The following is a 50,856-nucleotide window of genomic DNA, read 5'->3' as shown; positions in this document are numbered from 1 at the left end:
CCCCGCCGCTCCGTTTCGCCTTGCTGCTGGCGGGCGCTGTTGCGGTCGCGATCACGGGCAACACATTGCGTGCCGCAAGCCTGTTCTATGTCGAGAGCGGTTTCATCCCGATGCTGCACGGCCCGGTAGTCCATGAGGCGGTGGGACTTGCCGCGTTCGCGTTCGTTGCAGGCACTGCCGTTTTGCTACTCACCCGCCGAAGGATGTCGCTATGAAGCGTGCGATCGCGCTCGCGCTGGCGACTGTGTTCGCCGCTGGGGCACCGCTGGTGCCACAGCGCGCCTTGTTGCTGCCGCCGCTGACGCCATGGCCGACGCGGTTCGAGGGGCGCGCGCTCGTACGTCTTCCGACAGGGCCCGGCGACGCGATGCTCGCGCGGGACTTTCCCGGCCATGTCGCGCGGTTCGGCGACGGGCAGCGGCAGATCGTGCTACGTCAGGTCGCCCGTGCGACACGGCTGCTCCACCCGCCGCGCGACTGTTTCGCCGCGTTGGGCTACGCGATTGCGCCGCTGCCCATGCGCACCGTAGTTGGTGGCCGATCTTCCTGTTTTGGTGCGCAACGAGGCGGCGTACGCTTGAAGGTCTGCGAACATATCCGCGCCGCGAACGGGACCACTTATTCGGATGTGCCGAGCTGGTATTGGCCGGCGCTCACCGGCGACAGCGTGGGGCCCTGGCTTGCAGTCATGACAGTGGAGCGCGTCAGTTGACGCCGGCCACCGGAAAGCGCCAGCAATGTACGCGATGACCCATCATATTCTCATCGTCGATGACGATCCGCATATCCGCGATCTGCTGGCCTTCGCGCTCGGCCGGGCGGGTATGAGCGTGGCCGAGGCTGGCGACGGCGAGGCGGCGCTGGCCGCGGTCGAGCAGAATGTCCCCGACCTGATGATCCTCGACATCAATATGCCGCGGCTCGACGGGCTGGACCTGTGTCGGCGGCTGCGCGCATCGGGTGGCGCGCAGGCCCGATTGCCGATCCTGTTCCTCTCCTCGCGCGACGACGAGATCGACCGGATCGTCGGGATCGAGATCGGCGGCGACGACTATGTCGTAAAACCCTTCTCGCCGCGCGAGGTCGTCGCGCGTGTCGGCGCGATCCTAAAGCGCGGCGTGCCGGCACCGCCGCCGATGCCCGCAACGGTCATCCGCTACGGCCGGCTGGCGCTTGACATTGACGCTTGGGAAGCGCGCGTGGACGCCGAGCCCATCGCGACGACGGCAACGGAGTTCCAACTCCTCGCGCTGCTCGCCACTATGCCGTCGAAAGTCTTCAGCCGCGACGCAATCATCGACCGGCTGCACGGACCCGGCTTTGCGATGACCGACCGCACGGTGGACAGCCATGTCCGCAACCTGCGCGCCAAATTCGCCCGCGCGGGGCTCGATGATCTGGTCGAGACGCGCAGCGGTGTCGGGTATCGCCTCGGCCGATGCGGCTGATCGCAACGGGCAAGCGGATCGCGAAACGCCATTGGCCGGCGCTGTCGATCCGCACGATCCTGCTCGCGACCTTCGTGTTCGTGGCTGCGCTGCCCGGTGTCGGCGCGGTCGCCCTGCGCGTGTACGAGAACACGTTGGTCCAGCAGACCGAGGCCGAACTCATCGCGCAGGGCGCGGTGCTCGCGGCGGCGTACCGGGCGGCGTGGGGCGACCACACGCAGGGCAATCGCCCGCTGGCGCCCGAGCCGCCGACGATCGACCTGCGCAGCGATCCGGTGCTCGACGAAATGCCTCCGGCGCAGTCTGCCGGCGTGGCCAACCCGGGGGCGATCGAAATCGCACGCGGGCTGGCGCCGGTGATGGAAGACGCCGCGGCGGTCACGCTGTCCGCGGCCCGACTGCTCGACGGCGCGGGCGTCGTGGTCGTGGGGCATGACGATCTGGGAAAAAGCTACGCCGACGTTCTCGAAGTGCGCCGCGCTCTCGACGGGCGCGTGGCGACCACGCTTCGGCTCCGGACAGACAACCCCTATGGGCTGCGATCGCCGCTCGAATGGCTCAGCCGTGCGAGCACGATTCGCGTCCATCATGTGCGGCCGGTGATCGTCGGTGGCCGCGTCGTCGGCGTCGTCATGCTTTCGCGTTCACCGCGCGGACTGTTCCTCGGGATCTATCAAGATCGCGGTAAAATCGCGCTGGGCGTTGTGTCGATCTTTCTGACGCTCCTGATGCTCGCGGGACTATTGTCGCGCGGTATCGCCCGCCCGATCCGTGAACTGACCCGCGCAACCGAGCGCGTCGCGAGCGGCGATGTGATTATCCCTGAGGCCCCCGTCACCGCTGCGATCGAGATTCGAGAACTCTATGCGCACTTCGCGACCATGGCCGACCGTATCGATACCCGCGCCCGCTATCTGCGTGATTTCGCCGCAGCGTTGAGCCACGAATTTAAGACTCCCCTGACCGGCATCCGCGGCGCACTCGAACTGCTTGGCGAGCATAAGATGACGGATGCGGAACGACAGCGATTTCTCGCCAACGCGGGCGCCGACGCGGACCGGCTTGCCTTACTGGTCCAGCGGCTGCTGGAACTCGCGCGGGCTGATATGGCGACCACACAGGCGGGCCATTGCACATTGCGCAACGTCGTCAGCGGATTGGACGACGTCGGGATATCGATCGTTTTGCAGGACGATGGCGATGTACCGATCGGCGCGGAACTCCTAACGGCCGTCTTGCGGATACTGGCCCAGAATAGCAGCCAGGCTGGCGCATGTACCGCGACGCTTCGGCTGGATCATCACCCCACAGCGGTGTCGATCCGATACGAGGACGATGGTCACGGTATCTCGGCAGGCGATCGTGATCGCGTCTTCACACCGTTCTTCACAAGCCGACGGCTTCACGGCGGTACCGGACTAGGACTACCGATCGCCCGCTCTCTATTGTCCGCGGAAAAAGCTGCGATCGACCTTCTACCCTCAACACAGGGCGCAGCGTTTGTGCTTACCTTTCCTGCCGGTAGATCATTCGTCGGAGAAAAAGTCCGGAGAAATAGATGAACGAGAGTCCGATTTTGGGAAGCGGTGAAACCCGTCTGGACGTCGGCTTATGGGTCGTCTCTCGGCATACGAGTGGACTACGCTTCTGACTTCTGAGCACGGGTTAGGCGCTTTGCAACCCCGGCTTGCCACGCTCGGTAACGAAGGTGGTGTGCGTCGAGAGCGTGCCGTTCCGCGTCGCGATCGTGTCCAGAACTTTCAGGTCACCGCGCCACAGATCGCGGTCGACGTCGCACAAGACATAGCCACGCCTGTCGGTGAGCGCCTTGAGATGCGGATTTTCCGTCCGGGATGAGCGGGTATAGTCGTCGTCCTCGCCGACGCCGTCCGCCCCCGAGCTGATCGAGGTAGCGAGATATTCGCTGCTGATGATCTTGCCGTTGCCGTGATCCTGGATGAGGTCGCCGGCGTAATGGCGGTGCGCGTCGCCGCTGACGGTCATGACGTTACCGGGGCACCGCGCGTCGATATGTGCGAGCAGGCGGCGGCGGCTGTTCATGTACCCTGACCATTGGTCCATCGAGACAAGCTGCTCGGGCTGCCCTGCCTTGTGGTAGCCGAGGTTCATCAGGCACACCTGCTGCGCGATCAGGTTCCAGCGTGCCTTCGAGCGATCGAGGCCTTTGAACAGCCATGCTTCCTGCGGTGCGCCCGTGATCGACCGGTCGGCCGCGAAGGCGTCCGGTCCTTGCGGCGCATCGCGATCGCCATAGACCTGATCGGAACGATATTGCCGTGTATCGAGGAAGAACGCGTCCATCAGATCGCCGAAGCGTGCGCCGCGGTACATTTGCATGTGCGATCCGTCGGGCATCGATGAGCGGCGTAGCGGCATATGCTCGTAATAGGCCTGCATCGCCATCGCACGCCGCGTGCGGAACACCTCCGGCGTGGTGTTGTCCTGATCGATGTCGCCGGCCCAATTATTGTCGATTTCGTGATCGTCGAAGCTGACGAACCAGGGCGCGGCGGCGTGCGCGGCCTGGAGATCGGGATCGCTCTTGTACTGGGCGTAGCGCTGGCGGTAATCGCCGATCGAATAGATTTCGTGGCCGAGGTGGCGACGCACCAGCGGCTTCTTCGCGCCGCGCGCCTGTTCGCCGCGGTCCGGCCCCTCGTAGATATAGTCGCCGTAATGGAACACGAAGTCGATCGGTTCGGCGGCGATGTGACGCCATGCGGTGTAATAGCCCTCCTCGTAATGCTGGCAGCCGGCGACGGCGAAGCGCACGCGGTCGAGCGGTGCGCCTGGCGGGGGCAGGGTCGCCCCGCGCCCGGTGCCGCTACGCTCGCCGCCGCAGGTGAAGCGGTACCAATAGGGGCGTGCGGGAGCGAGTCCGGCGACCTCGACATGGACCGAATGCGCCAGCTCAGGGTGTGCGATCGCCTCGCCGCGCTGAAGCACCTGACGGAAGTCGGGATCGGCGGCGACCTCCCAGGCAACGAGCACAGGGGCCATCATCATGCCGCCATCGGGCTGGAGCGGTAGGGGCGCGAGCCGCGTCCAGATGACGAAGCCCGTGGCATCGGGATCGCCGGCCGCGACGCCCAACGTGAACGGCGGGGTGGGGAAGCGCGGGGCCTCGATCAGGTTGCGGGGCCGCACCTCGGCGGCGGAGGCCCGCCAAGGCAGGACACCAGCGGCGGTCAGGCTTCCCAGGGCGGACAGAAGATAGCGGCGATCGACTTCGTACATGGTCGTACCTCTGTTCGGCTTATCAGCGCAGCATGATGTGGAAAAAGGCACCCTGGCCATAGTCGTCGACTTCGCTGACGTAGCGAAGGCCGTTGCCGACCAGGAATTTCGGCTGGTCATTGAGCAGGTTGGTGATCTCGTATTTGAACGTCACGTGTTTTGTCACGCGGTGCCACAGGCCGAGGTTGACGGTGGTCAGCTCCGCGCGGCCGTTGTCGTCCTGCGCGGTCTCGCCGATGCCCTCCATGTAGCTGCCGCGGTGCGTGACGGTCGTGCGGAACGCGCCGTCGATCGCGGGCAGGCGAAGCGTCGCGCCGCCGTTGATGATCCACTTTGGCTGGTAGATCAGCCGGTCCAGGGTCCGCGTCCCCGCATCGCTGGTGATCGACATCCGTCCCTTCAGCCAGGTTGCGTTGAAAAACGGATCGATCCGCTGGCCGAACAGGTTGACATCGTGATCGGCGGCCTGGAACTCGACGCCGTACAGCCGCGAATTGTCGGCGTTGAGCGGCTGGCGGACCCGGTAGTTGACGTCGTCGATCAGCTGCGTCGTGGTCAGCGTGAAGATGTCGTCCTTGATCCACTTGGCGAACGCGCCGAGCGAGATGATGCCGTCCTTGTGGAAATACTGCTCGAACTGAACATCGAGATTGTCCGACCGACGTGGGCGCAGATCGGGGTTGCCGCGGCTGATCGAGCAATCCGCCCCGCCGCTGTCCTCGTCGCCGCAATTGAGCGATTCCGGTTGCGCGATATTGCCCGGTGTAGGGCGGCCGAGCGTGCGGCTGTACGAAAAGCGCAGCTTCTTGCCGCCGGCGAAGTCCTGGATGCCGGAGAACGACGGCAACAGGTATTGGTACCCGCCTTTGTTCCGCGTCATCACCGCCGACGCTGTGCCGCCGGTGATCGTCGGCTGGAACGCGGAAAAGCGCGTATGGTCGTAGCGGACGCCCGCGACCAGCGTGGTATCGTCGGTGGCGTAATGGAGCGACAAAAACGGCGTTACCAGCCGCTCGGTGTATCGATAATCCCCGGTGATGCTGTCGTAGGTCGAGTTGGGTACGTCCTTGACGAACTTGGGCCACAACTCCTTCTTCACGCGCGCCCAGTCGACCCACGGGAACGATTGCGGTGCGCCCACGGGCACATAGCCTGGATCGTAGAGATAGGCGTTCATCGCCTGGCCAAGCTTGTATTCGGTCATATCGACGTTGCGCGACAGTTCCAGGTTGCGGAATTCGATCCCTGTGACGAACCCGAAGCCACGATCTTCGGGCTCGGCGTTCCATCCATAATCGACGCGCGCATTCGCCAGCCCCTCGTTGGCCATGCGGTATGTCGTCTGCGCTGTGCTGAGCTTGTACGGCGATCCGAGCACGAGGCCCGGCTTGTTGATCCCGGTGACGTAAGGCAGCCCGCCGGTGCCGTCATTGCCCGCCGCCCAGTCGAGCGAAAGGCCAGTCGGATAGGCGCGGACACCGATATAGGGCTGCGTATTGTCGTACCGGGCGCGGGTGTAACCGCCGCGAACGCGCAACGACGAGCGGTCGTCGTGCCATTCGACATTGCCGATCGCGCCGACCGTCGCCTTGTTCCAGGTATCGTAGCGATAGCGTGAATAGAGGCTGTTGATGTCCGATCCGCCACCCTCCGCGGTCAGGTCGCTGACACTGTTCTTGGTGTAGTAATCATTCTTGTTCATCGTCGAGGATTCCCACTGACGATAATTGAACCCGAGCAGCGACGCATAGATGTCGGTGCCAAGCGGACGCCATTCGAACTTCGCCGAACTGCCCGCAGTCTGGAGGCGGTTGGTATAGCTGCCGTAACTATGGTTGTACGGTACGGCGATGCCGTTCCACGCGGGATCGTCGGGGCCGGCCAGCTTCTTGCCGGCGTCGCTGAAGTAATATTTGGTGTCCTGCCACCATTTGCGCGAGTTGCGGATGCGGTTCTCGTAGCGCGCCGACAGGACCACGCCGAACTGATCGCCCGCGCCGAACTTGTCCGCGAACACCATCTTGCCACCGGCGCCGAAATGCGGCGTGCTGCCGTTGCCGGCGTTGCTGCCGCCATCGCCCCTGAACGACGAATAGATACCATAGCCGTCGACCATGACATAGCGGCGCTTGAGGGCAAACGCGCTGCGCGTGACGATGTCGACGATCCCCCCGATCGCCGCGCCATTTTGTTCGGCGGTAAATGTCTTGTAGACGTCGTTGTGGAACGCGAGTTCGGACGGAATTTGCTGCAAATTGACCTTGCGCGAACCCTCGCCGTCATTGCCGATCGTCGCGAGCGTGATCCCGTCGATCGTGGTCTGGTTGAGATCGGGCGAGATGCCCCGGATGCTGACGAAGCGCGGCGCATCGCCATCCTCAATCGCGCTGATACCGGGCAGCAGGATCAACTGGCCTGCAACGCTGCCGTCGGCGGACAGAGTTTCGAGATCGTCGAACACGATAGAGTCACGTACCGACGTCGATTGCTCCTTGTCCGAGCGGATCGCGCGATCGCCCATGACGATGATGTCGGACTTGGTCTGCTCGGGATCAGCGGTCGGGTCTTCGGCGTTTGCGGCACTAGCTACGAACAACAGCGGAAGCGCACAGGCCGCGGACGCGGCCAACCGGACGCGTCTGGCGGGCGAAAGGAACAGCATTGAGCCAGCATCTCCGAAAGGGGCGGGCAAAGAGGCTTCCCCAGAACGGAACGGCTGGCCCACCCAATGTAAGACCAATCTGCGGTCTCGAGCGCCTCGCCTATGATATCAACGCGACATAATCGCGTCAGTTATGATGACCTTTTATGACGGTCGGCATTATTAAGGCGCACTGTTCGGCCGCCTATCAAAGCTGTTCAGTACTGAGCAACGCCCGCACTCAGCAGCGCGACCAGGCAAGGCGGCTAATCTTGCATCGTTCGGGATGACTTTTGGAAGCCATCGATTTCCAGGCAGTCATTTCGACCGACCGCTTAAACGGATGGCAAGCGTTGCCGTGGAACTCCATGAAACAAGGGCGGAAGTTGGGAGGCGGGGAAGGGCACCCGAACGGCGACTTATGGGTCATTCCTGGGCTAGTTATAAATCTAGATTAATTGTCATATCTTAGGTCACAATTGCGGCAAATCGCCTCAATTTTTGAGTGGGACCTAAACGTTTGGCTGAAATTGCGCGTCAAAATCCTGAAGCGGCTATCTTAATCGTTTAGGATAGCGACCGCTCGTGTCCAGCCAGCGGAGCCATTCTTTATCTTTGCTGGAAAACAGGAAACCATGAAGCCGTTGCAGGGTAGGCGATCAAGGTTAGTGAGCTTTTCCATGTGGCAATAGCCGATGTCTCGGCCTGCCTTATGCCCCTCCCAGATCAGCGAGGTGTCGCCCGTCTCCTCAATCCGCTTGGCGGTGTGGCCGAACGGCGCGTCCCAAGACCATGCGTCGGTACCCGTCACGCGAACGCCGCGCGAGGTCAGGTACAGCGTAGCTTCGTAGCCGATGCCACATCCTTTCGCGAGAAAGTCGGCTTGGCCGAGCGCCGCGCCAGCGGCCGTATTGATCAGCACGATATCCAATGGCCGAAGCGTGTGACCGGCCGCGTTGAGCGCTGCCGCCATCTCGTCCGCCGTCACGACATGACCGTCAGGGAAGTGCCGCATGTCGAGCTTGACCCCCGGCTGGAAGCACCACTCCAGAGGCACTTCATCAATCGTGATCGCACGTTCGCCGCCGTTCATCGTCGGATGGTAGTGCCACGGTGCATCGAGATGCGTTCCGTTATGCGTCGACAGCGTCAACGTCTCCGATGCAGCGAACCCCAGCCCGCCGGGAACTTGTTCGGCAGTGACACCTGGGAAGAAGGTTTGAAGCTCAGCGACGGTTTGGTCGTGCGTCTGATATGCGATCGAGGGTCGCATGAACGGTGGATCCGTTATCACGTCGGGATCGAGCGTGATCGACAGGTCGATGAACGTCCGCTTCATGCGACATGTCCTCCCAATGCTTCTGCGAGCCAGTCGGCGATGAAGTCGCGGCCGAAGCTCATATTATCGACGCCGACATGCTCGACACCGCCTTCGCGTTCGGTGAAGAACTTGAGTTCGCGTTTGGGGCTGTTGACGAGCTGGTCGTAGGTCCGGTGCGCATAGTCGCGGCCGATTTGTCTGTCATTGTCGCCGTGCGTCACCAGGAACGGCACCGTGATCCGGTCCAGTATGCCCTCGAGCGTCATGCCGGCAGCCTTGTCGAGGAACTCGGCCATGTCCTTGGCACCGAACACCCACATGACGTGATTCCAGTAGTGCGGCACGGGATTCTCGCCCTCGCGGCGCAGGCGCTTCTGCTGCACTTCCGCCCAGTCGTGGTTGGCGCCCCAAACCGCTGCTGCAGCGAACCGTGGTTCGAAGGCGACCGCCCTTGGTACGAAATACCCGCCGAGCGAGATGCCCGAGAGCCCGATCCGCGTAGCATCGACGCCGGCTAGCTTTTCCAGCCAGTCGACGACAGGGGTCGCCCAGCGCTCGCTTTCGTGGGTGGCGTGCAGCCCGCCTGAGCGCAGCGCCTCACCCGACCCTGGCTGATCGATGCACAAGGTGGATATTCCACGGCGCAGCAGGGCCTGAGGTAGGCCGGTCCAGTAGAGAAGCTCCTTGCAGCTATCGAGCCCGTTGACGAACACGACGACGGGCGCCTTGCCCGGTGCTTGCGTGAAAACCCCCGGCACCATGCCTCCCGGAATCGCAATCTCCACGCGCTCCGCGTTTTCCTTGCCCAGCGCCATGGCGCGCCGGAAACTGTCCTGACCCTTTGCGAACGTGGCGTTGCGCTCCGGCGTGCCTTGTCCCTGCATCCGTTCGGCGGTGATGTAGTAGAGGCTTGCGCGCTGGAGTTTGGTGCCGGCGGATAAGTGCCGCCCCAATGTCTCGTCCTCGGCGGCAAGAACGACCAGCTTGTCGGCCATCTTGACCCATTCGCGCATGAACTGCGGGGTACCCGCGTCCTCGCCTGACTGTGCTGCTTCCAGCAGAGGGCGGCACATCTCCTCGATCTCGCCGATCCGCGCACCGCTTTCGATCGCGATGTCGACCGAGAGGTTCCAGACGTAATTATTGGGGAAATATTGGAATATGGCCATGGTGCAGATACTCAGAACATGGGGTGGGGGTTTTTGGACGATTGCGGCATTGGCTGGATGACATCCCAATGCTCGACGATCTTACCGTCCTTGAGGCGATAGATATCCGCTACGGCGCCGCCAGCCGTCTTCGGATCGCCGCGACCGAACAAATGGATGATCGCCAGATCGCCATCAACGACGATCCGTTTCACGACGAATGTCGCGCCGGGCGTCGAAAACAAGGGCTCCAGCGACGTTATGGCCGATGCGCGACCGTCGGCGATGCCGGGATTGTGCTGGACGTAGTCCGGAACCACGAAGTCGTCGAACGCTCGCCGCACGTCTTTCGCGCGGTACAGGATATCGGCGAACCGCGTCATGATCGCGCGATTTCGTTCGGTCTCGTCGGCTCGACGGGCCGCGACCGGCATCGCCATCAGGGCGATGCCGGCCATGGCTATACCGGCCCGGATCATGCCGAGGCTGGTGTCCATAGACCTGCATCGGGTGCGGGCTTCGGCATAGTCTGTGGACCGCCAACGCCCGTACCCCATTGGTCCATCGTGTCCGGCGAGGGGACATGAACCGTATGCTGGTGATGATCGTCGTCGACCTCTTCCAGCTCCGACGTGTATTCGACGACGTTCATCGCCGGCGTCGTGAAATAGCTGAACGTGTTGTTACCCGCGGTATGGCGGCCCGGTCCCCATTTGATGTCGACGTCGTTCTTTTTGAGGCGGGCGATGCCCTTCATCATGTCGTCGATCGTCAGCACGTCATAGGCGACGTGGTTGAGGCACGGCGGTCCTGGTAGGAAGGCGAGACGGTGATGCCACGCATTGCAGCGCATGAAGCACATAAAGTCGCCGAGCCAGTCTGAGACACGGAAACCGAGTGCCTTCTCGTACCACGCCACGGTCGCCCGGTGGTCAGGCGAATGCATGACGATGTGACTGATCTTGACCGGGATCGCCTCGCCGCGCTTCAGATCGCGGGACTCCCCTCGCTCGACCTCCGCCGAGACCTCCAGCGTGTGGCCATCAGGATCGAAGAAGCGGAAGCCGTAGCCGCCACCCAGGGTCGTCTGCTCGTGAGGCTCGGTGATGATCTTGCCCCCCGCATCTTTGACCTGCGCGAAAAGGGCATCGACGTCGGCGCGCGTCTCGGCTGCCCATGCCATCACGTCGATCCGTTGTACGGCGTCCTGACGGAGACGTACGACATATTTCTCGGGCGTGCCTGCGGCGGCGAAATACACCATGCCGTCATCGGCTTCGACCTCCGTCAGCCCCCAAACGTCGGCGTAGAACCGCCGTTCGGCTTCCAGGTCTGGAACTGCATAGCCGACGTAACGGACTTCTGAAACGCGTGCCATATCCACTCTCCTTGCCTGCCGATCAGCGCCGGCATTGTGAATTCATCGTCAGTCGAACGCGACGGTTGCCGACAGCGGAAGGTCCAGCGACGATCCGCCGATGCGCAGCGTGGTCGGACCCGATGCGAACACCCATCGATTGCCGCTCCATCGCCGCAGCGCGATCGGATTGACGACGAGATGAATGTCCACCGTGCTGCCCGCAGCGACGACCTGTTTGGCGAAACCAGCCAGAGGACCGTCCGTACGATACGCCTGGACGACGGCGGCGCTGTCGCGCGAACCGTCGTTGCGCACGGTCACGACCAAATCGACGCCGTGATCGGACCGGGTGGTCGCGGTTGCGGCGACGTAGGTGAAGCGGCCGTAGCCAAGCCCTTCGCCAAACGCGAACGCTGGACGGATGCCCGCGGTGATCATCCCGCGGTAGCCAATGCCGATGCCCTCGGCATAAGGCAGCCGGCCGTCGGCGTCGGGGGTCGCATCTAACGCGGGATACTGGTCCTCCGATGCCGCCAGTGCGACGGGCAGGCGCCCCGATGGTTCGAGATCGCCTGCGACGACCGCGGCGAGCGCAGGCCCAAACGCCTCGCCTGGATACCAGACCGCCAGCAACGCCGCGGCGTCGGTGGCGAACCTTGTATCGAAGGCGTGCCCGACATTGACCGCTACGATCGTTCGCGGGTTGGCGGCGATCACGCGCGCGGCGAGTTCCTGCTGGTCGAGGGGGATCGCGGTGGTATCGCGATCCTTGCTTTCAACGCCAGCGTCCGCGGTCTCGCCGACGAGCAGCAGCACCGCGTCGGCGCCCCGAGCGATTGCCTCCGCCTCGGCCAGCAAGGTTGCCGCGTCGTTCGGTACCCCAAGCCCGAACCATAACCCATGGGCACGTGCTGGCGTGTACCGAAGCTCTGCTTCGATCAGTACAGGTATCCCCGCTTCGAGCAGGACTTCGACATGGTCGCTGTCGCCGCTTTTCAGCGCGCCCATGACGTCGCTTGCCGGGATCTCGCGTTCCGCAGCGAACACCTGCCGGCCATCAACGACCAGTCGTACCGATCCGGTGCCACCGATGTGCAGGCGGTGCATGCCCGTGACCGTCGGCATTATCCGCCCACTGGCCCGGATACCGCCGTTGCGGTCGAACGCGCCGAGGTCATGCATACCGTGAAACCACGTCAGCGAATTGGTGTTCCGCGTCTCACTGCCGAGCAGGCTTGCAGAGAAATCATGGCCACCGAAGTAATCGACGGTCATGCCGACGTCGCAGCCATCGCCGAGATCGCGCGCGGGGAGTGCAGGCATTGCCGGCAGCCGCGGCGAGGGGGGGCAGCCGGGAGCGAAGACGATCGTCTCCGCGCCGAACCGCGCGCGCAGCGCCTCGACCGGCGGGATCGCATCGGGGCGGAGCGCGATCTTGGCGAACGTGCCACCCTGAAAGCACGGGGCGAGCGCATTTGGTCCGATGACCGCCAACTGGCGAACGCTGCCCGGCGCAACCGGCAACAGGTCGCCATCATTGCGCAGCAGCGTGAAACCAGCGGCGGCTGCCTGGGCCAGGATGGTATCTCGATCCCCCGGCTCAGCGCCTGCATCGCCGCCGGCCCAGGTTCGGGCAGCGATCTGGATCCTGTCGACCGCTTCCTCGACCCGGTTGACACCAACTGTACCATCAGCCGCTGCGTCGCGCAGCTTCGTGCCCATGAACCGGGCGGGGCCAGGCATTTCGAGATCAAGCCCCGCGTTCAGGGACTCCGCGCCGGCATGCGTACCGAACCAGTCGCTTACCGTGAAACCACCGTAGCGCCATTCGTGGCGCAGGATGTCGGTCAGGACGGGCGCGTTCTGCGCGCAATAGTCGCCGTTGACGCGGTTATAGGCCGTCAGGATGCCGGCACAGCCAGCCCGGGCCACCATTTCAAACGGAAGCAAATAAATTTCGCGCAACGTCGTCTCGTCGACGATCGCGTCGTACCGATCGCGCTGCGTTTCGGAGTCGTTGCAGACCAGATGCTTGGCGATGCTGCCGACACGGCGGCTCTGCAAACCCCTGCTCCACGCGACGCCGAGCGTTCCAGCAAGCAGGGGATCTTCGCCGAACATCTCGAACACCCGGCCGGCGTTCGGCGAGCGAGCGAGATTGAGATTGGGCGCCAGCACCATGTCAACGCCCTTGCGCTTCGCTTCGCCGCCGACCAGCGCGCCGACAACGCCGGCGAGTGCCCGGTCCCAGCTTGCCGCCAGTGCGATGCCGCTCGGAGTCAGGATCGATACGTCGCGCTCGTCGACCCGGCCGCTCGCGATGCCCATGGGACCGTCGGCCATCTTGGCGGATGGGACGTCGTTCGCGGCAACGGTCGACCACATGTCGCGGCCCGCCGTGAACGATAGCAGCGTGTCGTTGATCATCGCGTAGCTCCGGCAAGCAACAGGATCTGGTCGGCCTGCATCGCGACCTGACGTCGCAGGCCGTCGTCGGCGAGCGATCCGTCCTGCGCGAACGGTTGCTGCTCGACGGTATTCACCGCAATGCCGATCGGGGTCGGCCAGCCGCGCATCGCATGCACGATCCCGCGCAATGCCTGAAGCGTGACGCCGCAGGCCTGCCAGCCTGCTGCGGTGACGACCAGCCCGACGGCACGGCCATCGAAATAGACCCGGCGGTCGTCCCGTAGATCCTCGAGGAGATCTATGGCGTTCTTCACCAGACCCGACACGCCGCCATGATAGCCCGGCGAGCCGATCACGATCCCGTCGGCGGCGCGGACGGCTTCGACGAATTCGCGCTGGGCATCGCTGCGCTCGGCGTTTTCAGGGGCGAAATGGGGGAGCGCAGACAGTTCTGCACCACCGAACATGCGCGTCGTCGCCCCGTTCCGCTCAGTCGCGGCAAGAACCGCTCTGACCATCCGTTCGCCGGATGATCCGGGCCGCGTGGTCCCCCCGATGCCAACGATGTACGGCGCGATCATTGCGCGGACTTGAACTGTGGCACGACGTCGCGTGCCAAAAGGTCGAGCGTGCGGTTCGCCCATTCGAGCCGCTGCGGATCGAGCGGCCCGGTCGTCGTGCCGCATAGCACGTTGCCGATGCCGAGCTCTGCATAAGGCGCGAGATGGTCGGCGACCGTCTTCGGACTGCCGTGCAGGCACCAGGTCGCGATCCAGTCCTCGGTAAGCGCCATTGGCGTGTCGTCGGTCTTATGGTTCGCGGCATCGCGCTCGGCTGCGTCGTTATAATATTTCTCGCGATCGACCGCAGCCTGGTAGGCGCGCAGGATGATCTCCAGTTCCTCGCGTGCCTGGTCGTCGCTTTCGGCGATGTGGACGCATTGATAGGTGTGGGTTGTCCAGGACAGGGCATCCGCGACGATCGCCTCGTCATGACCGGCCGCCTCGAGCATGGCGCGATAAGCGGTGAAGTATTTGGTGACGTGCTTGAGCGGCTCGGTGCCGCCGATGTTCGGCGGCGTGAACGCGGGGATGAACGCCGGCCAGCCATGCTCCGCGGCACGGCGTGCGCTGGCCTCCTTCATGGCAACGGGCATGAGCCGCGCGTGACGTTTGCCGTACATCGCAGGCGCGATGCGCTGCAGCACCTTGCCCTTATAGGGTCCGTTCTCGAATTCGATCGGCGCGTCGTCAATCTGCTTGGCCCAGAGCTTCTCGGCGATGGCAAGGTTGGCCTCCGCAATCGCCGAGGCTTCCTTGTAGTTCACGCCGAAGCCAATCATCTCCTCGGGCGTGGTGCCGGACCCTACGCCAACCAGCAGCCTGCCCTCCGTCAACTGATCCAGGATGTTGACGCGTTCGGCAAAGCGGACTGGACTGTGAAGCGGAACCGAGGTGACCGAGAAGCCGAAATGCACTTTCTTCAGCTGGCCGGCCAGATAAGCGGCGAACATCATCGGGTCGCTCGCGACGGGCATGTAGCCGGTGAAGTGATGGTCGGGAAGAAAGACCGCGTCGAAGCCAAGCTCCTCGGCTTTCTTCGCGTGATCGACGAGATCGAGGATCAATTGACGGTCCTGGTCCGCAGCCGTGGTGCGGGCATTCAAGAAAACCGAAAATCGCATCAAATCTCTCCCGAAGTGGCGGGTTTGTCCCCTGCCGATTTGCCTTTCGTCCGTCACAAAGTGTAACTGACTAGTAGCGGTTCAGAACTAGAACCGTCATTCTGAATTGAGTGATAGCGGCCTGTTGCGCCGCGTGTCAACGGGGACGTTCGCGATGCCTGCAAAAGCGATGACGATAGAAATGGAGCTTGCCGCCACGCCCTCGCGCGTCCCGCAGCAGGGGCGTAGCCGAGCGTCGTACGACCGGATGATCGCCGCGGCTGAAGACCTGCTGCGCGAACGCGGCAGCGATGATTTCACGCTTCTCGAGGTCAGCAAGGCTGGCAAAGTTTCGATCGGTTCGATCTACAACCGGTTCGACAGCAAGGACGATCTGATCCGAGCGGTGCAGGGCCGTGTGCTGCTCGCCGTCGACAAGGCGCAACGCGAAGTCGTCGACCGTGCCGAGTCGCAAGCCGATGATCTCAGGACACTCGTTCCCTTGATCATCGATGGGATCGCCGAATGTCTTCACGAACATGCCGATCTGATGCGCCCGATGATGCTGCGTGCCGGATCGGATCCCATCGTGCTGGCTGCCGGCAAACGCAGCTACATGGAGGTGGAGAACCTGGTCTGCACGGCGCTTCTGGCGCATCGTGACGAGATTAAGCGGCCCGATCCCGAACGCGCCGTCGCGTCTGCTTATCGCATCGCCTATTCTGCGATTGCACGTGCGCTTGGTTTCGGCGCTACCCCTGGAAATGGGGTGGAAGGGGAATGGAAGGTCCTGAAAGAGGATCTCGGCCATATGGCGTCTGCATATCTTCGTTCAGCCGACTGATCGCAGGGAACGCTAAGAATCGCGCCGGAGCGCCGGCGCGACTGCCTGGACCGAAATGTCGACCCTAAGGCGCGCAGCAGTTCGCCGATGCTGCCGGCGCTCGTGCAAAAACGTGTCATTCGTACGCCGGGCATCGTCCAAAACCAGTTCGCCGTCACGACTACGGGTATGGCGCTGGTTGACCACGTAAATATCTGATGTCGCCGGCTCTTGCGGCGCTGATGCCACTGCTTGACAGCCCTAACAAAGCATCTATTAGAACCATAGTTCTTATTCGTACCAGCGCGGGGAAAAACCCGCCGATCGAGAAGGGAGAGGATCATAATGCGCAATGCACCCGTAATCCGTGTTCTTTTGGCCGGAGCCGCAACGCTGGCGATGACCGCGACCGCGCAGGCTCAGCAAACGCCACCATCCGAAGCTCCCCCGGCTCCCATCGAAGCGACACCGACGGACGGCGCAGCGACAACGGCAGGCACAGCGCAGGACGATGCGGGTCAGTTAGGCGATATCATCGTGACTGCGCAGAAGCGCGCTACCGGAATCCAGGATACGCCGATCGCGATGCGTGCGTTCGACGGGGATCAGCTCATCAAGAGCGGCGTCGGCGATTTGAACGGACTTACGCGCCTCGCACCCGACCTCAACCTGACGACCGAAACCCTGTTCACGCGCATCAGCATCCGCGGTGTCGGAAGCCAGGATGTCTCAGAAACCGCAGACGGCGCACTGACGATCAATATCGACGGCGAGTACATCAACCGCCCGGTCGCCTTGAATGCCGCCTTGTTCGATCTCGAGCGGGTCGAAATCCTGCGTGGCCCGCAAGGAACACTGTATGGTCGCAACTCGACGGCGGGCGCACTGAACGTGATCGCCGCCAAGCCGTTGCTGGGTGACGTTTCCGGCTTCGCGACGGTCGGCTACGGCAACTATGATTCAAAGACGGCGCAAGCTGCCGTCAATCTGCCACTTGGTGACAAGGTGGCCGTCCGCATCGCGGGCCTCCATTCCGATCATGACGGCTATACGAACAACGCCCCCGGCGGAAAGGGCGATACGGGCAACTCCGACGCGCTCCGAGCCTCGATCTATGCCGAGCCGTTCGACCGTCTGAAACTCTACCTCGCCGGCGAATATGTCGACGTGAACCAGAGCGCGCCGTCGCAATTCGGCGTTCAGGTCTCGGCAACCTCGCCTGGCCTGGTCACGCTGCCATCCGGTGCAATCGTGCCGTCGCAGTTCAAGCCGACGTTCGACCGCGACAGCTATCCCCTGGCCGATGTCGGTTTCTTTCGGACCAAACAATATGCGGTCCGTGGTCGCGCGGACCTGGATCTGGATTTTGCGACGCTCAGCTATATCGGCGGCTACCGCGACGTGAACGTCAGCTCGCGCCAGCCCCTGAACGGGTACGTGCCGGCCGTCTTCACCTACTATAACAACCGGATAGACTCCGACACGCAGAGCCATGAAATCCGTCTCGCGGGCGGCAAGGAAGGCGCATTCATCTGGCAGGCTGGCGGATTCTACTACAAGGAGTCGCAGGATATCGCCCGGGGCCTTTTCCTGCCGCAAGCGGGACCAAACGGTAGTTTCCTGAACTTTTTCTATAGACCCTATGTCGACTCGACGTCGAAAGCCGCATTCGGTCAGGCTACCTACTGGGTTCTGCCCGACACGCTCAGCTTGACGGGCGGCATTCGCTACACGGACGACAAGAAGCGTGGCCGCTACGACAATTACGGTTTCCAGTTCAATTCCGGGCCGACGCCACCCGCTGACGGATCGCCCGGTGCCGTCACCACCTTCCCGCGCCAGGAATCGAACAAGGTCACGTGGAACGCCGGCGTCGACTTCAAGGCGGCCCGTGATAACCTGCTCTATGCGAAGGTCTCGACAGGCTACAAGGGCGGTGGCTTCGACAATGTTGGAGACTATGCACCGGAGACGCTGACGGCGTATGAGATCGGATCGAAGAACCGCTTTGCGGATCGGACGGTCGAGTTCAACGTCTCGGCCTTCTACTACAAATACACCAACCAGCAGGTTCAGGTGCTACTCGATACGTCGGTCGGTGCCCGGACGCTCAACGCGGGCAAGTCGCGGATCTGGGGTATCGAGACCGATAGCACGTTCGTCCTGTCCGATCGCGATCGCGCGCATCTGACCTTCAATTACCTGGATGCGAAGTTCACCGACTTCCCGGGTGCGGTGTCCGGTTTGAATGGGACGTTCCCGATCGACCTGTCCGGCAACACGCCACCTCAGGCACCAAAGGTCACGATCGCGGTCGGCTACGATCACACCTTCCCGATCGGCGACGGCAAGCTCGTCGCAAGTGGATTTTCGCGCTTCAAGTCGCAGTATTTCCTGACGCCGTTCAACTGGGAAGCCGAGCGCCAGCAGGCATACACGCAGACCGATCTCAGCCTCGAATATTCGGCACCAGGCGATCGCTTCTCGATCCAGGGTTTCGTTCGCAATCTCGAGAACGAACGGCCGATCGGCTACGGCTTCTTCACCGGGGGTGGCATCAACGTCTACAATTTCAGTTTCGGTGCCCCGCGGACCTACGGTGCGCAAGCGACGATCAAGTTCTAGGACACAGGTACGTGGCGGATAACGGGCTCGGCGAATTCGATAGGCGGTCCGCGATCGGCGGCGGGCTTGTGCTCGCCGCCCTCGTCGGGACACCACTGTGGATCTGGGGCAAAGCCCGTCAGGGCGAGAAGGGGGAGGCGACCGAGGACCAGCGCCGGATGATCGACACAGTCTCCGATCTCGTCATTCCGCGCACGGACACGCCGGGTGCGTCCGACGTCGGCGTTGGGGACTTCGTCGTTTTGGCGCTTAATCACGGGCTCGACGGGACGCGCGAACCCGCATCCGGTGCCGCGATCCAAGGTGGTGGTCCCGCACCCACGCCACGGGGCGGATTATATCTGCTCGACGATCTCGCGATCATGCTGCGGATCAAGGCGGGGGGCGATTTCAACCAGGCGACACCCGCTGCCCAACGCGCTGCGCTGACGGCGATAGACACGCGCGCGTTCGCGCCGGGCAACGACAAGGATCCCTGGCACAAGATCAAGGACCTGATCTTGACGGGATACTACACGTCGGAAGCGGGCGGTTCGAAGGAGCTCCAGTATGAACTGGTCCCTGGACGCTGGGATCCCGACGTGCCGTTGAAGCCGTCGGATCGGGCCTTTTCAAGCGACTGGACAGCGGTGGAGTTCGGATGATGCAGGAATTCGACGCCATCGTGGTCGGGTCAGGAATAACCGGTGGCTGGTCGGCCAAGGAACTGACGCAGGCGGGGCTGAAAGTCCTGATGATCGAGCGTGGCCGCGATATCGAGCACGGCACCGGGTACAAAACCGAGACACTGGCACCCTGGGAACTCCCGTTCCGCGGGATGGGCGATGCCGAACGCTATTGGGCGGAGTATCCGGTCCAATCGATGAACCGGCATTTCACCGAGTTTACCGAACATCATTTCGTTAACGACCGCCAGAACCCCTACGCGGTTCCCGCCGGCAAGGACTTCAACTGGTGGCGGTCGTACCAGATGGGCGGACGGTCGCTGACGTGGGGCCGACAATGCTATCGCTGGTCCGACTATGATTTTGGCGCGAACAAGGCCGACGGGCACGGCCTCGACTGGCCGATCCGCTATGCCGATCTCGCGCCTTGGTACGACCGGGTCGAGGACTTCATCGGCGTATCCGGTGCGGCCGAAGGGCTGGCGGTTCTGCCGGACGGACGTTTCCAGCCGCCGATGGCGCTCAACGCGGTCGAGCAGCATTGCCGCGACGTGTTCATGAACACGTTTCCCGATCGTCGGCTGACAGTCGGCCGAACCGCCAATCTGACCGAAGCGAAGGAAGGGCGGTCGAAGTGCCAGTATCGCTCGATCTGCGCGCGTGGCTGTTCCTACGGCGCCTATTTCTCCACGCAGAGTTCGACGTTGCCAGCCGCCAAGGCCACCGGCAATCTGACGGTCATCACCGACAGTGTCGTCGAGGGCGTTGATCACGACCCGGTAACGGGACGCGCGACGGGCGTGCGGTATCTTGACGTCAAGACCGGCAAACGCGGTACGGCGACGGCCCGCCTCGTGTTCCTCAATGCCGGCGCGTTCAATTCCAACCATATCCTGCTACGGTCGACCTCCGAACGCTTCCCCAATGGGCTCGCCAACAGCTCGGGTGTGCTCGGCACGCACATCATGGATCACGCGACCACACTATCGGGCATCGCGGCCATGCCGGGTTTCGAAACGCATACCAGCTACGGCAACCGCCCGACCGGGATCGTGGTGCCCCGGTTCCGCAATCTGGACCAACAGGACGGTGCCGGCTTCACGCGGGGCTACAGCTTCCAGGGCGGCGCGCTGCAGGGCACATGGACGGCCGGTAAACGGGCGGCAGGGCTCGGCGTGGACTACAAGGAGTCGTTGCGGCATCCGGGACCCTGGCGGATGATCTTCGTCACCTTCGCCGAAAGCCTGCCACGCGCCAGCAATCGCCTGACCCTCGACCGCGTGAAGACCGATCCGCACGGTGCCCCGGTGTTGAACATCGCGTTCGAACACGGCGCGAACGAACATGCCGCGCTTGCCGATGCCAAGGGCCAGGCCAAGGTCATGCTCGAGGCTGCAGGCGGTCATGTCTTTCTCGGCTTCGATCAGCCAGGCGCCGGCGGGTCGGCGATCCACGAGATGGGCGGCGCGCGGATGGGGAACGACCCGGCCCGGTCCGTGCTCGACAAGTGGAACCGTGCGCATGACGTACCGAACCTGTTCGTGACGGACGGCGCAGCAATGAGTTCGTCCGCCTGCCAGAACCCGTCGTTGACCTACATGGCCTTGACGGCGCGCGCCTGTGCCAACGCGGTGTCGATGCTTCGAGAAGGCACGATCTAGCCATGACGACCGTGGCGAGCGCACGCGATCAGGCGTCATCGCTCGCGCCGCGCGCCCGCACGCTGGCCTTCGCGACGCTGACGGTGGCATTCGTGATGGACGTGCTCGACAGCACGATCGTCAATATCGCGATTCCCGCGATCCGTGCCGACCTCGGCGCCGGACCGGTTGCGGTGCAATGGATGGTGGCCGGATATTCGATGGCCTTCGCAATGCTGCTCATCAGCGGCGGCCGCATGGGAGATGTCTTTGGCTATCGCCGGATGTTCATCGGCGGCATGTCGGGCTTCACGCTCGCATCCTTGTTGTGCGGTGTTGCGCCCACGCCGACCGCGCTGATCGTCGCGCGTCTGGTACAGGGGGCGACCGCGGCGTGCATGGGGCCGCAAGTTCTTGCTTTGGTCCAGCTCCTCTATCCTCCCCATGAGCGAGTTGCGGCGCTGTCGTTCTTCGGCGTACTTGGCGGGTTGACCGCGGTATTGGGACCGGTGATCGGCGGCGCATTGATCGAGGCAAACATCGCGGGCCTCGGTTGGCGGGCTATTTTCCTGATCAACCTCCCGATCGGTGCTGCCGGTATCGTCGCCGCTTGGTATCTCCTGCCCAAAGGACGCTCGCCCGACCGTCTGCGGATCGATTGGGCGGGGAACGCGCTCGTCGTCGCCCTGCTGTTTGCACTCGTGTTCCCACTGATCGAGGCGCGTGCGCTCGACTGGCCATGGTGGTGCTTCGGATTGTTCGCGACGACCGTACCGCTCGGGATGGTGCTGTGGTGGCATCTGCGCCGGCAGACTGTGCGCACTGGCTCGGCGTTGTTGGATCCGGCGATGTTCCAGGATCGCAGCTTCTCCAACGGCCTGCTGACGTCGCTCGTCTTCGCTGTGGCGGGGGGAGGGTTCCTGTTAGTGTTGACGCTGGTACTGCAGGTCGGGCTCGGCCTTGACCCGCTGTCGGCCGGATTGCTGCACATTCCATTCGCCGTCGGCGTAGGGCTGGGGATCAGCCTGCTTGGTCGCCGTATCCTGCCACGTCTGGGCCGTTCGGTGCTGGCGGTCGGTTCCGGGGCAATGGCGCTGGGGGTGGCCGGGGTGACGGTGACGGTGGCAACCAGCGGCAGCGTGCCGCTGATCGGTTTTGCACTCCTGATCGCCGGTCTCGGCATGGGAACCTGTGCGGGGCCGCTGTCGCCGATCGCGCTCGCGCGGGTGGACACGCGTCATGCCGGCGCTGCAGGCGGTGCGCTGAAGACGGTCCAGCAACTGGGAAACGCCGGCGGTGCCGCAACGGTCGGAACGCTGTTCCTCGTCATGGCGGGTGGGGCGACGTCCGCGCCCGAGACACGTGCCGCGCTCATCCCAGCAGCGATCAGCATATGTCTGCTACTGTTCTGCGTCGCCGTGCTCAGCCGACGGTTTCCCCAGCGCCTATTCGACACCGATTGAAAGGATCAAGATGCGGTTTGCGACTCTGAATGACGGCAGCCGCGACGGCAGGCTGGCCGTCGTCTCGATCGACCACGCCAGAGCGCTGCTGGTGGAAGGCGTCGCTACGCTTCAGGTGCTGCTCGACGATTGGGATCATCTAATCCCCCTGTGCCGTGCGGCTCAGCAGCGAGTGGAAGCAGGGCAGGGGGAAGCTTTCAATCCGTCTGCCGCGATGGCACCACTGCCACGCGCCTGGCAATGGCTGGACGGGTCCGCCTACCCGTCGCACGGCGAACTGATGGATCAGGTCCTAGGTATCGTTCCGGAGAAAACCGGGCGGCCTCTGATGTATCAGGGACTGTCCGACCATTTCCTGTCTGGTCACGAGGATGTCGCATTTCCGGACCTTTCGCACGGCATCGATTTCGAGGGCGAGTTCGGAGTCGTTCTCGACAATGTCGCGGTCGGTACACCGGTCGAGGAGTGTGCAAGAGCGATCCGGCTCGTCGTCCAGATCAACGACTGGTCGTTGCGCGCGCTGGCAGGCCCCGAAATGAAGACCGGGTTCGGCTGGATACAAGCCAAGCCGGCGTGCAGCATGGCGCCGGTCGCGCTGACGCCCGACGCGGTCGGAACGGCATGGGCCGAAGGCGGCGTGGATCTGACACTCGAAGTCGATTGGAACGGCCGCTCGTTCGGACGCGCGCAAGGCGGGGCGATGGCGTGGAGTTTCGCTCAGCTGATTGCGCATGCCGCTGCTACCCGAAAGTTGCCGGCGGGGACGATCATAGGATCGGGCACCGTCTCCAACGCGAATTTCCGGGACGTCGGTTCGTCCTGCATCGCGGAGCGACGCGGTATCGAGATCGTCGATACCGGCACCGCGACCACCGGCTTCATGACGTTCGGTGATCGGGTCCGCATGGAGGCACGCGCCAGAGACGGAGCGCCGCTGTTCGGTGCGATTGACCAGCGGGTGGTACAGGCTTGACAGCCCGATCAATAACTAGAATGCTAGTTCTATTAAAGCCGTGGCGAAACATGGCGGGAGAGGCGGAATGCGTTCGATACTGGATTCGATACGAAGGTTAACGATGGTGCCGCAGGGCATCACCATCGTCACGGCGGCTTTCCTGCCGATCTTCGCCATCGTATCGATGTTTCCGGCGGTTCCGTCGATCATCGACCATTTCTCGGCCGACCCCGACGCACGGTGGAAGGTGCCGCTGATGGTGTCGGCGCCTGGCCTGACCATCGCATTGATCGCGCCGTTTGCGGGGTTCTTCATCGACAAGTTCGGGCGGCGGCCTCTACTAATCTGGGCGACGTTCTTCTACGGCATCTTCGGCACTGCACCCTTCTTTCTCGATAGCCTGAACGCCGTGTTCGCTTCGCGACTGCTGCTCGGGGTTGCGGAGGCGGCGATTCTGACGATCGTCAACACGCTGCTCGGCGATTACTGGGATGACCGCGGGCGCCGCGATTGGCTGTTGTTGCAGGGCCTTGCCGGGCCGCTGATGGCATCGGGCGTCATCCTGTTGTCGGGTGCAGCCAGCGGCGTGCAGTGGAACGGGATCTTCCTCGTCTACCTGGTCGCCTTTCCGATTTTCCTCGCGATGCTCGCCTTTCTGTTCGAGCCAAAGAAGGATGGCGCGACCGTCAAGGAGATCGTTGCTGCGCCCGATATCTCTACGCCGTTCCCGTGGGCTGTGATTGCACTGATCGGCGGCGTGACCCTGCTGGCCTCGGCACTCTACTACGTCTTCATCATTAACGGCGGCCTCGCATTCCGCGAAGTGGGTGTACAGGACGGCGCCCGGCTTGGTCAGTTGACCGCGATCCCCAGCCTCTTCGTCGTGCTCGGCTCGGTCATCTTCAGACTGATGAGCGGCCGCTCCAATGCGGTGCAGATCGGTACGCTGTTCCTGCTGGTCGGCGTAGGACTGGCGGGTATCGGCTTGGCGGTCGACTATCGCTGGATGATTGCCGGGTTGGTGATCCAGCAGACCGGCGTCGGCATGGCGGTCCCGGTTCTGATCGCCTGGGCCAGCTCGAAGCTCACCTTCGAACATCGCGGCCGCGGGATGGGTATCTGGACCGCCTGCTTCTTCTTCGGCCAGTTCTCCAGTCCCTGGTTCGTTCACAAGCTCAACGACGCCTTCGGCACGATGCAATCGGCTTTCCTCGCGATGGGCGTTCTCGGCATCGTCGTTGCGCTGATCGCCTTCGTCGCCAGCCGTCGCACGCCATCAGCCCTTACCGCCGCCACGGCCTGACCCTTTAGACTGAAACGAGATCAGCATGACCGGAACTATAAAGCGAGGCGTCAGCCTCTACAGCTTCCAGAACGAGACGTTCCTCGGCAAGATGACTTTAGAGGACTGTATCCGGACCTGCGCGGAAATGGGCGCGACCGGAATCGAGGTCATCGGCGAACAGACATTCTGGGGGTGGCCCGAACAGCCCGTTCCGGAGAACAAGATCACCGACTGGCATGCCCTGATGACGAAGTACGGGACAGTGCCCGTCGCGCATGATGCGATGCTCGACTACAAGCGCTACAACGGCCGCGTCATGGCGCTTGACGAGCAGGTCGCCAGCATGAAGCGCGATATCGATTTCGCCGCGGCGCTCGGTATGCGCTTCGTCAGGTCGCTGGTCTCGGTGTCGCCTGAGGTGCTTGTTGCCAGTGCGCCTCATGCCGAGGAGAAGGGCATCAAGATCCTCCTCGAGGTGCACGCGCCTCTGCACTTCGATCATCCCTGGATCGTCCGGCATGCCGAGGCGTACGAGAAATCGGGCAGCAGCGCGCTGGGTTTCCTGCCCGACATGGGCATGTTCCTGCATCGCTTCCCGCCCGTCTGGAAGGAGCGCTTCATCCGTAACGGCGCGCCGCGTCACATCGCCGATTACATCGAGAAGGCATATGAGGACCGTACGCTCAGCGAATACATCGTGATGAACGTGCGCGAGATGGGTGGCGAGGGGGCCGCGATGGCGATGGCCGAGACGCTGCGTCACAATGCAGCCTACGAACCCAAGCGCATGCTCGATTTCATGGGACGCATCCACAACGTCCACGGCAAGTTCTACGAGATGACCGAGGACCTTGTGGAACCGTCGATCCCCTATGACGAGATCGTCCAGGTTCTCAAGCAAGGCGGATACTCCGGCTACATCTGCTCCGAATACGAAGGCAATCGCTGGATCGAAGACGCTCATCCGGTCGAGTCCGTCGAGCAGGTCCGCCGCCAGCAGGCGATGCTTGCCCGGTTGATCGACGAGCCCGTCGCCACGACCAATTCCTCCGCACGCGCAGCCTGAAGGTAGATACGATGTTCGATCAACACATGATCTGCGAAGACACCGTCGCAAACGTCGCGGAAAACGGCGCGGCTATCGGCTTCTCGTTCGGCGCAAGACTGCCCTATTACCGGGGCCTGGGCCTCTCGATGGTCGAAGACGTCGCAGTGACGCTGGACGGCGAAGCGATACCGCGGGAAGCGGTGCGGTTGACGCTCCGCGGCCGCACCTGGACGCTCGACGAGATGGAGAACGAGCATGGCGACCGCTGGAATTTCGGCGAGGTCGCCACGGTGACAGTGCTGAAGGACGGTGGACTGTCGGCAGGCGAGCATCGGCTGGAACTCGCGGAACGGATGCGGATCTCGTACCTGCCGTTCGTACCGACGACGCGGTGCGTGAAGACCATCTCGCTGGCCGCCTGACGGGGCCCGACGACAGGATCGACAGGCATGCGTACCCAGATTGCCATCATCGGCGCCGGCCCCGCCGGCATGTTTCTCGCGCATCTTCTCCGCTTGCAGGGCATCGACGCCGTCGTCGTCGAACGGCGGGACCGCGCATATGTCGAAGGGCGTGTCCGCGCAGGCGTGCTCGAACAGGTCACGACGGATCTGATGCGTCAGCTCGGACTGGCCGACAGGCTGGGCCGGGAAGGCCTCGTTCACGGTGGCACGAATTTGTCGCTTGATGGCCGGATGTTCCATATCGACATGGCAGCGCTGACCGGTGGTTCGACAGTCACCGTCTATGGCCAGCAAGAGGTGATGCGCGACCTGTTTGATGCGGCGGAATCACGCGGCCTGTCGATCGTCTGGAACGCGAGCGATGTCGCACTGCATGATCTGGAGGGCGCGCGTCCCGCGGTAACCTGGTCGCTGCATGGCCGTGAGCAGCGGCTCGACTGCGATTACATCGTCGGCTGCGACGGCTATCACGGCGTAAGTCGCGGCGCGATCCCGGCGGACGTGATCAAGACGTTCGAGCGGGCCTATCCTTTTGGATGGCTTGGCATTCTCGCCGACGTGCCGCCGGTCGATCACGAACTTATCTATGCGAACCATGAACGCGGTTTCGCACTCGCATCGATGCGTTCGACCACGCGCAGCCGCTATTATGTGCAGTGCGCGCTCAACGATGACATCGCCAACTGGTCTGACGACCGGTTCTGGGATGAACTATGCTTGCGCCTCGGCCCTGAAGTCGGTGCGAAGGTGACGCGGGGGCCGTCGTTCGAGAAGGCTATCGCGCCTCTGCGATCGTTCGTCAGCGAGCCGATGCGGTGGGGAAGATTGTTCCTTGCAGGCGATGCAGCGCATATCGTCCCGCCAACCGGGGCGAAGGGCATGAACCTGGCGGTATCGGACGTGACGATGCTCGCCGAGGCACTGGTCGAGAAATACAAGGATCGATCGGACGCCGGCATCGACGGCTACTCGGCGCGCGCGCTAGCCCGGGTCTGGAAGGCCGAGCGGTTCTCGTGGTGGTTTACGTCCGTCACGCACCGGTTTCCGGCGATGGACGGATTCGATCGCCGGATCCAGATCGCCGAACTCGATTACATTCGCGGCTCCGAGGCGGCGCAGCGGTCGCTCGCGGAGAATTATGTCGGACTTCCCCTGGGGGCAGCATGAAGAGCAAGATCTACGACAGCCCTGCGATCGCGCTCGAAGGCGTGCTGTTCGACGGCATGACCGTCATGTCGGGCGGCTTCGGGCTGTCTGGCAACCCCGAAAGCCTGATCCCCGAAATTCGCGCAGCAGGCGTTACGGGACTGACCGTCATTTCCAACAATGCGGGGGCGGACGGGTTCGGCCTGTGGATGCTGCTGGAAAGTCGCCAGATTGCAAAGATGATCTCGTCCTATGTCGGTGAGAACAAGCTGTTTGAGCAGCAATATCTCAGCGGTGAGCTGGAACTGGAACTGACGCCGCAGGGGACGCTTGCCGAGCGTATCCGCGCGGGCGGTGCGGGCATTCCGGCGTTCTACACCAAGACCGGTGTCGGCACGGTCGTCGCGAAAGGTAAGCCGGTCGAGACCTTCGACGGCGAGGACTATGTGCGGGAGACGTGGCTAAAGGCAGACCTGTCGATCATCAAGGCGTGGCGTGCCGACCCGGCCGGCAATTTGATGTTCCGCAAGACCGCGCGCAACTTCAACCCGAACATGGCGACCGCGGGCGCGGTCACGGTGGTAGAGGTGGAGGAGATCGTCGAGGCAGGCGCGTTCGATCCCGACTGCATCCACGTTCCCGGCATCTATGTCGACCGCATCGTCCTGTCCACGATCAACGAGAAGCGCATCGAGAAGCTTACCGAGCGCCACCGGGAGACGACATGATGGCCGACCAAACCAAAGGCTGGACCAGGGAGCAGATGGCCGCGCGCGCGGCGCACGAATTGCAGGACGGCTTCTACGTCAATCTTGGCATCGGCATTCCGACGCTGGTCGCTAACTATATTCCGGACGGCGTGAACGTCACGCTGCAGTCGGAAAACGGCATGCTGGGCATGGGACCATTCCCCTTCGAGGGTGAGGCCGATCCCGACCTGATCAACGCGGGCAAGCAAACGATCACCGCGCTGCCGACGTCGAGCTTCTTCTCCAGCGCGGACAGCTTTGCGATGATCCGCGGCGGGCATATCGACATGGCGGTGCTTGGTGCGATGGAGGTCGCCGCCAACGGCGACATCGCAAACTGGACGATCCCCGGGAAGATGGTGAAGGGGATGGGGGGCGCGATGGACCTGGTCGCCGGTGTCCGTAAGGTCGTGGTGGTGATGGATCACGCCAACAAGGCGGGCGAACCCAAGATCCTGGAGGCGTGTACGCTGCCGCTCACCGGCAAGGGGGTGGTCGACCTGATCATTACCGACCTGTGCGTGCTCGCCTGCGACAAGCAGGCGGGCGGCCTGACGCTGGTGGAACTGGCGCCGGGCGTGACGCTGGAGGAGGTGCGGACGAAGACGGGTACGGCATTCGACGCGCGCGCCTTCGCGCAGGAGAGCGCGGCGTGATCGCCTATTCGCCGGATGAGGCGGGGCTGTCGCCCTCGCTGCATCCCGACTATCGCTCGAGCGTCGATCGCAGCCCGCGCCAGCCTCTGATCGCGATCCCACCGACGCTGACAGAGACGACCGGTCCCAGCGCGTGGGACCGCCTGATGGTAGGGCCCTCGGGAATCGATCTTACAGCGCAACATCCGGGCGTACCGCAAGGTCAGCGGATCATCGTCTCCGGGCGCGTGCTCGACGATCGCGCACGCCCGGTTGCCAACACCGTCATCGAGATCTGGCAGGCCAATGCGGCGGGCCGCTATATTCATTCCGCAGACACCTGGGACGCACCGCTCGACCCGAACTTCACCGGGGCCGGGCGGGTCGTCACCGATGCCGACGGGCGATACAGCTATGTCACGATACGGCCCGGTGCCTATCCGTGGGGCAATCACAAGAATGCGTGGCGGCCGGCGCACATTCACCTGTCGCTGCTGGGCCCTGCGTTTGCGACGCGGCTGGTGACGCAGATGTATTTCCCGGACGATCCGCTGGTCGAGATCGATCCGATCGCCAACGCCATACCGATGCCCGCCCGGCAGCGGATGGTCGGCCGCTTCGATATCAAGAGCACGAAGCCCGCCTGGGCGCTTGGCTATCTGTTCGACATTGTGCTGAAGGGGCGTGACGAGACGCCGTTCGAGGATGACGACCATGACCATTGAGATCTCCCCGGGGATCGCCTTCAGGATCGCCATCGAGGACCGAGAGGCACCACCGCGGATGGATAACCAGGATCCGGCGATTTTCGGGCAGACCCCGTGGCAGACCGTCGGACCCTTCTTCCATTACGGCCTGCCATGGAAAGGCGGCGCCGATCTCGTCGGCAAGTCGGACATGGGCGCCCGTACGGACCTGTTCGGCGAAGAGCACTATTTGCTCAACCTGTCGTCACCGACCGGCACGCCCGAGGGGGAGGTGATCGAGATCGCGGGGCAGGTGTTCGACGGGAAGGGCGTGCCGATTCTCGATGCGATGATCGAGATTTGGCAAGCCAATGCCGCGGGGCGTTATATGAGCATCGATGATCGACGAGAGACGGTGCCGATCGACCCCCACTTCATTGGCTTCGGCCGCGCGTCGGTTGATCAGGACGGGGTCTACCGGTTTCGCACCATTCGACCGGGGCGCGTGCCGGGACCCGGCAACACGCTGCAGGCACCCCATCTGGCAGTGTCGGTGTTCGCGCGGGGTATCATCAAACGGCTCGCGACGCGGCTGTATTTCGCTGATGGCGAAGGCAATGACGAGGATCCGGTGCTCACCGCGGTTCCGGCAGACCGTCGCAATACACTGGTGGCTAACCGGCGAGACGGCGGGCGTTGGTGGTTCGACATCCGGTTGCAAGGCGATGCCGAAACGGTCTTCTTTGCGGTATGATGGCGGATGACTGATCGCCTCCGCATGCGGCCTGCAACGACCCCTGCGATGCTGGCCGTCTTCGACGACGACGCCACCATCGCTCACGCACTCGCATTCGAAGGCGCTTTGGCGAAAGCGCAGGCGGCGGAAGGAGTGATCTCGGACGAGCTGGCGGTGGCAATTGTCGACGCCTGCATGACGGTGCCGATCAATTCTGCGACATTGGCCGAGGAAGCGGCGCTGGCTGGCACGTTGGCGATACCCCTCGTCACGCGCTTACGTGGCGCATTGGATGGTGATGCCAGGAAAGCGGTCCATAAGGGTGCGACCAGCCAGGATGTCGCCGATACCGTATTGATGATGCAGACGCGGAGAGCGACCGACCTGGTACTCCTGGACCTCGACCGCATCGTCGATGCGCTTGGTCGTTTGGCCCTGCGTCACGCTGAGACACCGGCGGTCGGCCGCACGTTGTTGCAGGATGCGTTACCCGTCGCGTTCGGTCTGCGGATCGCGCACTGGGCGGCCAGCGTCGCCGATGCTGCTCAGCGGCTGCGGCGCGACGTCGAGGACCATGCGCGAATTCAGCTTGGAGGCGCTGCGGGTGCGCGGGCGGGGCTCGATGGCGCGGGTCTGGCCATTGCATCGATCATGGCCAGCGATCTCGGCCTGGCTGTCAGCGAGCCATGGCATGCGCGCCGCATCGGCATTGCCGCCATCGGCACGAGCTTGGCCATAGCGACTGGCGCAATCGGCAAGATGGCGCGCGACATAGCGCTCTTGTCGCAAAACACTGTTGGGGAGGCGCGTGAACCGGCCGTTGCAGGTCGCGGTGGATCATCGGCCATGGCGCACAAGCGCAATCCGACCGGTTGCCAGATCGCGCTGTCGGCAGCGCTCCGTGTACCGGGTTTGGCCGCGACCCTACTTGTCGGACTGCCGCAGGAGGAAGAGCGCGGGCTTGGCGGCTGGCAGGCGGAGGGACCGGTACTCGCGGACCTGTTCCTGCTCGCGGCCGGTGCGGCCGATGCAATGGCTAGCGTCGCCGAAGGTTTGGAGATCGACGAAGACGCGATCGCGCGCAACCTGTGCGATGCCGATATCGGTACCGATATCGGCGAAAGCGGGGCCATTGTCCGCGCGCTTGTCGCCAGAGACGAAGGATAACTTCATGCCATTCGCGATCCGTGACGACGCGCGCCTTTACTGGAAGCTCGACGGAGCCTCCGACCTGCCCGTGCTCGTCCTGCTTAATTCGATCGGCACGGACATGGCGTTGTGGGAGACCAGCGTCCCGCATCTGCTGCCCGCCTTCCGGCTCCTGCGGATCGACACGCGCGGGCACGGCGCATCAGACGCACCTGATGGTGACTACAGCCTCGCGATGCTGGCCGACGATGTCGTCGCAGTGATGGACGCTGCGGGGGTACAGACCGCGGCCGTTGCCGGCGTGTCGCTCGGCGGAATGATCGCAATGGAACTGGCACTGGCGTACCCGACGCGAATTACCGCGCTCGCGCTCGTCTGCACGTCGGCGACGATGGACGCTGGCGCATGGCGTGACCGGATTGAGCTCGTACGCGCAGAGGGTACGGCAGCAATAGCCGATATGGCCATGGGCCGGTTCCTGTCGCCGCGCTTCGTGGCGATGCACGGTGGCGCGGCCGAAAGCGTGCGGCAGGGGCTGATCGCGATGGCCGATGCCGGCTATGCGGGTTGCGGTGCGGCGATCCGCGATATGGCGCTGATCGAGCGGTTGCCGGCGATCGATATGCCGACGCTCGTCGTCGCGGGCGATCGTGATATCTCGACGCCGTTTGCGGGGCATGGCGAACGCATCGTGGCAGCGGTTCCCGACGCAAGGGTGGTGCATCTCGACGCCGCACATCTCGCACCAATTGAGACACCCGCTGTGCTTGCAGTAACGCTTCGCGATTTCCTGAAACCGGCCGATACCCACGGTGCCGCAAACACATTGTTCGAGGCGGGGCTGCTCAACCGGCGCCGGGTACTCGGCGATGCGTGGGTCGACGCGTCGCTGGCCGGGCGGACTGACTTCACCGCCGATTTCCAGGCGATGATCACCCGGATCGCCTGGAATGAAATTTGGGGCCGGCCGGGCCTCGATGACCGGAGCCGTAGGTTCATCGTGCTCGCGATCACCATAGCACTCGGTCGTTGGGAGGAGTTCGCGCTTCACGTTCGCACCGGATTGATGCGTGACGGCTTCACCCGTGAGGAACTCAAGGAAGTGCTGATGCAATCGGCCATCTATGCGGGCGTCCCCGCGGCAAATACCGCCTTCGCCGAAGCGGGCAAGATCATTGCCGAGCTCGATTCTGACAGTTGAAATTTGAAGGACACGACGCTCGGCTGGCGGTTCGTCAACCGGCCTTGACGACGGCGCGGCCACGATGAAATAGGGGCGCAGAGCTCTGGCGCGGCGATGAACGAATGGCCAAAATTGGGAATGGGGACGGGCGCTTTGAATGACCGGTTATGGGTCATCTGGAAGCTCTCGCGAGGAGGCGCACGCCGCCGAGAACGGCCCCGTAAGGTAAGACGACGAAATCGCCCCTCGGCAGGCGTCTGGACCCGTCCGTCCGGCAGGATTCCCGCCGACGCCTCTCCGTCCCTTCAGGCTGTGTCGTCGGGCAACTTGGCCACGCGTGCGATCGACGTGGCAAGGCATGCATTTGTCGCGGCGAGGATCTGGTAGAATACGTGGCGGCCAACATCGCCCGGCAGTGTCTGCTCATTGGGAAGACGATGGTGACAGAGCAGCTTGCGCCGTCACCATCGCCCCGAGCCTGGTAACGGTCGTCAGTCGGACGTCGGCGTCGACGCTGCCAGCGCCGGATATTTGATGCCGAGCTGATCGAGATAGGTCGGGTGTTTGGCCGGATCGTAGTAGAACTTCTTCATCGCCGGCCGCATCCGTTCCATGATTTCCGTGTTCAAGTGAATGGCCGGCGGATCGTTGGCGGTGACGACCGGGTCGTATTTCTGGTCCTTGAACTGCACGGTCTGCTGGAACGCCTTGGCGTCGGTCACGAGCTGCGGCGTCGTCATGATGTCGAGCACGGTCATCGACACCGCCTTGGCGCCCGCCACCGCGCCCTTGTGCGCGATCGGCGTGGCCATCGCGATCGCCGACAGCACGTTGTGGCCGATCATGCTGGGGATGTTGGAGGGATAGCGCACGGTGATCGTCGGCACGGTCCACATGATGTCGCCGATATCGTCCGATCCGCCGCCGAGCGAGCGTTCGCGGTTGGCCGGCGTCGACAGTTCGGCGACCGTGGTGGGCAGCGGCTTGACGGTTCGCTTGTTGGTCTGCTGCACCGTCCTGGCGAAGGCCTGGTCGTCGGCGCTCCAGCTCGGCATGCCGACCGCGCTGATATTGGCATAGGCGGCTTCCGCCAGCGGCTTGTTGCCGTAATTGGGCGCGGCATAGCCGAGCAGCTTGTGTTCGACGGTGGTGCCGGTCGCCCTGGCGGCCGCATCGGCGATCTCGTTGCCCGTCGTGTAGAGATCGCGGACGCTGCCGAAATCCAGGTCGCGGAAATAATACCAGACGCTGGCGAGGTCGGGGACGATGTTGGGCTGCCCGCCGCCATTGGTGATGACGTAGTGCGAGCGCTGCGTGACGGGCAGGTGCTCGCGGCGCATGTTCCAGGCGACGTCCATCACCTCGACCCCGTCGAGTGCACTGCGCCCCTCCCACGGCATCCCCGCCGCGTGCGCGGTCTTGCCGTGGAAGGTATATTCGGCAGACACCAGCGCGTTGTTGCCGCTATTGCCCCAGCCGGTGCTGAAATCGCTGCTAACATGCGCGAAGATCGACATGTCCACGCCCTTGAACAGGCCTTCGCGGACATACCACGCCTTGGTCGCGAGCAGTTCCTCGGCGACCCCGGGCCACAGCATCAGCCGGCCGGGGATCCTGTTCTTCACCATCACGTCCTTTGCCGCGATCGCGGCGGCGATCATCATCGGCATGCCCGAATTATGCCCTTCGCCATGGCCCGGTGCGCCCGCAATCATCGGCTTGAGCGTCGGCGAGCCGGGATATTGCGACAGGCCGAGCAGTCCGTCGACGTCGCTGCCGAGCGCGACCAGCGGTCCGCCGGTGCCCCAGGTCGCGGTCCAGGCGGTCGGGATGCCCGCGACGCCCCGGGTGATGGTGAAGCCTTCCTTCTTCAGGATGCCGGTCAGATAGTCCATCGTCTGGAATTCCTGGAAGCCCGGTTCGGCGAAGCTGAAGAGGGAATCGACCATCTGCTGGATCAGCTTGGCATGCGCCTCGACATCGGTGACCGCCTGTTTCTTCAAGGCGTCGCGATCGATGCCTGTTGCGGCGGTGGACGCCTGGATCGGGGCGGGTTCGGCGGCAGCGGCGGTGCTGCACAGGCCGGCGGCGATCAGCGCGGCGAGCATTGGGCGGGTATCGGCCATGTCTTTATCTCCTGAACGGTGATGTCGTAGGGGTGGGAGAGGGCGCCTGCCCTCAGAGGCCGATCCGCACGCCCATCCGGAACACGCGCCCGAGCACGTCGTAGAGCGCGCGGTTCGTCTGCGGATAGGCGGGGGTGTTGTTGCCGGTCGGCCCGTTGGCGACGAGCACCGGATCGCTGTTCAGCACGTTGCGGATCGACAGGAAGAGCTGTGCCTTCGCGCCGCCGGTCTCGAACGCGTAGCTTGCGTTGACGTCGTAGAAGAACTGGCCGTCGATCCGGTTCATGTTGACCGTGCGGTAATCGGCGGTCGAGAGCGGGCAGTCGGTGGAGCAGACGACGTAGTTGTTGTTGTAGACCCCGCCGCTGACGCCGCGGGCGATGCCCTGGACGCTGAACCCGGAATCGAGATCATAGCCGGCGGTAAAACGATAGGTCCAGTCGGGCAGGCCACCGGTATTCTGGCCGGCCAGATCGGTGGTCGCGGTCACGCCGTTATTGCTGGTCATCTCGAACGCGTAGCTGGCCAGCGCGCGCAGCGTCATCGTGCCGGGACCGACCTGCCGACGATAGCTCGACTCGATATCGAAGCCGCGCGTCTTCACGCTGACGAAGTTGGTCGGCTTCACCTCGATGCTCGTCACCGGCAGCCCCAGAGCGGTCGCGCCGCGCCCCCCGGTCGTGGAGATGAACGAGCACGCATCGGCAATGCCCTGCTGATAGCATTGGTCGACGATCGTCTGCGCGAGCAGCGAGTCGATCGCCCCGTCGAGCTTGATGTCGTAATAATCCACCGAGGCGGCAAAGCCCGGCAGGAAGGTCGGCGTCAGCACCACGCCTGCGCCATAGGTCTTGGCGATTTCGGGGCGCAGGTCCGGATTGCCGACGGTGGATTCGTTGAACTGGTTGGCCGCGATGCTGCCGTTGACCTGCGGCACGTTGACGGTGTTGGTGCGACCCGTGCCGGGCGCGAACAGCTCGCTGAGATTGGGCGCACGGATATCGCGCGAGATCGTGCCGCGCAGCTTGATGTCCGGGATGACCTGCCAGGTCAGGCCGGTCTTCCACGTCTCGACGGTGCCCGAGGTCGAATAGTCGGTGAAGCGGAACGCGCCGTTGAAATCCATGCCCTTGAAGATCGGGACGACCGATTCGAGATAGGCTTCCTTGACGGTGTACCGGCCCTTGGTCGGAAGGTAGTTGCCGTAGATCCAGGTGCCGGTGGTGACGCCGTTGGCGACGTTTGGCTGGTAGAGCTGGTCGACCGATCCGGTGACCGATTCCTTGCGGGACTCCGCGCCGAACGCCACCGAGATCGGGCCTGCCCACAGGTCGACCAGGCTGTTGGTCGAAAAGTTGATCGCCGCGACTTCCTGCTTCAATTCCTGTTTCCGCAGCGGCTGGCGGCCATTGTAGAGGACATAGGCGATCGCTTCGGGCGAGGCGCCGTTGGTGCCGAGCCGGTTGAGCGGCGCGCAGGACGGGTCGTTATTGCCCGCATTCGCATCGACGTTGATCCGGCACACGATTGTGCCGGGAGCGTATCCGCCGCTGTTGCCCGCTACGGCAACGACCGCGTCGGTCGCCGCCGCCATCCGCGAGACATTCCAGGCGTTGGTCAAACGCTCGTTCGTCTTCGTCTTGCCCAGCTGGTAATAGCCGCCCCATTTCCAGTCGATCGTGCCGGTCGAGAAGGCCCCGTCGGCGCCGGCGACGTAGCGGAATACCTGCCGCTCGTTGTCGCTGCCCTGCGGCGGCAGGAAGATGTTGCTGGTGCCGATCTGGATCGAGCTGAGGTTGTTCGCCGCCATCGCCGCGCGCGTCGCATCGGGCAGATAGGCGTTGTCGCGCTGGATCGTCACGCCGGTGGTCGGCGTCTGCTGATAATAGCTCTGGCCGCGATAGTTGCTGTACGAGAACTGGCCGTAGAGTTCGACCAGCGGCGAGACCTCGTAGCTCAGCCGGCCGAACACGCTGCTGCGCTTTTCCTCGGGCTGCAACGTCGCGCTGCTGCGATGGCCGGCGGTGGTGATGTCGGTGTCGCCGCCGACCATCCACTGGCCGCTGGTGGCGCCGAAGTTCAGCTGGTTGACGCTCGCCTTGCCAGTCGCGGGATCAACCGAGCCGAAATAGGTGCCGCGCAACGGGCCGGTGCTGACGAGGCCGCCCGGCGTGAACTGGCCCGTGCCGATCCCCGATGCGATCAGGAATTCATTGACGCAGGGCGTGTTCAGCGACGCGGCGTCGGTGCACCGTGCCGCGGAATAGGCGGGGTTGTTCGCCAGAAAATAGCCGCTGTCGTTCCAGTCGCGGTCGATCGTCTGGATGCCCTTTTGCGAGAAATGCTCGCCCGACACGATCAGATGGCCGCGCCCTTCCGCGAACGCCTTGCCGCCGGTCGCCGTCACCTTGTGGTTCGGCGCGTCGCCATAGGTGGAGACGCCGTGCTCATACTCCATCTTGAAACCGGTATAGTCGCGGTCGAGGATGAAGTTGATGACACCCGACACCGCGTCCGAGCCATAAGCGGACGAGGCGCCGCCGGTCACGACCTCGACCCGCTCGATCAGCGCCTGGGGAAAGGTGTTGACGTCGACCTGGCCGGTGGTGGTCGAGGCGACCGAGCGCTGGCCGTCGAAGAGCACCAGCGTGCGGTTCGCGCCGAGGTTGCGCAGGTTGACCGAGTTGATGCCGGCGGCACCGTTGCTGAGAGAGCCGTTGCTGCTGGCCGAGGTGCCGCTGCCGCGCACGGCGGGCAGCGTATTGACGAAATCGGAGATGTTGGCGGGCGCTTCCGCCTTGAGTTCCTTGGCGGTGATGACGCTGACGGGGGTGGGGGCGCTATAGCCGTCGCGTTCGATCCGCGATCCCGTGACGACGATCGTGTCGTCCCCGGGCACGACGTCGCCGGTGACGGGATCGGTCGCGAGTTCGGGCTTGCCGCCCGGGACGTTCGTCGTCTCCTGATCCGTCGGGGAGGATTTGGCCGGGCCACGTTCGGTCTGGAGCGCCGTATCGGGCGGGCCCGCAACCGTCCGGGCGGACGCAGTCTGCGTGGCGAGACACAGCGCCAGCACGCCCACGCTGACGAGGCTGGCCGATTTCAAACGCTTGGTCGGCCGGGCGCGCATCGAGAAGGCGCCGGCGTCGGCGCCATACAGAACAGTCATGGAGAGCCCCCTTCAGGTGATCGGGTGCCGTCCAGATATCCCCTCGTTTATGTTTTCGCTGGTTCCTGCCTGTTGGACTCGATGGCCGGGTATCCCGGTCCTGTTCCGACCCGGAGACTATCAGATGCCGCCTGCCGCTTCCTCGCAATATGGAGATGAAATCTATGTTACTTTTGCGGAATCGGCGACGTTTTGAGCAATCATTGATGTTTTGCGGCGTGCCGGATATTATTAAGTTGTGATTTCGGCGCGTTGAACGTCACCTTTGATCGTTGACCGCCGCCGGCGCGACCGAGCGCTGCGCGACCTCGCGCATCAGGAAGCTGCTGCGGATCCGGGCGACATGCGGCAGCATCGACAGTTCGCGGCGATAGACACGGTCGTAATCCTCGAACGACCGGACATGGACGATCATGATGAAGTCGACCTCGCCCGACACGAAGCTGCAGAACGACATCGACGGACACAGGATCACCGCGGATTCGAATTCGTTCAGCACATGTTCGGCCTGCGAACTGAGCTCGATCGAGACCATCGCGGTAATGCTGAACCCCAGCTTCGCCATGTCGAGCTTCGCGGTGTAGCCCGCGACGACGCCGTTTTCCTCCAGGATCTTGCGACGCCGAGCGGTCGCGGTGCTCGAGAGATGGATGCGCTCGCCCAGCATCACGTCGGATGCGCGGCCATCGCGGATCAGTTCGCGCAGAAGCCGGTAATCGGTAGGATCGACAAGATTGTTTTCGGTTTCGTGCATCATTTACCCCGATTATTGCCGAATTACGTCACCCAAGCTTCGAAAATGCGCAATATCACCGGATACCGCAACCTGGATCATGCTAGTTTGCTGCATGGCAGCAATTGGGGGACGAGGCGATGCGCGGGATCATCTGGGGTACGACGGTCGGGCTGGTGGCCGCAGCGAGCGGGGGCGGACCCGTTGCAGCGCAGCAGGTCGCGCGGGCGGCGACGCAGGCGGCGCTGCTGCCGGTCAGGGCGTTGCCGGCCGAGGGACGTATCCTCGTCACGCTGCCCGCCGCCGATGCGGACGGAGCGTCGGGACGGTTCCTCTACGCGACCTCGCTCCGGACGGGTATCGGCTCGGCCAATCTGCGGCTCGACCGCGGGATGCTGGGGCCCGAACACATCGTCGCGTTCCGGCGGATCGGCAAGAAGGTCGCGGTGACGTTCGAAAACCACCAGTTTCGCGCGACCGGTGATGCCGGCGTCGCGACGGGCGGGCGCACCAGCTTTCCGACGAGCATCATGGCGATGCTCGACATCGTCGCGACCGAAGCCGATGGCGGCGTGACGGTCGACATCGCCCCGTTCCTGACGCGCGACACGGTGGGGATCGCCGAGTCGCTGAACGCGAGCTGGGCGATGGCCGGCGCGGGCGGCGGATCGGCGGCGGGCAAGGGGTTCCGCCTGGTCGATGCGCTCAGCGTCGCGGATGCCGGCTCGGTCAAGGTCTTCCCCGACAATATCGAGGTCGATGCGCTCCAGACCTATCAGACCGACACGCCGGGCCGCGAGGTGGAGCGGATCGCGGCGGAGCCACGGCAGATCGGCTTCACCGTCCACCACAGCTTCGTCCGGCTGCCTGCGCCCGGCTTCGTCTCGCGCAAGTTCGACATCCGGTCGGCGGCGGGGGGCAATCAATATTACGACTATGGGACGCCGCTGGGCGAGGATGTCGTCCAGCAGTTCGCCAACCGCTTCCGGCTGGAAAAGGTCGATCCGGCCGCCGCCCGCTCCCGCGTCAAGAAGCCGATCATCTTCTACATCGACCGCGCCGCGCCCGAGCCGATCCGCACCGCATTGCTGGAAGGGGTCAATTACTGGGCGACCGCGTTCGACAAGGCCGGGCTGATCGACGCGTTCCGTGCGGAGATCCTGCCCGCCGGCGCCGATCCGCTCGACGTGCGGTACAGCATGGTCAACTGGTCGAACCGGCTGACGCGCGGCTGGTCCTATGGCGGCGGCATCGTCGATCCGCGGACCGGCGAGATCATCAAGGGCAATGTCGTGATCGGCGCGCTGCGCGTGCGGCAGGACATGGCGATCTTCGAGGGGCTGGTCGGCGCCGCGCAGACCAACAGCGGCAGCGGCAATGATCCGGTCAGGGCGTCGCTCGACAGAATCCGCCAGCTCGGCGCGCATGAGGTCGGTCATGCGATCGGCTTCATGCACAATTTCGCGGGCAGCACGCAGGACCGGACGACGGTGATGGATTATCCCGGACCACGCATCAAGCTGACCGATGGCCGGATCGACCTGTCGGACGCCTATGCGAAGGGCGGGGGGGTGTGGGACGACTTCACCGTCGACTGGCTGTATGCCGATGCCGCGCCCGGTACCGATCCGGACGTGGCCGCGCGGGCCAAGGCGCTCGCGATCCAGGCGAAGGGCGTCCGCTTCATCACCGACATCGACGGCCGCGCGTCCGATACGCCGAGCCCCTGGGGCAGCATGTGGGATGACGGCCCCGATCCGGTCGCCTCGCTCAACCACATGATGGCGGTGCGCCGCATCGCGATTGCGCAGTTCGGGCCCGGCGTGTTGCGCAGTGGCGAGGCTCTGTCCGATCTGCGGCGCAAGTTCGTGCCGGTATGGCTGCTGCATCGCTATGATATCGATGCGGTGGGCAAGCTGGTCGGCGGCATCGACTATGCCTATGCGGTCGCGGGCGACAATCATCCGGCCGCCGCGCCGGTTGCCGCCGCCACGCAGGACGCGGCGATCGCCGCCTTGCTGGCGACGCTTTCGCCGGATGTGCTGACCGTGCCCGCGACGCTGGTGATGCCGCTGTCGTCGCCGATGAACGGCCGCAGCGACGTGCAGTTCGATCAGGAGGTGTTCCGCAATGCCGGCGCCGCCGCGTTCGACCCGCTGGTCGCGGCCGATGTCGCCGCGCAGGTGACGCTGGACTCGCTGCTGGCGCCGGCGCGGCTGGCGCGGGTGTACGAACAGCATCGTCGCGACCCGGGAATGCCCGGCGTCGACGCGCTGCTCGACCGGCTGATCGCCGCCACGGTCGCGGCACGGCGCGACGCGGTCGGCCGCCGGATCGCCTATCGCACGATCATGACGCTGGCCGCCACGGCGCGCGACGATGCGACGTCGCCCGACGTCGCGGCGCTGCTTGGCGATCGGCTGCGCGGGATCGCGACGCGACTGGCCAAGGCCGGCAGCGACGAGGATGGCGCCTGGAGCCGCCACGTCGCGCTGCTCCTGACCGACGAGGACCGACTGACGCGCGAACTCGACAAGCGGCGCGCGGTGCCGACCATTCCGCCGGGCATGCCGATCGGGGGCGATACGGGCTGGTTCGACGATTGAGCGATCCGATCACGTCGGATCGAGATGAACGAATGTCGGAAGTCGGGAGGTGGAACGAACGCTTTGGACGACCGCTTGTGGGTCTGGCCGGAAGCATGGGCCGGTACTTCCGCCCCGTAGCTGATGTTCTCAGCTAAGCTCCCCTGGCGGCTCGAACCTCCATTTGGCAGCAAGCATCGCCTGCAAGAGATCGACGTAGCTCCAACCGTCGGCACGGGCGGCGATCGCCGAGAGGCAATCCTGATCTTCGCGGCCCGGGCGGCCCGGCCCCGTCATGTTGGGCTTCATGTTGAGGTCGAACAATTTGAACAGACCATGACGATCGGCGCGGCAATCGATCCGGATCGATTGCCGCGCGTCGACCAGCGCGGCTGCCGAGACGCAACTGTCGATCATCGCCACGATCGCGGGATCGCGCAGCCGCCCGGGGCTGATTGCGATGCTGTTGGCGGTGACCGGAACGTCGCCATTATAAGGGGCTACTCCGCCGCGCTGATCGAAGCGGTACACGGGCGGCAGGGCCCAGTGCGTCGGTGCGCGCGAACCATCCGGGCGCGGGGACGCGGGCGGCATGAGGGTGACGGTCATCTCGTCACCATCGAGAAATTCTTCCACCATCAGCATGTCGCCGAAGGTGGCGGCTGCGATCAACGCAGTCGCGGCATCGCGCAGGGCACCGAGGCTCTCCACCAGGGTTACGCCCTGACTACCACGGCCGCGCACCGGCTTGACGATCATCGGAAAGGACATGCCGCGGGTAGTGCACGCGTCCTCGACATCGGCCAGTGCGCAGACATTCTCCTTCGCCGTGCCGGACAGCAGAAACGATCGTGCTACCGGCAGGCCAGCCTTGGCAAGAAGGTGGTTGGTCTCGAACTTGTCGTCGAACGCCTGCATCGCCGCAGGAAGCTGCCCGACGATGTCGAAGTCGACCATCGCCGTCTCGAGCGGATGTCCTTCGAACAAGACCGTGTTCGCCCACAGGACCGATGCGCCGGCCGCGCCTGCGCTACGGATGCCCTCGGCCGTGTCCGGGAATACCCAGTCGAGTGCCTTTGAAGGGTCTGGCGCGGAGGCGGGTGTGACAACATCCACCCCAGCCGTCCGCAAGGCGAAAGCAATGTCGGCGCCGCCATCTGAATATCCGCCCGGCTTCGCGTCCTTTCGCAGTCCGTCGATCAGCGGTGGTGGAAGCGCTTGGTAGAGAAGGGCGACCGGTGCTGTTTTCATGAATAATCTCCTGCGCACCGCGCATTAGCCCGGAGCGGCGCGCGCGTGAAAGGGGCACCGAATGCGGTCATGCGGCAGTGATACCTCATGCATCGGCTTGACCCTGACCGTCGCGCCATTTGCGCTGGGGTGCCCTGATGGATCGGACCGGCTAACACCCGGCAATCCGCTCGACGATGGTCCTGATCGCATCGCGCTCTAGGGGGGCGCGGTCGATCGAATTGTGGATGCCGATACCCTCGATCAGCGCGTCAAGCGCGCGCGCCGTTAGCGGGTCGAAGAAGCGGCCCAGGGCGCCTCGGCTGCTGTCCATCCAATGTTGCATGACCGCGCTGACCGGTGGGTGCCGGGCCGCGAAGGCGTAGAGTTCGTAGCTCAACAACAACGTGCGCGGTTCCGCCCAGACCTGGTTCGCGATGATGTCGATGACTGCCGTACACGCCTCTGCGCGGTCCGTCGCGGACTCCAGGCGCGCGCGGAACGCCGCAGAGGATTCCGCCGCCAGTTGCAGGAAGGCGGCCGCGAGCAGGTCCTCCAGCGTCGCAAAATAATAGGTGACCGAGCCGAGCGGCACCTGCGCCGCCTCGGCGATGCGGCGATGAGTCGTTGCCGCGGTTCCAAGATCGGCAATGACTCCTAGCGTCGCATCGACGATGCGCTGCCGCCGTGTCGGATCGTTGCGCCGGGACTCTTGGGTCATCGCCTCTTTACCTCGATCTCGGCATGTGTACATATGTACATAATATTGAGGGTGATTGGAAGGCAGCGGCTATGACGGAGGATCGGGTGAGCAGGCGAGCGGTAATCGGTGGTGCCGCAGCGCTTGCGATCGCGGGAAATGCCGGCGTCGCGACCGCGCAGGGCTCGGCAATCTCGGCGCTTGGGCGCCGTGACGGTCGCTGGCTGAATGCGCCCAAGGCCTGGAAGGCCGCACCCGGCGGAGACCTGACGCTCGTCACCGACAAGGGCAGCGATTTCTGGCGCGAGACGCATTACGGCTTCACCCGTGACAGCGGTCATTTCCTCGGCTTCACCGCGCCTGCCGCGTTCACCGCCCAACTGCGCATTCGCGGCCAGTATCAGAAACTCTACGATCAGGCCGGCATCATGGTGCGGGTCGACGAACGGCGCTGGGTCAAGGCGGGGATTGAATTGTCCGACGGGCGCGCCATGATGAGCAGCGTGCTGACCGATGGCAAGTCCGACTGGGCGACCGGCCCCTATGAGCATGACGCGCAGGATTTCTGGATGCGCGCGACGGTCGCCAAGGGCGTCCTGCGGTTACAGGTCTCAGCGGACGGCAAGACGTGGCCTTTGGTCAGACTGGCACCCTTTCCGATCGCCCCCGCCTATCAGGTTGGACCGATGGCCTGCACGCCGGAACGTGCCGGACTGGAAGTGCATTTCTCGGACCTGAGCATTACAGCCCCGTTGGGCAAGGACCTCCACGACCTGAGTTGATCGCGCGCCGCTGGGTGGCTCGACCGCTATAATCGCGCATCGACAGCGATCGTGATCGCGAAAAAGGCCTGCCCGCCTGAACGGTGCGTGACAACCATCGGTGCCGGTGACGCCTCGGTCCTCCCGTGGCCATCGCCGATCCAACAGTCGCGGGCGCAATAGTGAAGTACAGACTTGACCAAAGAGCTCCTGAAATTTAGTGAAGTCAAAGCTTCACTGAGGAGCAAGTCGATGACCATCACACACGATACCTTCGAAATCCGCAAAACCTGCGATGCCGCTCCGCCCGCGATTTTTGGCGCCTTCGCTTTTCAGGACCGCAAGAGCAGGTGGTACGCCGCCAGTCCCGGACACGAGCCGCTCTCCTATAGCTTCGACTTTCGTCCGGGCGGTGAGGAGAAGCTCACCGCCAGGATGCTGCCAGGCACTCCGATCGCGGGAAGGGAGCTGTGCTGGACCTCAACCTATGCTGAGATCGTCGATAACGCGCGGATCGTGTTCTTCCAAACGCTCGACGTCGATCAGGCCCGCGTGTCTGCTGCCGTGGTCACCGTGGAAATTTCGCCGCTCGACGACAAGAGCGAGGTCTTGCTGACGCACCAGGCGGTCTATTTCGAAGGCGCCGACGGCCCGGCAATGCGCCGGATGGGGTGGGACTTCCTGCTCGACACGATGGCTTCGGAACTGCAGCCCGCATGATGCAGCCTGCCGTAGAGTCTGTCCGCTCGTCGAGGGTCGACCTTCTGTTTCATGCGCTCGGTGACGCCAATCGCCGTCGCATGGTGAGTCATCTTGCGGAGCGGCCCGCGAGCGTTTCGGAACTCGCTGCGGTACTGGCGATCAGCAAGACGGCAATAGGCCAGCACCTTGCCGTGCTTGAGGAAGCCAAGCTCGCCCGCTCGACCAAGCTTGGACGGGTGCGCACCTGTCAATTCGATCCTGCCGGGCTCGCGCCGTTGCAGGATTGGATCGACTATCACCGTCAGGAATGGAACGCGCGGCTGAACCGCCTTGATGATTTGATCAGCGGCATCGTTTCCAACGAAGACTGCGCCTGAACGTCGGCTTCTGCATAGAGCTGTCGTTCGGGTTATCACTGCAATCGGCGGGAATGTCCCCAACCAAGCCGCTCGGATCGGGCTTTTGCGATATGAACGAGCGGCCGAAGTTGAGAAGCCGAAACGAGCCCGCGAACGTCCGCAACGGGTCGTCGTGGCCTCTAAGTAGCCCAACAGTTTTCTCCTCCGTCGTCATGCGCTGCCGATCCCTTGGACATCCAAGGGCCAGCCTTCAGCGCATTTGAAACGCTGAGTGTCGACCCTGCCTAGTTGGCCACCACATCCGGCCCGAGCCACGCGGCGCGAAACGCGAGTTGTTGGGCGGTTGGTTTAACCCCTGCGGTTTCGTAGCGGACCACCTCAACGGTGGGGTCGGCGAGGAACGTCAGCGTGGCGCGGCGGTCGAGGCCGCGTTGGCGGTAGGTGATGTCGGCGGTCTGGCCGGGTTTGTAACGGCCAAGCGCCGCTGCCGCGTCAGCATCGCTGGTGATCACCGTCCCGCCTAGGCTGACGATCTGGTCGCCGTTGTCGAGGCCGGCGCGGTAGAGCGGAGTATCGGGGGCGGGCGCGCCGTCGATGCGAACGTCGTTGCCGGTAGTCTTGAGGCGGACGTTGCCGAGCCACGCGGCGGTCGGGTTGGCGGGACGGAGCTTCAGACCCGCCTGGTCGAGCAGGGGGGCATAGTCGGGGAGCGCCTCGGCATCGACCGAGGTCCTGAAGAAGGCGTCCGCGAAGGCGGGATCCTTGGTAACCTCGCCCAGCGCGCGCGACAGGTCGGCGCGGGTATAGGGGCGCTCGGGCTTGCCGAAGGTCTGCCACAGGTGGCGCATAAACGTGTCGAGCGTGATGCCCGGGTAACGCTGGCGCAATGTCAGGTCGAGGGCGAGCGCGAGGCCGGCGCCATAGGTGTAATAAGACACGAAGATGTTGGGGTTCGTCGCGTCGATCGACTTTGCCGCATCGACGAACGGCGCCCGCAGGCTCATTTCCTGCGGACCGCCGTAACGGCGGGCGGTGCCAGTGGTTAGCGCGTTGACGGTAGAGCCGACCCCGCGCAGGTACGCGTCGACCGCGGATTCGCCCGCTCGGCGGATTATCAGCGGCCCGTAATATTGGGTGAACCCTTCCGCAAGCCAGAGCGACGGGGTCGGGTTGGCGCGGGTGAAGTCGAACGGTTCGAGCTCGGCAGGGCGGATGCGCTCGACGTTCCAGCTGTGGAAGAATTCGTGGCTGAGTGTGTCGATCTGCGCAAAATTCGCCGCGGTGAACGAACGCGGCTGCGATATGATCGTCGAGTTGCGATGCTCCATGCCGTCGCCGCTGATCTGCGGCACATAGTCGGCGATGAAGGTGTAGGTGCCGAAGTCGTAGGCGGGGTGTTCGCCCCACATCGCTATGTGCTGCGCGACGACCTTTTTGGCGGTCGCGGCGAAGCGATCGAGGTCGGCGGGCGAGCCGTCGTGATGGACCGCGAGCCGGATCGTGGCGCGCGTCGATCCCTCTCCGACCTGCCATTCGCGCAAATCGAAATTGGACAGCTCGGTTGGGCTGTCCATGAAATATTGGAAGTTGGGCGCGGCAAACGTGTAGGGGTCGCCCGTCGGCTGGAGCTGGGTCGCGACCTTCCACTTGGCGTCGAAGGGCACGAACCGGACGCTGATCGGGCGCGCGTCCTGCCCGACCGCCCACAAAAAGGTCGCGGGCATATTGAGATGCGCGTGGGTTGCGTCGATCTGCGCATATGTGCCGTCTCCGTGATCGCCGAACAGCGTGTAGGTGACGCTTACCGTCCCGTCGTGCCCGGGAATCGTCCAGCCATAGGGGTCGGTCCGCGTCATCGCAAGCGCGCGACCGCGGCCATCCTTGGCGGCGAGCGAATAGACGTTCTTGGCGAATTCGTGGATCGCGTAGCGGCCGGGCGAGGAGCGCGACATCTGGACGCGCAAGGGGGCCGGTCCGAGGTCGCGCCAGGTGACGGTCACCTGTGCCTCATGATGGACCGCGTTGGGGAAAGCGATCTCGTACCGGGTCGCCGCTGGCGCCTTGGTCTGTGCAATCGCGGGGCCGGCGAGCAACGCCAGCGTGGCGGTGCAGGTCGCAAAAATCGTCTTCATGGATGGTCCCCCGAATCGTCTATCGGCACCTAGGATCGATCGACATTCACCTTGTCAATGCTCCCGCCAGCCGAGGAGGAACGGCAGGAAAGACCTAAAGCCGAGATTATCGCGTAGTCGTGTGACGGATATGAACGAGCGTCCGGAGTTGCGAGACGCTGAAAGCCGTCGGAACGGCCGGTCTTGGAGGCGAATCTGATTTTGGAGCAAATTGGAGCAAGAGCCCGAATTTTGGTTGGTTAGATCAAGGCGTTAGGCTGGTTTCTTGAGTATAGTTATGCAGAAACAGATCAGATCCGGCCAAGGCGGCAGGCGTCGGATACACACGCATCGTTAAGCCTGCGCAGTAGCGCAAGCGAACATGGCGCTCTCATTCAAGCCGAGAGCTACGCCATATCACGCCGGTTCTCCCGAGTCCGAACATGGCCACGTGACAGGGCTGCTGCATCGCTCACACCGGCGAGCGTCAACGTGCGCTCGAACTCTTCTGTCAACAACGTCAGAGCGCGATCGACGCCTGCTTCTCCGCCGGCTGCGAGGCCGTACAGATAGGGGCGCCCGATCGAACAGGCGGTTGCCCCGAGCGCCAACGCCTTCGCCACGTCCGAGCCGCGTCGGATGCCGCCGTCGCAGATGACGTCCGGCCCACCGCCAACCGCGTCGCGTACCGCTGCGATCTGGTCGATCGGGGCGGGCGCTCCATCGAGCTGGCGTCCGCCGTGGTTCGATACCATCACGCCGGTCGCGCCCGACGCGATCGAACGTCGCGCGTCCTCGAGTGTCATCACGCCCTTGATCGCGAGCGGCCCGTTCCACTCGCGTGCGAGCCATTCGACGTCGCGCCAACCGACCGACCGATCGAACTGGCCGCCGATATAATCGAACAGGCTCATCGGCCCCGACGCGAGCGCGTCGATCCTGTGGCTCACGTTCGCAAGATCGAACTTGGACCCTGTCAGCGCGGGCAGCGACCATGACGGATGCCGCGCGAAACTCAGTAACGACTTCAGCGTCAGCTTGGGCGGCAGGGACAGTCCGCTACGTCTGTCTCGCTCGCGGTTGCCGGCGACCGGCGTGTCGACGGTCAGCGCCAGCCCGTGAAAGCCTGCATCCCGGCAACGCGCGACGAACTCTGCGGTCAGACCGCGGTCCTTGAAGATATAGATCTGGAAAACCTTCGGTCCGGCAAATGCCTGGGCAAGGTCTTCCAGCCGCGTCGTTCCCATCGTCGACAGACTGTACACTATGCCGTGACGCGCAGCAGCCCTAGCGACGGCCAGTTCGGCATGGCCGTGGAACATCCGGGTGAGCCCCGTCGGCGCCAGCATCAGTGGCCAGCGCGATGGTTGTCCGAACAGCGTCGTGCCGGTCCGGACTGCAGAGACGTCGTTCAGTATGTCCGGCACCAGCTCGTAGTTTGAAAATGCGGTGACGTTTCGGCGCAGCGACACTTCGTCGTCGGCGCCACCGTCGATATAGTCGAAGATCGGTCGTGGCAGCCGTTTGCGTGCCATGAGGCGCAGGTCAGCAACATTGTTCGCCCGGTGAAGCTGCCTCATGGCCGTGCCCGCGTCTTGATCGCAAACAGTTGCGCACCCTGATTCACCATCACTCTCCCACGTCTTGACCCCTCCCCGATGTCCGGGATGGCAAGCACGGCGAGCAGACGTATTCCCGACGCGTCGTCCCCGTGATCCGGATATCAGGAGAGCTGTCGCAGTCTGCGCGCATTCGGGGCAGGCGACGAAACCAATTACTGTGCAAGACCGCTGCATGACTATGCGCACCGAAGGCATTTGGAGCGTACGGCCCTGTTCTAGGGTATCACCGCGAAGCGTCGACTACAGGCAGGGAAACGAGCGCGTGGGGATATATCATCGGATGGTCGGCAGGGTAGCAAGGCTGGTCTGGCGGATCAGCCGGCCGCGCACGATCGGTGTCCGCGCTGTGTTGCTGGATCTGGACGAGAGGGTCGCGTTGGTGCGGCATACCTATGTCGATCAATGGTATCTTCCGGGCGGCGGCGTGAAAAAGGGCGAAAGTATCGCCGCCGCGCTTGTGCGGGAGCTTGCCGAGGAAGTGGCGATTGCCGACCCGGTGATCGAGCGGGTGCTGGGCGTCTATCACAGTCGCCGAGAGAGCAAGGACGACCATATCGTGATCTTTATCGTGCGAACGGCAGCAAGCGGAACCTTGGGTCGTGCTGATCTGCAAGAGATCGAACAGGCTGACTGGTTCCCGGTGGACGACCTTCCTGAGACTACGTCCTCGGCGACCCGACGGCGCATCGCCGAATACCGGCAGGGCGCGACCGGAACGGGGGCCTGGTAATGCGGGCGGCTGCTGGCCCGCCGTACGGCACGATCAAAACAACGATTGGCATAGCCTGAGTTCGAGACGGGCGTCCCGCGGCTGCTACCTTTGCCTCCGACCGCTGCTGCGGATCCGAAGGAGAGAATATCGTGAGCGAACCTATGGTCTCGACCGCCGACGGTATCGTGCAGGGAAACGCTGCGGGCGGTGTTCTGCGGTTCCTCGGCGTGCCTTACGCCGCGGCGCCGGTGGGTGCGAACCGGTTCGCGCCGCCACAACCGGTCACGCCGTGGTCCGGGGTGCGCGACGCGACGGTGGCCGGACCCAACGCGCCGCAGCGGACCAGGGCATTTCCCGGCCTCGATATCGTACCGCTGATCGGCAAAGGCTGGGTGTCGGGCGATGAATATCTGACGGCGAATATCTGGCGCCCCGATGACGACCGGACCGGTTTGCCGGTGATGGTGTTCATCCACGGCGGCGGCTTCGTGATCGGTAGCAAGGATGCGCCCGTGCAGGACGGCGGCACCTTCGCGCGCGACGGCGTGATCTGCGTCGCGATCAACTATCGGATGGGGGTGGACGGCTTCCTGCCGATCCCGGGCGTGCCGACGAACCTTGGCCTGCGCGACATGATCGCGGCGTTGACGTGGGTACAGGACGGCATAACCCAGTTCGGCGGCGATCCGGGCAACGTCACGGTGTTCGGCGAATCCGCCGGCGCGATGGCGATCGCCGACCTGATGGCATCCCCGCTCTCAAGGGGGTTGTTCCGGCGCGCGATCGTTCAGAGCGGCCATGGCGGGATGACGCGCTCGGTGCCGGTGATGCAGCGTCTGGTGAAGAAGCTGGCGAAGATCCTGAAAATCACTCCCGACGTCAGTGGTTTTGGCAGCGTACCGTACGATGCGCTGATCGACGCGGTAGAGGCGGTATCCGCGCCGACCGCACGGATCGATCTGCGCGACGAGGGCGGGCACGAACCGGTGTTCGGAATCAGCCGCTTCGTGCCCGTCCACGGCGACGACGTGCTGCCGCAGCGTCCGCTCGATGCGCTAGCGAACGGTGCGGGCGCGCAAGTCGACCTGCTGATCGGCACCAACGCGGAAGAGATGAACCTGTACCTCGTCCCGACCGGCGTGCGGGACAAGATCGGGCGGTTGCTGGCCACCTATGTCCTCCACAAGTCGCAACCGCATGCCCGCAAGGTATTGAAGGCATATGGTATCGGGGCGAAGGGCAGGAAGTCCGGCCAAGCGCTGACCGACGCGATGAACGACCTCGTCTTTCGCTGGCCCGCACGCAGGTTTGCTGAGGCGCACCAAGGGCGCACGCACATGTACGAGTTCGACTGGCGTTCGCCGATGTTCGGCGGCCAACTCGGTGCGTCGCACGGGATGGAGTTGCCGTTCGTGTTTGACACGCTGGCGACCGCAACCGGCGAGCAGGGCTTGTGCGGACCCAACCCACCGCAAGACCTCGCCAACCGGATTCACGCGCTGTGGATCCGGTTCGCAACGGATGGCAGCCTGCCTTGGGCCGAATT

42 protein-coding genes are annotated in these 50,856 nt (G+C 63.9%); 26 read left to right on the top strand and 16 right to left on the bottom strand.

The window, feature by feature from the left end; genetic code table 11:
- The 4 genes from sphsw_RS19945 to sphsw_RS15910 all read left to right on the top strand — a co-directional run.
- Window positions 1-215, top strand: a 215-nt coding sequence (locus tag sphsw_RS19945; RefSeq protein WP_031441487.1) for an exosortase/archaeosortase family protein, incomplete at its 5' end; no start/stop codon positions are given.
- Complete coding sequence (locus sphsw_RS15920) at window positions 212-712, top strand: hypothetical protein (RefSeq protein ID WP_042467533.1); 501 nt, start codon at window positions 212-214, stop codon at window positions 710-712. The genes sphsw_RS19945 and sphsw_RS15920, both read left to right, overlap by 4 nt.
- Window positions 713-737: 25 nt before the next feature.
- Complete coding sequence (locus sphsw_RS15915) at window positions 738-1,448, top strand: response regulator transcription factor (RefSeq protein WP_081874380.1); 711 nt, start codon at window positions 738-740, stop codon at window positions 1,446-1,448.
- Window positions 1,439-3,010 (top strand): sensor histidine kinase, encoded by a 1,572-nt coding sequence (locus tag sphsw_RS15910; RefSeq protein WP_042467531.1) that lies wholly within the window; start codon window positions 1,439-1,441, stop codon window positions 3,008-3,010. Before sphsw_RS15915 ends, sphsw_RS15910 begins: the two co-directional genes overlap by 10 nt.
- Before the next feature lie 103 nt (window positions 3,011-3,113).
- On the opposite strand, the gene sphsw_RS15905 is transcribed toward sphsw_RS15910, so the two are convergent.
- From sphsw_RS15905 to sphsw_RS15865, 9 genes are all read right to left on the bottom strand, one after another.
- Window positions 3,114-4,706 (bottom strand): alkaline phosphatase D family protein, encoded by a 1,593-nt coding sequence (locus sphsw_RS15905; RefSeq protein ID WP_031441483.1) that lies wholly within the window; start codon window positions 4,704-4,706, stop codon window positions 3,114-3,116.
- A gap of 22 nt (window positions 4,707-4,728) precedes the next feature.
- A complete protein-coding gene (locus tag sphsw_RS15900) occupies window positions 4,729-7,368 on the bottom strand; it encodes a TonB-dependent receptor (protein WP_052380979.1) in 2,640 nt (879 codons plus the stop codon).
- Window positions 7,369-7,906: 538 nt separating this feature from the next.
- Window positions 7,907-8,686 carry a cyclase family protein gene (locus tag sphsw_RS15895; RefSeq protein ID WP_031441481.1) on the bottom strand — a complete coding sequence of 260 codons (780 nt, stop codon included), beginning with the start codon at window positions 8,684-8,686 and terminating at the stop codon, window positions 7,907-7,909.
- Window positions 8,683-9,837 carry an alpha/beta hydrolase family protein gene (locus sphsw_RS15890; RefSeq protein ID WP_031441480.1) on the bottom strand — a complete coding sequence of 385 codons (1,155 nt, stop codon included), beginning with the start codon at window positions 9,835-9,837 and terminating at the stop codon, window positions 8,683-8,685. The genes sphsw_RS15895 and sphsw_RS15890 overlap by 4 nt, the downstream gene beginning before the upstream one ends.
- A gap of 11 nt (window positions 9,838-9,848) precedes the next feature.
- Complete coding sequence (locus tag sphsw_RS15885; RefSeq protein ID WP_235188432.1) at window positions 9,849-10,313, bottom strand: nuclear transport factor 2 family protein; 465 nt, start codon at window positions 10,311-10,313, stop codon at window positions 9,849-9,851.
- Window positions 10,292-11,194 (bottom strand): VOC family protein, encoded by a 903-nt coding sequence (locus sphsw_RS15880; RefSeq protein WP_031441478.1) that lies wholly within the window; start codon window positions 11,192-11,194, stop codon window positions 10,292-10,294. Before sphsw_RS15880 ends, sphsw_RS15885 begins: the two co-directional genes overlap by 22 nt.
- Before the next feature lie 48 nt (window positions 11,195-11,242).
- Complete coding sequence (locus sphsw_RS15875; RefSeq protein ID WP_031441477.1) at window positions 11,243-13,603, bottom strand: beta-glucosidase; 2,361 nt, start codon at window positions 13,601-13,603, stop codon at window positions 11,243-11,245.
- On the bottom strand, window positions 13,600-14,166 hold the full coding sequence (locus sphsw_RS15870) for an NADPH-dependent FMN reductase (protein ID WP_031441476.1): 567 nt from the start codon (window positions 14,164-14,166) through the stop codon (window positions 13,600-13,602). Before sphsw_RS15870 ends, sphsw_RS15875 begins: the two co-directional genes overlap by 4 nt.
- Complete coding sequence (locus sphsw_RS15865; RefSeq protein WP_031441475.1) at window positions 14,163-15,269, bottom strand: LLM class flavin-dependent oxidoreductase; 1,107 nt, start codon at window positions 15,267-15,269, stop codon at window positions 14,163-14,165. Before sphsw_RS15865 ends, sphsw_RS15870 begins: the two co-directional genes overlap by 4 nt.
- Before the next feature lie 154 nt (window positions 15,270-15,423).
- Here sphsw_RS15865 and sphsw_RS15860 point away from each other — a divergent pair, with 154 nt between their 5' ends.
- The 16 genes from sphsw_RS15860 to pcaDC all read left to right on the top strand — a co-directional run bounded on the left by sphsw_RS15860 (window position 15,424) and on the right by pcaDC (window position 32,518).
- A complete protein-coding gene (locus sphsw_RS15860; protein ID WP_042467529.1) occupies window positions 15,424-16,092 on the top strand; it encodes a TetR/AcrR family transcriptional regulator in 669 nt (222 codons plus the stop codon).
- Window positions 16,093-16,608: 516 nt separating this feature from the next.
- Window positions 16,609-18,696, top strand: a complete 2,088-nt coding sequence (locus sphsw_RS15855; protein ID WP_235188429.1) for a TonB-dependent receptor — start codon at window positions 16,609-16,611, stop codon at window positions 18,694-18,696.
- Between the two features lie 11 nt (window positions 18,697-18,707).
- A complete protein-coding gene (locus sphsw_RS15850; protein ID WP_031441472.1) occupies window positions 18,708-19,340 on the top strand; it encodes a gluconate 2-dehydrogenase subunit 3 family protein in 633 nt (210 codons plus the stop codon).
- Window positions 19,337-21,022, top strand: a complete 1,686-nt coding sequence (locus tag sphsw_RS15845) for an FAD-dependent oxidoreductase (RefSeq protein ID WP_031441471.1) — start codon at window positions 19,337-19,339, stop codon at window positions 21,020-21,022. The genes sphsw_RS15850 and sphsw_RS15845 overlap by 4 nt, the downstream gene beginning before the upstream one ends.
- Window positions 21,023-21,024: 2 nt before the next feature.
- Complete coding sequence (locus tag sphsw_RS15840) at window positions 21,025-22,464, top strand: MFS transporter (RefSeq protein ID WP_031441470.1); 1,440 nt, start codon at window positions 21,025-21,027, stop codon at window positions 22,462-22,464.
- On the top strand, window positions 22,364-23,437 hold the full coding sequence (locus tag sphsw_RS15835) for a fumarylacetoacetate hydrolase family protein (RefSeq protein ID WP_320481299.1): 1,074 nt from the start codon (window positions 22,364-22,366) through the stop codon (window positions 23,435-23,437). The genes sphsw_RS15840 and sphsw_RS15835 overlap by 101 nt, the downstream gene beginning before the upstream one ends.
- A gap of 103 nt (window positions 23,438-23,540) precedes the next feature.
- Window positions 23,541-24,722: an MFS transporter gene (locus tag sphsw_RS15830; RefSeq protein ID WP_235188428.1), complete on the top strand. Its 1,182-nt coding sequence runs from the start codon at window positions 23,541-23,543 to the stop codon at window positions 24,720-24,722.
- 25 nt (window positions 24,723-24,747) lie between these two features.
- Entirely contained in the window at window positions 24,748-25,770 is a 1,023-nt protein-coding gene (locus sphsw_RS15825; RefSeq protein ID WP_031441467.1) for a sugar phosphate isomerase/epimerase family protein, read from the top strand.
- A gap of 11 nt (window positions 25,771-25,781) precedes the next feature.
- Window positions 25,782-26,174 (top strand): C-glycoside deglycosidase beta subunit domain-containing protein, encoded by a 393-nt coding sequence (locus tag sphsw_RS15820; protein WP_031441466.1) that lies wholly within the window; start codon window positions 25,782-25,784, stop codon window positions 26,172-26,174.
- A gap of 27 nt (window positions 26,175-26,201) precedes the next feature.
- Complete coding sequence (gene pobA, locus sphsw_RS15815; RefSeq protein WP_031441465.1) at window positions 26,202-27,383, top strand: 4-hydroxybenzoate 3-monooxygenase; 1,182 nt, start codon at window positions 26,202-26,204, stop codon at window positions 27,381-27,383.
- Window positions 27,380-28,090 carry a CoA transferase subunit A gene (locus tag sphsw_RS15810; protein ID WP_031441464.1) on the top strand — a complete coding sequence of 237 codons (711 nt, stop codon included), beginning with the start codon at window positions 27,380-27,382 and terminating at the stop codon, window positions 28,088-28,090. The genes pobA and sphsw_RS15810 overlap by 4 nt, the downstream gene beginning before the upstream one ends.
- The gene (locus sphsw_RS15805; protein ID WP_200874057.1) at window positions 28,087-28,767 is read left to right on the top strand and encodes a 3-oxoacid CoA-transferase subunit B; all 681 of its coding nucleotides are present in this window, start codon (window positions 28,087-28,089) and stop codon (window positions 28,765-28,767) included. The genes sphsw_RS15810 and sphsw_RS15805 overlap by 4 nt, the downstream gene beginning before the upstream one ends.
- Window positions 28,764-29,471, top strand: coding sequence for a protocatechuate 3,4-dioxygenase subunit beta (pcaH, locus tag sphsw_RS15800; RefSeq protein ID WP_031441462.1), 708 nt, complete (start codon window positions 28,764-28,766; stop codon window positions 29,469-29,471). Before sphsw_RS15805 ends, pcaH begins: the two co-directional genes overlap by 4 nt.
- On the top strand, window positions 29,461-30,186 hold the full coding sequence (pcaG, locus tag sphsw_RS15795; protein WP_200874056.1) for a protocatechuate 3,4-dioxygenase subunit alpha: 726 nt from the start codon (window positions 29,461-29,463) through the stop codon (window positions 30,184-30,186). Before pcaH ends, pcaG begins: the two co-directional genes overlap by 11 nt.
- Window positions 30,187-30,234: 48 nt before the next feature.
- Window positions 30,235-31,335, top strand: a complete 1,101-nt coding sequence (locus sphsw_RS15790) for a lyase family protein (RefSeq protein WP_235188427.1) — start codon at window positions 30,235-30,237, stop codon at window positions 31,333-31,335.
- Window positions 31,336-31,339: 4 nt separating this feature from the next.
- Window positions 31,340-32,518, top strand: coding sequence for a bifunctional 3-oxoadipate enol-lactonase/4-carboxymuconolactone decarboxylase PcaDC (gene pcaDC / locus sphsw_RS15785; RefSeq protein WP_031441459.1), 1,179 nt, complete (start codon window positions 31,340-31,342; stop codon window positions 32,516-32,518).
- Window positions 32,519-32,991: 473 nt separating this feature from the next.
- Here pcaDC and sphsw_RS15780 read toward each other — a convergent pair whose 3' ends face one another.
- From sphsw_RS15780 to sphsw_RS15770, 3 genes are all read right to left on the bottom strand, one after another.
- Window positions 32,992-34,626, bottom strand: coding sequence for an amidohydrolase (locus sphsw_RS15780; RefSeq protein WP_031441458.1), 1,635 nt, complete (start codon window positions 34,624-34,626; stop codon window positions 32,992-32,994).
- 52 nt (window positions 34,627-34,678) lie between these two features.
- Window positions 34,679-37,795 (bottom strand): TonB-dependent receptor plug domain-containing protein, encoded by a 3,117-nt coding sequence (locus sphsw_RS15775; RefSeq protein ID WP_235188426.1) that lies wholly within the window; start codon window positions 37,793-37,795, stop codon window positions 34,679-34,681.
- A gap of 259 nt (window positions 37,796-38,054) precedes the next feature.
- Entirely contained in the window at window positions 38,055-38,549 is a 495-nt protein-coding gene (locus sphsw_RS15770; protein ID WP_031441456.1) for an Lrp/AsnC family transcriptional regulator, read from the bottom strand.
- A gap of 119 nt (window positions 38,550-38,668) precedes the next feature.
- On the opposite strand from sphsw_RS15770, the gene sphsw_RS15765 reads away from it, so the two are divergent.
- A complete protein-coding gene (locus tag sphsw_RS15765) occupies window positions 38,669-41,134 on the top strand; it encodes a zinc-dependent metalloprotease (RefSeq protein WP_052380981.1) in 2,466 nt (821 codons plus the stop codon).
- 129 nt (window positions 41,135-41,263) lie between these two features.
- Here sphsw_RS15765 and sphsw_RS15760 read toward each other — a convergent pair whose 3' ends face one another.
- Together sphsw_RS15760 and sphsw_RS15755 are read right to left on the bottom strand one after the other, a co-directional pair.
- Window positions 41,264-42,364 (bottom strand): ATP-binding protein, encoded by a 1,101-nt coding sequence (locus sphsw_RS15760; RefSeq protein ID WP_031441454.1) that lies wholly within the window; start codon window positions 42,362-42,364, stop codon window positions 41,264-41,266.
- Between the two features lie 151 nt (window positions 42,365-42,515).
- On the bottom strand, window positions 42,516-43,097 hold the full coding sequence (locus sphsw_RS15755; protein ID WP_235188425.1) for a TetR/AcrR family transcriptional regulator: 582 nt from the start codon (window positions 43,095-43,097) through the stop codon (window positions 42,516-42,518).
- A 53-nt stretch (window positions 43,098-43,150) separates the two neighbouring features.
- Between sphsw_RS15755 and sphsw_RS15750 the strand changes: the two genes are divergently transcribed.
- The 3 genes from sphsw_RS15750 to sphsw_RS15740 all read left to right on the top strand — a co-directional run bounded on the left by sphsw_RS15750 (window position 43,151) and on the right by sphsw_RS15740 (window position 44,883).
- Window positions 43,151-43,825, top strand: coding sequence for a DUF1349 domain-containing protein (locus sphsw_RS15750; RefSeq protein ID WP_197975291.1), 675 nt, complete (start codon window positions 43,151-43,153; stop codon window positions 43,823-43,825).
- Window positions 43,826-44,056: 231 nt separating this feature from the next.
- Window positions 44,057-44,524 carry an SRPBCC domain-containing protein gene (locus tag sphsw_RS15745; RefSeq protein ID WP_152555530.1) on the top strand — a complete coding sequence of 156 codons (468 nt, stop codon included), beginning with the start codon at window positions 44,057-44,059 and terminating at the stop codon, window positions 44,522-44,524.
- On the top strand, window positions 44,521-44,883 hold the full coding sequence (locus sphsw_RS15740; RefSeq protein WP_200874055.1) for an ArsR/SmtB family transcription factor: 363 nt from the start codon (window positions 44,521-44,523) through the stop codon (window positions 44,881-44,883). Before sphsw_RS15745 ends, sphsw_RS15740 begins: the two co-directional genes overlap by 4 nt.
- A gap of 266 nt (window positions 44,884-45,149) precedes the next feature.
- Here the strand turns inward: sphsw_RS15740 and sphsw_RS15735 are convergent, their stop codons facing one another.
- Window positions 45,150-46,997, bottom strand: coding sequence for a M61 family metallopeptidase (locus tag sphsw_RS15735; protein WP_031441449.1), 1,848 nt, complete (start codon window positions 46,995-46,997; stop codon window positions 45,150-45,152).
- Window positions 46,998-47,383: 386 nt separating this feature from the next.
- Complete coding sequence (locus sphsw_RS15730) at window positions 47,384-48,793, bottom strand: alpha-hydroxy acid oxidase (protein ID WP_235188424.1); 1,410 nt, start codon at window positions 48,791-48,793, stop codon at window positions 47,384-47,386.
- A gap of 85 nt (window positions 48,794-48,878) precedes the next feature.
- Between sphsw_RS15730 and sphsw_RS15725 the strand changes: the two genes are divergently transcribed.
- Together sphsw_RS15725 and sphsw_RS15720 are read left to right on the top strand one after the other, a co-directional pair.
- Window positions 48,879-49,328, top strand: a complete 450-nt coding sequence (locus sphsw_RS15725; protein ID WP_031441447.1) for an NUDIX domain-containing protein — start codon at window positions 48,879-48,881, stop codon at window positions 49,326-49,328.
- 131 nt (window positions 49,329-49,459) lie between these two features.
- Window positions 49,460-50,856: carboxylesterase/lipase family protein (locus tag sphsw_RS15720; protein ID WP_042467534.1), on the top strand; the 1,397-nt coding region annotated here is incomplete at its 3' end.

Origin of the sequence: Sphingomonas sp. FUKUSWIS1, from assembly GCF_000733135.1 — a bacterium.
Taxonomy (GTDB): domain Bacteria; phylum Pseudomonadota; class Alphaproteobacteria; order Sphingomonadales; family Sphingomonadaceae; genus Sphingomonas; species Sphingomonas aerolata.
This window is presented reverse-complemented; position numbering and strand designations above follow the sequence as displayed.

What these genes read in the sequence shown, in the direction of transcription:
- sphsw_RS15825 (WP_031441467.1), top strand. Translation starts at nt 24,748, where the DNA reads ATGACCGGAACTATAAAGCGAGGCGTCAGCCTCTACAGCTTCCAGAAC.
- sphsw_RS15725 (WP_031441447.1), top strand. Translation starts at nt 48,879, where the DNA reads ATGGTCGGCAGGGTAGCAAGGCTGGTCTGGCGGATCAGCCGGCCGCGC.
- sphsw_RS15765 (WP_052380981.1), top strand. Translation starts at nt 38,669, where the DNA reads ATGCGCGGGATCATCTGGGGTACGACGGTCGGGCTGGTGGCCGCAGCG.
- sphsw_RS15820 (WP_031441466.1), top strand. Translation starts at nt 25,782, where the DNA reads ATGTTCGATCAACACATGATCTGCGAAGACACCGTCGCAAACGTCGCG.
- sphsw_RS15910 (WP_042467531.1), top strand. Translation starts at nt 1,439, where the DNA reads ATGCGGCTGATCGCAACGGGCAAGCGGATCGCGAAACGCCATTGGCCG.
- sphsw_RS15885 (WP_235188432.1), bottom strand. Translation starts at nt 10,313, where the DNA reads ATGGACACCAGCCTCGGCATGATCCGGGCCGGTATAGCCATGGCCGGC.
- sphsw_RS15895 (WP_031441481.1), bottom strand. Translation starts at nt 8,686, where the DNA reads ATGAAGCGGACGTTCATCGACCTGTCGATCACGCTCGATCCCGACGTG.
- pcaDC (WP_031441459.1), top strand. Translation starts at nt 31,340, where the DNA reads ATGCCATTCGCGATCCGTGACGACGCGCGCCTTTACTGGAAGCTCGAC.
- sphsw_RS15860 (WP_042467529.1), top strand. Translation starts at nt 15,424, where the DNA reads ATGCCTGCAAAAGCGATGACGATAGAAATGGAGCTTGCCGCCACGCCC.
- sphsw_RS15845 (WP_031441471.1), top strand. Translation starts at nt 19,337, where the DNA reads ATGATGCAGGAATTCGACGCCATCGTGGTCGGGTCAGGAATAACCGGT.
- sphsw_RS15905 (WP_031441483.1), bottom strand. Translation starts at nt 4,706, where the DNA reads ATGTACGAAGTCGATCGCCGCTATCTTCTGTCCGCCCTGGGAAGCCTG.
- pcaG (WP_200874056.1), top strand. Translation starts at nt 29,461, where the DNA reads ATGACCATTGAGATCTCCCCGGGGATCGCCTTCAGGATCGCCATCGAG.
- sphsw_RS15865 (WP_031441475.1), bottom strand. Translation starts at nt 15,269, where the DNA reads ATGCGATTTTCGGTTTTCTTGAATGCCCGCACCACGGCTGCGGACCAG.
- sphsw_RS15900 (WP_052380979.1), bottom strand. Translation starts at nt 7,368, where the DNA reads ATGCTGTTCCTTTCGCCCGCCAGACGCGTCCGGTTGGCCGCGTCCGCG.
- sphsw_RS15745 (WP_152555530.1), top strand. Translation starts at nt 44,057, where the DNA reads ATGACCATCACACACGATACCTTCGAAATCCGCAAAACCTGCGATGCC.
- sphsw_RS15780 (WP_031441458.1), bottom strand. Translation starts at nt 34,626, where the DNA reads ATGGCCGATACCCGCCCAATGCTCGCCGCGCTGATCGCCGCCGGCCTG.
- sphsw_RS15805 (WP_200874057.1), top strand. Translation starts at nt 28,087, where the DNA reads ATGATGGCCGACCAAACCAAAGGCTGGACCAGGGAGCAGATGGCCGCG.
- sphsw_RS15730 (WP_235188424.1), bottom strand. Translation starts at nt 48,793, where the DNA reads ATGCCTTCGGTGCGCATAGTCATGCAGCGGTCTTGCACAGTAATTGGT.
- sphsw_RS15890 (WP_031441480.1), bottom strand. Translation starts at nt 9,837, where the DNA reads ATGGCCATATTCCAATATTTCCCCAATAATTACGTCTGGAACCTCTCG.
- sphsw_RS15915 (WP_081874380.1), top strand. Translation starts at nt 738, where the DNA reads ATGTACGCGATGACCCATCATATTCTCATCGTCGATGACGATCCGCAT.
- sphsw_RS15830 (WP_235188428.1), top strand. Translation starts at nt 23,541, where the DNA reads ATGGTGCCGCAGGGCATCACCATCGTCACGGCGGCTTTCCTGCCGATC.
- sphsw_RS15770 (WP_031441456.1), bottom strand. Translation starts at nt 38,549, where the DNA reads ATGCACGAAACCGAAAACAATCTTGTCGATCCTACCGATTACCGGCTT.
- sphsw_RS15775 (WP_235188426.1), bottom strand. Translation starts at nt 37,795, where the DNA reads ATGACTGTTCTGTATGGCGCCGACGCCGGCGCCTTCTCGATGCGCGCC.
- sphsw_RS15760 (WP_031441454.1), bottom strand. Translation starts at nt 42,364, where the DNA reads ATGAAAACAGCACCGGTCGCCCTTCTCTACCAAGCGCTTCCACCACCG.
- sphsw_RS15880 (WP_031441478.1), bottom strand. Translation starts at nt 11,194, where the DNA reads ATGGCACGCGTTTCAGAAGTCCGTTACGTCGGCTATGCAGTTCCAGAC.
- sphsw_RS15920 (WP_042467533.1), top strand. Translation starts at nt 212, where the DNA reads ATGAAGCGTGCGATCGCGCTCGCGCTGGCGACTGTGTTCGCCGCTGGG.
- sphsw_RS15840 (WP_031441470.1), top strand. Translation starts at nt 21,025, where the DNA reads ATGACGACCGTGGCGAGCGCACGCGATCAGGCGTCATCGCTCGCGCCG.
- sphsw_RS15810 (WP_031441464.1), top strand. Translation starts at nt 27,380, where the DNA reads ATGAAGAGCAAGATCTACGACAGCCCTGCGATCGCGCTCGAAGGCGTG.
- sphsw_RS15755 (WP_235188425.1), bottom strand. Translation starts at nt 43,097, where the DNA reads ATGTACACATGCCGAGATCGAGGTAAAGAGGCGATGACCCAAGAGTCC.
- pobA (WP_031441465.1), top strand. Translation starts at nt 26,202, where the DNA reads ATGCGTACCCAGATTGCCATCATCGGCGCCGGCCCCGCCGGCATGTTT.
- sphsw_RS15870 (WP_031441476.1), bottom strand. Translation starts at nt 14,166, where the DNA reads ATGATCGCGCCGTACATCGTTGGCATCGGGGGGACCACGCGGCCCGGA.
- sphsw_RS15875 (WP_031441477.1), bottom strand. Translation starts at nt 13,603, where the DNA reads ATGATCAACGACACGCTGCTATCGTTCACGGCGGGCCGCGACATGTGG.
- sphsw_RS15790 (WP_235188427.1), top strand. Translation starts at nt 30,235, where the DNA reads ATGCTGGCCGTCTTCGACGACGACGCCACCATCGCTCACGCACTCGCA.
- sphsw_RS15735 (WP_031441449.1), bottom strand. Translation starts at nt 46,997, where the DNA reads ATGAAGACGATTTTTGCGACCTGCACCGCCACGCTGGCGTTGCTCGCC.
- sphsw_RS15740 (WP_200874055.1), top strand. Translation starts at nt 44,521, where the DNA reads ATGATGCAGCCTGCCGTAGAGTCTGTCCGCTCGTCGAGGGTCGACCTT.